Here is a 49837-nt window from a genome sequence, read left to right on the forward strand (position 1 = left end):
GTATCGCGCATGTCGTATTCAACCCGGAACTGTGCGTCCAGCTCAGTCAGCGGCTGGCCTGCCATATGCCAGGAATACAGGGCCTGCAGCGCGAAGCTGCGGGCTGAACGGCGCATGGCAGTCAGGTTTTTCTTCTTGCCAGATTTAGGGGAGTCGCTCATCTGGCCTTAAACCTCCAGCTTACGCAGCAGGCTAACCATTTCCAGCGCGGACAGGGCTGCTTCGGCACCCTTGTTGCCCATCTTGGTGCCGGAACGCTCGATTGCCTGTTCGATGCTGTTGACGGTCAGGATTCCGTTCGCCACCGGCAGGTTATGTTCCATAGAGACCTGCAGTACGCCCTTGGAGCTTTCGCCGGATACGTACTCAAAATGAGGCGTACCACCGCGAATCACGGCACCCAGCGCGATGATTGCATCATCCTGCTTCTGTGCGGCTACACGCTGCACCGCCAGCGGGATCTCAAATGCACCCGGTACACGAATGACGCGGATGTTCTCTTCTTTAACGCCGTGGCGGGTCAGAGCATCCATCGCGCCTTCCAACAGGCTCTCTACCACAAATGCGTTAAAACGACCGACGACGATGGCGTATTTGCCGTCGCCGCTGACAAAGTCACCTTCAAAGGTTGTAACTGCCATAGTAATCAGTTCCGTCCAGCTTAGTCTTCACAGGGAATGTATTCTTCAATCTCCAGGTCAAACCCGGAGATTGCGTTAAATTTCATCGGTGAACTGAGCAGGCGCATCTTGCCCACACCCAGGTCACGCAGAATCTGTGAGCCCGTACCAACCGTCAGGTAAGCACCGGATGCACTCACATTGACCTTAGAGCGTGGCTTGGCGGTTACCAGACCTCCCAATGCCTCGCCCAGATCGATCTTGCTGCTGCTATCCAGCAGCAGTACAACGCCTTTGCCTTCGCGGGCAACGCGTTCCAGCGCTTTGCGCATGGTCCATTTCACTTCACCGTCGGATACGGCACCGACCACATCCCGCAGTACTTCAGAGCGGATATGGACGCGGGTCAGCGTTGGCTCATCCGCTTTGATATCGCCCTGAGTCAGCGCCAGGTGAGTACAGTTCTGGATCTCGTCACGGTAGCTGATGCACTTAAACACCCCGTATTCGGTCTCCAGTTCACTCTCTTCCTCACGCACCACGGTATGTTCATTGGTGGTACGGTAGTGAATCAGGTCGGCGATAGTACCGATCTTGAGGTTATGCTTTTCGGCAAACTTCTCAAGGTCAGGACGGCGCGCCATAGTGCCGTCATCATTCATGATTTCAACAATTGCCGCTGCCGGCGTCATGCCCGCCAGGCGAGACAGGTCACAACCGGCCTCGGTATGACCGGCACGGCTCAGTACGCCACCCGGCTGAGCCATCAGCGGGAAGATATGACCAGGCTGTACAATGTCTTCCGGCTGTACAGAATCCCTTACCGCAACCCGTACCGTGTGGGCACGGTCTGCCGCGGAGATACCGGTGGTTACACCTTCCGCCGCTTCGATCGACAGGGTGAAGTTAGTGGAGAACTGCGCTCCGTTGCTCTGCACCATCAGTGGCAGCTTCAGCTTTTCACAGTGTTCGCGGGTCAGGGTCAGACAGATCAGGCCGCGGGCATGGGTTGCCATAAAGTTGATATCTTCGGCACGTACCATCTCGGCAGCGATGACCAGATCACCTTCATTTTCGCGATCTTCATCATCCATCAGGATGACCATCTTGCCCTGACGGATATCTTCTATCAGTTCCTGAGTGCTGTTCAGCTTCATCACTTCACTCTCTTACCCGGCTGCTATAGACAGCGGGAGATCCTCGGTTCGTTTGATTAGCTTTAACGTCGCATAAAGCCATGTTCGGCCAGTTTGGCCAGTGTCAGTCCTGCGCCGTCCGATTCAGCTTCCGGTGCCCGGCAGCTGACCAGTCGCTCCAGATAGCGGGCAATAATATCCACTTCCAGATGCACCTGGCGACCGGCACTGTAGTCACCAATGATAGTTTCCTGCACCGTGTGCGGCACTATGTTCAGCTCGAAACAATCATCATTAACGGCATTCACGGTGAGGCTGGTGCCATCGACCGTTATTGAACCTTTGCCCGCAATATAGCGCTTAAGGTTCGCCGGTGCACGAACTACAAAGCGCACCGAACGGGCATCGTCGGCACGGGAGAGTACTTCACCCACCCCGTCGACGTGACCGGTCACAATATGCCCGCCCATCCGGCTGCTGGGCATCATCGCTTTTTCAAGATTAACCTTCTCACCCTGCTTCAGAGCCGGGAAGCGGGTATGCGCCAGGGTTTCACGCGACACATCGGCCCAGAAACCATCACCGGGCAGGTCGATCGCCGTCAGGCAGACACCGTTGACTGCGATACTGTCACCCAGCTTGACGTCGGCCAGATCCAGCTCAGCAGTGCGGATATAGAGCTGCATATCACCCTGACGTTCTTCAATCGCGGCAATCGTCCCCACCGCTTCAATAATTCCGGTAAACATCAAGCTTCCTCTAAATCAGTCAGACAGCAGCCCGGGGCACCAGGGTCAGGCGAATATCCTGCCCCACCATCCGGCTATCCTGCAGGGTCAGGCGATACTGCTGCTGCATCTGCTCCAGCGGCAGCTCAAACAGCGGACGCGCGGCAGACCCCAGCAGGGTTGGCGCCATATAAAGTACGATTTCATCCAGCAACTGCGCTGCGACAAAAGCCCCGGTCAGGGTCGCGCCGGCTTCCACCAGCAATTCGTTACACTCTTCCTGCTCCGCCAGGTACTTCAGCAGCGCCTTCAGATCGACCCGTTGCTCCCGGACCGGTAACAGCAGGATTTCAGCACCAGCGGCCTTCAGTTCGGCCTGCCGCGCCTGATCATTGTTGCAGGTCGCAATCAGTGTCCGTCCCGGCTGGGACAGAATGCGTGCCGTCGCGGGCATCCGCAAGCCACTGTCGACAACGATCCGCAGCGGCTGGCGCTTAACCACTTCAGCGGCATTCACCAGCCCCAGCTCCGCCTCGCGCAGGGTCAGCGACGAATCATCATGCAGGATGGAATCCACACCCGTGACAATCGCTGAACTCCGTGCCCTTAGCTTCTGTACGTCCGAGCGGGCCGCCGGGCCTGTAATCCACTGCGACTCGCCACTCTGCATCGCAGTGCGTCCATCCAGGCTCAGCGCCGACTTGCTGCGAACAAAAGGCAGGCCCGATTCCATCCGCTTGATAAAGCCGGGATTCAGTGCCCTGGCTTCGGTTTCCAGCAGGCCAGAGGCCACTTCGATTCCCGCCTCTTTAAGGATATTCAGGCCCCGCCCGGACACCCTGGGGTTGGGATCGACCATGGCACAGACCATCCGGCTGATACCGGCTTTCACCAGCCCTTCGGCACAGGGCGGCGTGCGCCCATAGTGACTGCAGGGCTCTAAGGTCACATAGGCCGTTGCGCCACTGGCATTGTCGCCCGCGACCGCCAGTGCATTGACCTCGGCATGGCCCTCACCGGCACGCAGGTGAAAGCCTTCACCGACGACTTCGCCGTCTTTGACCAGAACACAGCCAACCCGCGGGTTCGGTGCGGTGGTATAGAGTCCCTGTCGCGCCAGACGGATCGCCCGTGCCATAAATTCACGGTCCGCAAGGGAAAACAGATCGCTCATGAGGACGGCTCCTCAGCATCATCGGCCCGCAGGGCGCCGGAGGAGAGCCGCTCGATCTCTTCCCGGAACTCATTGATGTCCTGAAAACTGCGATACACCGACGCAAAACGCACATAGGCGATCTCATCGAGGCGACGCAGTTCGGCCATTACCTCTTCGCCGACCTGACGGGAGGGCAGTTCGCGTTCACCGGTCGCCCGCAGGCGATGCTTGATACGGTTTATAGAGGCTTCAAATTCTTCTACAGAGACAGGACGCTTTTCCAGCGCCCGGTGGATACCGGCGCGGAGTTTGTCTTCATCGAAAGGCTGTCTGGAACCGTCAGCCTTGATCAGCTTAGGCATTAACAGTTCGGCTACTTCATAGGTGGTAAAGCGCTCATGACACTGACTGCACTCCCGACGGCGGCGCACCTGCTGGCCTTCAGCCACCAGTCTTGAGTCGACCACTTTGGTTTCGTGGGCAGCGCAAAAAGGACAATACATCGTCAGTTCCTGTACAAAGAGCGTGGGCCCTGAAGCCCGGTATAAAGAGCGTAGCGGAGCTTTGCCAATGCTGAGCTCCAGACATAAAAAAGGGCGGTCAGATGACCGCCCGCGCATTGTACATGTTTCGTCCGGTTACTTGTAGACCGGGAAACGTGCACAGAGGTCTTTTACCTGTGCTTTCACACGGTCGCGAACCTCTTCGCTGTCGATATTGTCCAGTACATCACAGATCCAGTGAGTCAGCTCAACCGCTTCTGCCTCTTTCAGGCCACGGGTGGTGATCGCCGGAGAACCGATACGCAGACCGGAGGTCACGAACGGAGACTGCGGATCATTAGGCACAGAGTTCTTGTTCACCGTGATGTTCGCCGCACCCAGCGCAGAATCAGCCGCCTTACCGGTCAGGCCCTGCTTGATCAGGCTCAGCAGGAACAGGTGATCGTCAGTACCGCCGGAAACCACTTCGAAGCCACGTTCGATAAAGACGTTAGCCATCGCCTGGGCATTCACCACCACCTGCTGCTGGTAAGCTTTGAAGTCGTCGCTCATCGCTTCTTTGAAGCAGACTGCTTTAGCTGCGATAACGTGCATCAGCGGGCCACCCTGACCGCCCGGGAAGACAGCAGAGTTCAGCTTCTTCTCCAGATCGGCGTTACCTTTGGCGATGATCAGACCACCACGCGGACCGCGCAGGGTCTTATGAGTGGTGGTGGTAACAACATCGGCGAAAGGTACCGGGTTCGGGTAAACACCCGCCGCGACCAGACCGGCAACGTGTGCCATGTCAACAAACAGGAACGCGCCCACTTTGTCAGCGATCTCACGGAAACGCGCCCAGTCAACCACCCGGGAATAAGCGGAGAAACCGGCAACGATCATCTTCGGCTTGTTTTCCAGCGCCAGACGCTCAACTTCTGCGTAATCAATTTCGCCGGTATCTGCGTTCAGACCGTACTGAACCGCGTTGTAGATCTTACCGGAGAAGTTAACCTTGGAACCGTGTGTCAGGTGACCACCGTGGTCCAGGCTCATGCCCAGAACCGTATCGCCTGGCTCGCACAGCGCCATGTAAACAGCAGCATTAGCCTGGGAACCGGAATGCGGCTGTACGTTGGCGTAATCGGCACCAAACAGCGCCTTGGCACGGTCGATCGCCAGCTGTTCAGCCACATCGACGTACTCACAGCCACCGTAGTAACGCTTCTCCGGATAGCCTTCGGCGTATTTGTTAGTCAGCTGCGAACCCTGCGCTTCGATAACGCGCGGGCTGGTGTAGTTTTCAGAGGCGATCAGCTCGATGTGCTCTTCCTGACGCACAACCTCTGCCTGCATAGCAGCCCAGAGTTCCGGATCGAAGTCAGCGATTGACATATCTTTAGTAAACATTGCCAGGTTGTCCCCTACGAGTGCAATGATCCTGCCTGATTGAAACGACGGTGCAGCGCCGATGCAGAAAAATCCGCTCAACCTGAGGCAGGGTGTGGTGGAAAAGCGCGCATTATAGCGAATCCGTCGCTAAACGACACTTGAAAGGCGCTCAAAGCTAAGCGCATGAGATTCATACCATAATTCACTGAATCTCCACCGGGGAGTTCAGGCTCAGGCAATCCAGCGCATCCGGCCGCGCCAGCAGGTATCCCTGCCCGATATCACAGCCGATGCGGCTGAGATAAGCCTGCTGCTCCAGCGTTTCGATACCTTCGGCGACAACCTTGAGATCGAGCCGGTGCGCCAGCTCCACGATGGTGTTAACGATCGCCCGGTCCTTACTGTCATCAGCCACATGCATGACAAAATTGCGATCGATCTTCAGCACATCGATGGGCAGTCGCTTGAGGTAGTTGAGGGAAGAGAATCCCATACCAAAGTCATCGATGGCGATTGAAACACCCAGGTCACGTAGTCCCTGCAGCAGATTGATACTGGCATCAATATCGTCGATCAGCACCGTTTCGGTCACTTCCAGCTCCAACAAGCAGGGATCGACTCCGTATTCCCTCAGTATCAGCTGTACCGTATCCACCAGCTTGCCGTCGTAGAACTGGCGGCCGGAGAGGTTGACCGCCACCGGTAACGCCACCTTGCCAGCCGACATCCGCCGGATATCCCGGCAGGCCTGACGCAGTACCCAGTTACCCAGCTCTGAAATCAGGCCGGTCTCCTCGGCCAGCGGTATAAACTGCGCCGGAGATACCATCCCCTCGGTTGGATGCGGCCAGCGGATCAGGGCCTCAAGGCCTCTGATTTCGCCGCTTTCCAGACAATATTTAGGCTGATAGTGGAGACAAAAGCCGCCTTCACTGAGGGTCTGGCGTAGTTCACTTAGCAGGCGCATCCGGTGCAGGGCCAGGGCATGCAGCTCGGGAGAGAAAAACTGGTAGTTGTTCCGCCCCATCGCCTTGGCTTTGTAGAGGGCCAGATCGGCATGCTTTTGCAGGGTGGTGGCATCATCACCATCAATGCGCACATAGGCGATGCCAATGCTGCAGGAGATAATCAGCGACTGTTCCGCTATCTGCAGCGGTACCGACAATTTTTGCAGAATCCGCTCTGCCATCATACTGCAGCCACTGCTGGCACTCTGCACGATCATACCGAACTCATCGCCTCCCAGCCTTGCCAGGCTGTCGCTTTGACGGATACATTGCTGCAGGCGACGGGCGGTCTCTATCAGTAACTGATCACCCACATCATGTCCCAGGGAATCATTGATGTGCTTAAAGTTATCCAGATCGAGATACATCAGGGCATAGCGCGCAGATCCCCGGTGCACCAGTGCGATGGCTCTGTCCAGTCGCTGGTTAAACGAGCGCCGGTTTTCCAGCCCGGTCAGCGGATCGTAAAACGCCAGCGCTTCCGCCTCGGCACGGGCCTGTTCCGCCATCTCGGCCTGGTGACTGGCTTCCTTCAGCAGCGCCCGTATTCGCTGGCCCATCTGAGCCAGCGTAACGGCCAGCCGGCCGGTACTGTCGGTGCTGGAAAACGGCGGGCGACGCGCATCCCCGGCGACCACTTGCTGAGAGAACTCCGCCAGCAAGGCCAGGCGGCTGCGCAGTACACGCCCCATCGCCCCCCAACAGATCAGATTAACCAGCAAAATCATGACAACCACGCCCAGTAAGAGCTGTTCAGTACGCAGGATTTTCAGGCGCAACTCAGACAGGGCATTCTGCGAGCGCAGACTTGCCTGCTGCAGCGCCGCCTGCGCATCCTGATTGATCTGAATCTGCTGACTGTTGATCTCTTCGATACTGACGAAGACATCGTCCAGCGGAATAAAACTATTACGGAATAACCGTTGCCGGTCATTACTGCCAGAGGTCTCCAATAACTCCTCCAGCAACTCCAGCGCGATACCGCTGGATTCCATCAGATGGAGCTTCAGTGCCTCCGGCAAATGCGGGGTACTGCCGGGCAGTCGGTCATAGTTCTGCTGCATCTCCCGATGCAGGGCGATAATCGCGCTGTCATCGCGGTCCGGATCCAGCACCAGCAACTCAAATTCACTGCGAAAGCGGGTAATCAGCGATGACAGTTCGTTGAGATAAAGCTCCATCGGCAGCTGATGCAGCAGAACCTGCTGCAGCCGATTATCGGCTTTCGCCGCCAGTTGCAGGTTGTTTGCGACGGAACGCTCGACTTCATCCAGCGATGCTTTACTGAAAAGCAGGGCGCCACCCAGCGCGAGAAGCACCGGCAGCAGCCCTAATACCGCCAGCATCTGCAGGCTGTAGCGCCGCCGGCTTCTGAACAATTGGGTGAATGGTAACTTCATGGCATCAGCCGGAACCTCAGAGTCTCTGAAATCAGATGCTCGGGACTCTCAGAGCGATTAAAGACCGCAATCCCGCCGAGAACATCAGTCCCCATTACGAACCGGGCATCGTCAGCATGCCCCGTATCCAGCTTACGCTTTAACTCCAGAGACCAGTGACCGTCCTGCCATTGGCTGGCGGCATTGACATCGGTAGAGGAACCTTTAAGGGGGCCCGGGTTGAGAATATATTTCGGCTTCAGGTCACCGTCATATCTGCGATAGCGCTTGGTCTTGTAGAGGCTGTCACCCTCGTCCCATTGCCGCAGGACATAGATAGAACGGCCATCCGGCGCTTTCAGGTGTGCGGAACGCAACAACCGGTCATGACTGACAATGGTATTTTTATCATCTGCCAGCCCCAGCGGATCGCTGCGCGATGCTTTCCAGTGCCACATATCGGCGACGAAGCCATCGGACTGAAACCAGTCGGTATTGTAGTCGCCGGAAATGGCCAGCTGCACGGCTAACCGGTCTTCTCTCTGGTGACCACGCAGATACTTCTCTCTAGCCGTATCCCAGACATAGGGTTTATGTAAGCGGTCTTCATGGGGATCGGGCCAGACAAAGGCGAAATATACCTCGCCATCCAGGTAACCGGCGCGCAAAGCCATCTCAGAAGTGGCGGGCAGATCCGTTCCTGCCTGGCGGTTTGGGCGCAGGCTGATCTGATAGACCGGTAGCTGCCAGTCGCCCAGATCGCCATCCAGCTGCGGTGGCATACTCAGTGGCCTGATCTCAATCAGTCCGGAAGCGAAGCTGGTCATACTCATCAGGCAAGCTGACATCAGCGCGGCGGCGCGAAGTTGATCCCTCATCTGATAACACTCCTGGAATATCCCTGTAGAGATCAGATTAGTTCAGGATATCGGGAATGCACGGCCAGACAGCTTTCCAGCAGATATGCCGGAAAACGGATCAGGGTTAGCCATCAGGTAGCCTTATCAGCTAAAATTCGCCCATTCCTTTGAAACCCGCTAAATAGGTCCTGACCGAATGGCACAGTACGTTTATTCCATGAATCGCGTTGGCAAGATCGTGCCGCCAAAGCGCGAGATTCTGAAAGATATCTCCCTCTCGTTTTTCCCTGGCGCCAAGATCGGCGTACTGGGCCTGAACGGCTCCGGTAAATCCACCCTGCTGAAAATCATGGCGGGCCTGGACACCGAGATTATCGGTGAAGCCCAGCCGATGGCCGGCATCAAGGTCGGTTACCTGCCACAGGAGCCGGAGCTGGATGACAGCAAAACCGTGCGTCAGGTGGTTGAAGAATCCGTAGCTGATGTCAAAGAAGCGCTGGACGGACTGGAAGCGGTCTACGCCGCCTATGCCGAGCCGGACGCCGATTTCGACGAGCTGGCGAAGAAACAGGCCGAGTTCGAGAACCTGATCCAGGCCAAAGACGGCCATAACCTGGAGACCGCACTGGAGCGTGCTGCCGACGCCATGCGTCTGCCACCATGGGATGCCGAGGTGAAAAACCTCTCCGGCGGTGAACGTCGCCGTGTGGCGCTGTGCCGCCTGTTGCTGGACAAGCCGGACATGCTGCTGCTGGATGAGCCGACCAACCACCTGGATGCAGAGTCCGTGGCCTGGATCGAGCGCTTCCTGCAGGAATACCCGGGCACTGTAGTGGCGATCACCCATGACCGTTACTTCCTCGACAACGCGGCTGGCTGGATTCTGGAGCTGGACCGCGGACGCGGTATCCCGTACGAAGGCAACTACTCCTCCTGGCTGGAACAGAAGGAAGCCCGCCTGGCCCAGGAAGCCAAACAGGAAGCGGCCCACCGCAAGTCTGTCGCCTCCGAGCTGGAATGGGTACGTCAGGGCTCCAAAGGCCGTCAGTCCAAGTCCAAGGCGCGACTGAAACAGTTTGAAGAGATGAACTCCAAAGAGTTCCAGACCCGCAACGAAACCCAGGAGATCTACATTCCACCGGGTCCTCGTCTGGGTGACAAAGTCATCGATGCGGTCAACATCAGCAAAGCCTACGGCGATAAAGTGCTGTTTGAAGACCTCAGCTTCTCTATCCCGCAGGGTGCCATCGTCGGCATTATCGGTGGTAACGGCGCCGGTAAATCGACTCTGTTCCGCATGATTGCCGGTGAAGAGCAGCCGGATTCCGGTGCGATCGAGCTGGGCTCAACAGTACAGCTGGCTTACGTCAATCAGTCCCGCGAGATCGACGGTGATAAAACCGTATTCGAAGAGATCTCCGACGGTCAGGACATCATCACCGTAGGCAACTACCAGACCCCGGCCCGTGCCTACTGTGGTCGCTTCAACTTCAAGGGTGGCGATCAGCAGAAATTTGCCAAAGACCTGTCCGGTGGTGAGCGTAACCGCCTGCATATGGCCAAGCTGCTGAAAGAGGGTGGCAACGTATTGCTGCTGGATGAGCCGACCAACGACCTGGATATCGAAACCCTGCGTGCACTGGAAGAAGCCATCCTGGCCTTCCCGGGTTGTGCGGTAGTGATCTCCCATGACCGTTGGTTCCTCGACCGTATCTGTACTCATATGCTGGCCTACGAAGGCGACTCTCATGTCGAGTTCTTCGAAGGCAACTACACCGAGTATCAGGAAGACTACAAGCGTCGCTACGGTAAAGAGCATCAGCCTGAACGTATCAAGTACAAGCGAATCTCTGACCTCTGATTCCGCTTTGTTGAAGCGCAGAAAAAACAAAGCCGCACCCGAAAGGTGCGGCTTTTTCATTCCCTTGAGCCGATGTAAAAAGCTTAGCGGTTAGTACCAGACGCGTCTGGGTTCATTGCTGCGGACCGGGTATGCCACGTTGAGCATCTGTACCGGTCTCTGATACTCCCCCTTGGGGAGGCTGTTGCTATCGATAATGAAAATGGTGATCCGGCTTCTGCTGCTGGCAGCAGGCTGAGTATCTTTTGCGTCCCTTGCCCGTTTGTCGGTATCAATCCGTTGCTCTACCTGATAGAGGCGGTGATCAACGCTGTCATTGTGACCGTAGTCACGGGATGCTGCGGTTGCATTCAGCGCCACACCAGATGCAAAAATTGCAATAAAGAGTGCAGTCAGCTGTTTCATAGCGATACCCGAATATTAAGAGTCTGCGTAACAGGCTAGCCATCAGAACTGAAATCAATCTGAAAATGGTGACTACTGCTTAAACCATATTCAGCTGTACTGATAACCGCGCCATCTAATGAGTTATGAACTGATCGCCTGAACCGATCCGCTCATCTGATACGCAGCAGGATATGCTTAAAAACTGAAACCAATCTGAATTATTTGCTTATTTAATACCCATAAATGCAACAGTACGTTGCTACTCACTTCAGGACTGTCTCTACAGGGCCGCCACTTCAGGCCGCCAGCTGGAACTGGTCCCTGCCCTGCTCCTTCGCCTTATAGAGTGCATCATCGGCCCGCTTCAACAGTGACTCACTGTTATCACCGGCTTCCAACTGCGCTAGACCGATACTGGTAGAAAAACCGACGCTCTCTCCACCCGGGGTTTTCACCAGCGCATCGCGACAGGACTGCAGGATCGCTTCAGCGACCGACATCGCGACGTCCGGGTCTGAATGAGGTAACACCAGCATAAACTCTTCACCGCCGTAACGGCCTGCCAGGTCCTGCTGTGGCCGGCAATGACGACGCAGAATGGCGGCAAACTCCTTCAAAACCAGGTCTCCGGCGGCATGACCGTAACGATCGTTGTAGCGTTTAAAGTGGTCCAGATCGAACAGCATCAGCATCAGCGGCGCTCCGGACTCATGGCTCTCCACAATATCGGCATCAAGCTGGGTCATCGACTGGCGACGATTGGACAGGCCGGTCAGCGGGTCTCGCGATGCCTGGCGGTACAGTCCCATCAGCATACTAAGCTGATTGCAGGAGGCCCAGCCGGCGATCGCCCCCAGCACCAGCAGCAACCACAGGGCGTTAAGCGCCTCGATACTGCCAAAGACCCCGAAATAAACCTGGCCAGCAAGCTCAAACAGCGACACCACGGCGGCGTAACCCAGGGCTTCCACAATGGTTAGTGGAAAGATCGCCATCATGCAGATGATCATATAGGGGAAGAAATGGTACCCGGCCACCAGATCGCTATAGCCGCCCTGATGTAGCACCGTACTGCTGTAGGTCTGGAATACGCTCAGGCCGAGCATAAACAGCAACACCCGGACCCGGCTGAGCGTCAGCAGATAAGGTTTCAGAGTAAGGAAACCGATCAGCAGGCAGAAAGCCCCGCTCAGCAACCGCGCCCCGGCGATAGCCGGCAGCAGGCCTTGCGGCAACAGCATCCAGTCGATCAGTATCCAGGCGGGCTGCAGTATCCCCAGCAACAGCGCCAGCGTGCCGACCCGCCGGTAGAGGAAGTGACTACGCGTTTGATTAAAGTATCGGCTATGCCGCCGTCCATCCACCACATCCAGTATGATTTCCAACATATCAGATACTCTGCCTGTACCATTCGCCCGAGGACAGGACAGTTTGTTTGAGTCAAGATCATAAAACCTTGATCTGGTTCAGGTGTTTAGTATTTGAGCTGTTTCTAACATAAGCGGGCCATCACTCAGGTGCCGGTCCCGCGCCGGACTCGCAACAGGTTACGCAGCACACGAAATCCCCCGCCATAACGCCATAGTGCGCAGAGGATTTCCAAACCCCGCAACTCTGTACTAAGATCGGTTAAGGACTAACCACCAGTGAATGGAGCGCTCAGTGAAATCAACGGACAAATCAGAGCGGCGACGCTTTACCCGGATCGACTTTGATGCAGCCACCGAGTTGCGTACCCGGGGCTGGACCTCCAGTGTTCAGCTGGAAGATATCTCGTTCAAGGGCGTGCTGATCTGCTCAGATAAAGCGCTGGATCTGCTGCCAGGCGACCATGTCGATATCATTATCCACCTGGCCGGTGACGAGGAGGTGATGAACCTCAAAGCAACCCTGGCTCACCATCATCAGAATCACTACGGATTCTCCCTGCATGAAACCGATATCGACAGCATGACCCACCTGCGACGCCTGGTGGAGCTGAATCTCGGTGACGAGAAGCTGTTTGAGCGCGAAATCGAGCACCTGATGCCGGATGCAGTTTAGCCCATAGTATCTCAGGGGAGCGGGCTCGTTCGGTCTGAACCCGCTTCAGCGTCTTAAGCGCCGGCCTTTGTCACCGCTCAGACCGCATCCAGTGCATCTGAGAGGCGGCTTACGGCTACCACCTCCATTCCGGGTATTGCCTCTTTCGGCACATTGCCCTTGGGCACAATCGCGCGGCGAAAGCCATGCTTGGCCGCTTCACGGATCCGTTCCTGACCGTTCGGAACCGGGCGGATCTCCCCGGACAAACCCACTTCCCCAAACACCATCAGATCCTGTGCCAGCGGCATATCACGGAAACTGGATACCACGGCCAGCAGCAACGCCAGGTCAGCACCGGTTTCAAGCACCTTGACGCCGCCAACCACATTGACGAAGACATCCTGATCGCCGGTCATCAGGCCTCCGTGACGATGCAGTACGGCCAGCAACATCGCCAGGCGGTTTTGCTCCAGTCCCACCGCGACCCGGCGCGGGTTGTTCATATGGGACTGGTCCACCAGCGCCTGGATCTCAACCAGGATCGGCCGAGTCCCCTCCCATACCACCATCACCACACTGCCAGGACTGGACTCTTCGGTACGGCTGAGGAAGATCGCGCTGGGGTTTTTTACTTCTTTGAGGCCGTTCTCCATCATCGCGAACACCCCCAGCTCGTTGACCGCACCGAAGCGGTTCTTATGGGAGCGCAGCGTCCGGAAGCGGGAATCGCCCGATCCTTCCAGCTGCAGCGAGCAGTCGATCATATGCTCCAGCACCTTAGGCCCTGCAAGGGTGCCGTCCTTAGTGACATGTCCCACCAGAAACAGCACCGTATTGGTCTGCTTGGCAAAGCAGGTCAGGTAAGCGGCGGATTCCCGCACCTGAGATACCGATCCCGGAGCGGATTGCACATCCGCCATATGCATCACCTGGATGGAGTCGATCACCATCACCTTCGGCGTATGCTGTTCGGCGATGGTACAGATCTGTTCGACGGAGGTTTCCGACAACATCTGCAGCTTATCCACCGGCAGACCCAGCCGGCGCGCCCTCAGCGCAACCTGCTGCAGCGACTCCTCTCCGGTGATGTAAAGCGCAGGCATCACTGATGCCAGGTGACACATGGTCTGTAGTAGCAGCGTACTTTTGCCGGCCCCCGGCTCGCCGCCGATCAGGATTGCCGAACCCGGTACCAACCCGCCGCCCAGCACCCGGTCCAGCTCCTGGGTTCCGGAGCTGAAACGCGGCGTCTCCGCCACATTCACATCCGCCAGACTCTGTACCCGGTTCTGCACCGCGCCACCAGCATAGCCTTCATATCGCGCCCCGCGGGCACTGCCCTTAGCCGCCGACAGGCGCACCTCACTCAGGCTGTTCCAGGCATTACAGGCCGTACACTGCCCCATCCACTTGCTGTAGTCCGCCCCACACTCGTTGCAGACATATGCTGATTTTGCCTTCGCCATGGCAGACCCCGTTCAGTCATCAGAGAAATTCAATTGCGCGATATTCTACCGAAACTCCTCTTTCAACCGGAACAACTCTGCGCTTACAATCGATTCGGGTTATCCCTGAACAATATTGATCCAAATAAGAAAAGAGTAATCAGCAGGCAGAACCGACCGGATAGCAGACCGGTCGCCGCGGGCAACCAGCATCAACTGCCCGGCCTGATGAGGCCCCCGAAAGAGATAAAGGACGCACAGATGAAACTGGAAACCATCGCGGTACACGGCGGATACGAAACGGACCCAACCACACGCTCGGCAGCAGTGCCGGTCTATCAGACCACATCTTATACCTTTGACAGTGCCGAACACGGTGCCAACCTGTTTGACCTGAAAGAGCCGGGCAACATCTACACCCGCATTATGAATCCCACCACGGATGTGCTGGAAAAACGCGTGGCCGAGATGGAAGGCGGCGTGGCCGCGCTGGCAGTGGCATCCGGTATGGCGGCGATTACCTATGCGATCCAGACTCTGGTGGAAGTGGGCGATAATATTGTCTCCACCAGCGAACTCTACGGCGGTACCTATAACCTGTTCGCCCACACCCTGCCCCGTCAGGGCATTGAAGTACGTATGGCGAAGATGGACGATTACGCAGCACTGGAAAGCAAGATCGATGACAAGACCAAGGCCCTGTACTGCGAAACCGTCGGCAACCCGTCCGGCAGTATCGCTAACGTTAAGCAGCTGGCCGAGATCGCCCACCGCCACGGCGTACCGCTGATTGTGGACAACACTGTACCCAGCCCGTCTCTGTGGCGCCCTATCGAGCATGGCGCCGATATCGTCATCCACGCTGCCACCAAGTATATCGGCGGTCACGGTAACTCCATCGGCGGCGTTATCGTCGACTCCGGTAACTTCCCTTGGGCAGAGAATAAAGAGCGCTTCCCGCTGCTGAACACCCCGGATGTCTCCTACCACGGCGTGGTCTACACCGAAGCATTCGGCCCGGCGGCCTTTATCGGCCGTTGTCGCGTGGTACCGCTGCGTAATATGGGTGCGGCCCTGTCTCCGATGAACGCCTTCCTGCTGCTACAGGGGATCGAAACCCTGTCTCTGCGGATGGAGCGGATCTGTGAAAATGCGCAGAAGATCGCCGAATACCTGGAAAACCATGATCAGGTAACCTGGGTAAACTATGCCGGTCTCGCCAGCCACAAGGACAACGTCCTGGCGCAGGAATATATGGGCGGCAAAGCCTCCGGCATCCTCAGCTTTGGCCTGAAATCCGGCCGTGAAGGGACGCGTAAGTTTTACGATGCCCTGCAGATCTTCCTGCGCCTGGTGAATATCGGTGACTGCAAGTCGCTCGCCTCGATTCCGGCAGAAACCACACACCGCCAGCTGAACGACGAAGAACTGAAGTCGGCCGGTGTATCACCGGAGATGGTGCGCCTGTCGGTGGGCATCGAGCATATCGATGACCTGATCGCCGATCTGGACCAGGCCCTGCAGGTATCGGTGAGTTAATCCCGGACTCTAAAACAAAAAACGGACTCTATTGAGTCCGTTTTTTGTTTTCATGCTGGCGTTCAACCGGCCAGGTTAGCCACGGCTTCGATCGCTTCCGTCATCTGAAGATCAAGCTCCTCATTACAGCTGACACCGAAGTGCAGGTCCTGCAGCAGACCGTCATTCAGGCCATAGACCAGCGCATGAACCGACAGTTCCTGACCATTGGCCCAGGCTTTCTGTACCATGGTCGAGGTAGCAACATTGTAGGCCTGTTCGATTGCATTCAGCTCGCAGAGGCGGTCGAACAGACGCTCCTCCTCAGTGCAATTGCCCAGAATATCGCGGTACTTCAGAGCGATTGTGCGGATAGAGCGCAGCCAGTTATCGATAAGCCCCAGATGGTTATCCTCCAGCGCGGCTTTCACACCGCCACAGCCATAATGGCCCACCACCATGACGTGCTTCACCTTCAGCACCTCCACCGCATACTGCATCACCGAGAGGCAGTTCATATCAGCGTGGATCACCTGGTTGGCCACGTTACGATGTACGAAGACATCGCCCGGCAGCATATTTAATATCTCGTTGGCCGGCACCCGGCTGTCAGAACAACCGATCCACAGGTACTCCGGGGTTTGCTGCTGCGCCAGGGCCGCAAAAAAATCCGGTGCGTCGGCGTGCATGCGCGCCGCCCACTGGCGATTGCCTTCAAATAACTCTTGTAGTTTTTTCATTACAAATACTGGGAATTTCGCTGGAGATCAGATCTGATCAAACCTGATTAGACTTTGGCACTCATGCTGCCTGCAGATCCGGCCGCTTGCAAGGCTTTGTCTTTCAGATACAAAAAATCCACCCTGCCGGGTGGATTTTCCTGTCTGCGATAGCCCAAAGCGCCCGGGCGGGAAACCGTCCGGGACTCGGGCCGGGCAATTACTTGTGGTACTGGGCACTCAACTCATGCACGGCATCGACGAAGATCTTCGGCTGAGCCGGATCGACAAACTGGTGGATACCATGTCCCAGGTTGAAGACATGTCCACTGCCGGCACCGTAGCCTTCGAGGATAGTCGCCACTTCTTCGCGGATACGGGCTTCAGGAGCGTAGAGGACGCTAGGGTCCATATTGCCCTGCAATGCAACCTTGTCACCCACGCGGGCACGGGCGTTACCGATATCAGTGGTCCAGTCCAGCCCCAGCGCATCGGCACCGGCCTCGGCAATCTCTTCCAGCCACTGACCACCGTTCTTGGTAAACATGATCACTGGCACTTTACGGCCATCCTGTTCGCGGATCAGGCCGGAGACGATCTGCTGCATATATTTCAGCGAGAACTCGCGGTAACAAGGACCGCTCAGGGCACCGCCCCAGGTATCAAAGATCTGTACCGCCTGGGCACCACAGCGGATCTGCTCATTCAGGTAGTCGGTGACCGACTGCGCCAGCTTGTTAAGCAGCTCATGCAGGATCTCCGGGGTGGCGTACATCATCTTCTTGATATGGCGGAAGTCCTTGCTGGAACCGCCCTCAACCATATAGGTCGCCAGTGTCCAGGGGCTGCCGGAGAAACCGATCAGAGGTACACGACCGTTCAGTTCGCGGCGGATCTCGGTGACGGCATTCATCACATAATCCAGGTCGGATGCCGCCTTGGGTACCGGCAGATCAGCCACGTCCTGTTCGGTACGGATGATCTTTTTGAAGCGCGGGCCTTCACCCACTTCAAAGTAGAGCCCCAGACCCATCGCATCAGGAATCGTCAGGATATCGGAAAACAGGATCGCCGCATCCAGATCATAACGCTCCAGTGGCTGGATGGTTACTTCACAGGCCAGCTCTTTGTTTTTACACAGGCTCAGGAAATCACCGGCCTGAGCGCGGGTCTCGCGGTATTCCGGCAGGTAGCGTCCGGCCTGACGCATCATCCATACGGGCGTGCAGTCTACGGGTTCACGGAGCAGGGCGCGGAGGAATCGATCGTTTTTCAGTTCAGCCATTGTTTGCAGCCATCCAGAAGTCAAATAGAAAACTGCCGCCTATTCTAGCGATTTATGCGGCGAAATGCCCCTCGCCCCGACCAACCGACCTGTATTCAGGTCAATCTGTTGGGAGATTTTTGATAAAATAGAAGTAGCTGATCATTAATTAACCTGTATGATAGCAAGCATCTAACAAGAACAATTCTCATTTGTCAGATCTATTCGCATGGTAAAAACCGCAGATATCCTCAGCCTGCCCGATGACGCCGATACCCACGACCACGACTACCACCAGCTGGTACTGGCGATTGAAGGTAATACCTCTTTCGATATCGAGGGTCTGGGTCAGCAGGTCCGGGCGGGCAGCGGCTGCGTCGTACCCTCTACCACCAACCACGCCTTCGCCGGGGTGGGCGATAACCGTATCATGGTGGTGAATCTGCCCGTTCAGCACAGCTACACCGGTGATGAACGGGAACTGGTAGAACGGATCTTTGACCACGCCACCTACTTTTCCATGGACAGCCGCCTGCAAGTGCTGGCCAATGCCCTCAGTCTGGAGCTGCAGAGCCATCCTGAGGATTTGCTGCTGGCGCGCGCCTGCGGTAACACCCTGCTCTGCGCCCTGCAGCATCACCTGCACCTGCCGCAACGGCGCCGGCTGCCGGGCAGTATCGATATGGCCGCGATCAATGAATATATCCGCCTCAACCTGGGACATAAGATCTCGGTCGCTCATATGGCCGGTCTGGCCTGCCTCAGCAGCAGCCAGTTCCATGAGTTGTTCAAGCGCCAGAACGGCATGACACCGCACCAGTATCTGGTCGAACAACGTCTGCAGACCGCAAAAGAGATGCTGGAGCAGGGCAAGAGTCTGGTGCAGATTACCGACCTCTGTGGTTTCTCCAGCCAGAGCGCTCTGACCCATGCCTTTAAACAGCGCTTTGATATCACCCCTGCACGCTATCGCCGCAGTCAACGCTTTATCTGAATCCTGAACTATCCTTTATGGCAGCCGGGCGGGACACACCTGACTGCGCTCCCCCCTCCTAGACCGACCCGTTGGCCGCAACCGCGATGACTTTGTTCTCGACCGGATTTATCTGCAAAAAAACCAGAGCATTCCGTAAGACGCAAGATGACCGCTGTAACTAAAGTGGACAGCTAAATAGTTCAGGCCCGTTTTCACACGGGATTTTCAGGAATATGCATTATGTTTAAGGCGATTGATGCGCTACAGCCCGAGTTTATCAACAAGCCATGTGCAGACATCTGGCCGCTGATCTCTCCGCTGTACAGCGTGGATGAAAGTGACTGGCTGAAGCAGCTGCTGCCCCTGGCAGAGCCTGCGATTGATGAACTGGATAAAACAACAGAGCGCGCTACATCTCTGATTGAACAGGTTCGTGCCAATGACGGTGCGATCCATATGATCGACGCCCTGCTGCTGGAATACAGCCTGGATACCAAAGAAGGCATCCTGCTGATGTGTCTGGCAGAAGCCCTGCTGCGTGTGCCGGATGCCGAAACGGCTGACGCGCTGATCCGCGATAAGCTGGGTGTGGCCGACTGGAAAAAACACCTGAAAAACTCTGATTCCCTGTTCGTGAACGCATCTACCTGGGGCCTGCTGCTGACCGGTAAAGTCGTGTCTATGGACGAGAAGGAAGACGGCAGCCCTTCTGGCGCAATCAACCGCCTGGTCAACAAATTCTCCGAACCGGTCATCCGTCAGGCGATGCATCAGGCGATGAAGATCATGGGGCACCAGTTTGTCCGTGGCCGCACCATCGCCGAAGCCCTGAAACGCGGTAAGGCCTCCCGTGACCGTGGTTACACCTACTCCTTCGATATGCTGGGCGAAGCGGCGCTGACCTCTGCCGATGCCGATAAGTACTTTAATGATTATATGGCCGCCGTTGCATCGGTTGGCGAAGATACTTATCAGGGCCCAAGCCCACGCCCGACGATCTCAATTAAGCTCTCCGCCCTGCATCCGCGTTATGAGGTAGGTCAGGAAGCCCGGGTGATGGATGAACTGTTCGGCCGCGTACTGCAGCTGATCAAAAAGGCCCGCAGTCTGGATGTCGGCATCACCATCGACGCCGAGGAAGCGGATCGTCTCGAACTGTCACTGAAACTGTTTGAAAAACTCTACCGTGATCCAGCCAATAAAGGCTGGGGCAACTTTGGTCTGGTAATCCAGGCGTACTCCAAGCGTGCCCTGCCGGTACTGGCCTGGCTGGCTGCGCTGGCGGGTGAGCAGGGTGACCGCATTCCGGTACGTCTGGTGAAAGGCGCTTACTGGGACTCCGAAATCAAGCTGTGCCAGCAGCGCGGCCTGAGTGGCTACCCGGTGTATACCCGTAAAGAGGCTACTGATACTTCCTATCTGGCCTGCGCCCGCTTCCTGCTGAGCGATCAGGTCCGTGGCAAGATCTATCCACAGTTCGCCAGCCACAATGCCCATACCGTAGCCGCAATCTACACCATGGCACAGCACGGCGATTTCGAATTCCAGCGCCTGCACGGCATGGGCGATGCGCTCTACGACACGGTACTGAGCAGCTTCGATGTCAATGTGCGTATCTATGCGCCTGTGGGTAACCATAAGGACCTGCTGCCCTACCTGGTACGCCGTCTGCTGGAAAACGGTGCCAACAGCTCCTTTGTTCACCGCCTGGTCGATGCCCGCTGCCCTGTGGAAAACCTGGTTGAGCATCCGGTAGTGACGCTGAAAGGTCGCAAAACCCTGCACAACAACCGTATCCCGCTGCCACGTCACCTGTTTGAAGACCGCCTGAACTCCCGCAGTGCCAACATCGAGATTGAGCACGAGTGGCTGTCCTACAAAGCCGGTGTGGATAAGTTTATGTCCCAGGCCTGGCTCGGTGGCCCGGTAATCAATGGTCAGCTGCGCGAAACCGGCGATTGCCATGGCGTCAACGCGCCTTACGACAACAGCCATGTGGTGGGTCAGTTGCATTGGGCAGGCAGCTCAGAGGTCAATGAAGCGCTGGAGCTGGCACAGAACGGCTTCGCCGCCTGGAACGATACCCCGGTGGAACAGCGTGCTATCTGTCTGGAGAAAATGGCTGACCTGATGGAAGCCAATGAATCCGAACTGATCGCCATCTGCCACCGTGAAGCGGGTAAAACCATTCAGGATTGCATTGATGAAGTACGCGAAGCCGTGGACTTCTGTCGCTACTACGCCAATGAAGCCCGTGCCGGCATCGGTAAGCCACTGCAGTTTACCGCCTTCGATGGCAGCCAGCGCAATACCCTGCTGCAGGGTCGCGGTGTCTTTGTCTGCATCAGCCCGTGGAACTTCCCGCTGGCGATCTTCCTCGGACAGGTGGTTGCCGCGCTGGTTGCAGGTAACACTGTGATCGCCAAACCTGCCGAGCAGACCAGTATTGTAGCGGTACGTGCCGTGCAGCTGCTGCTGGAAGCCGGTGTTCCGGCCGACGCGATCGCCCTGCTGCCGGGTGACGGTGCCACCGTTGGTGCGCCACTGACCTCCGACAGCCGTATCGCCGGTGTAGCTTTCACCGGCTCTACAGAGACCGCTCAGCTGATCAATCGCTCGCTGGCTCAGCGTGATTGCGATCCGGTGCCGTTTATCGCCGAGACCGGCGGTCAGAACGCGATGCTGATCGACTCTACTTCCCTGCCAGAGCAGGTGGTGCGTGATGTGGTGCACAGTGCCTTTGCCTCTGCGGGCCAGCGCTGCTCCGCCCTGCGTGTGCTGTTTGTGCAGGATGTGATTGCCGATCGTGTGATTCCGATGATCAAAGGTGCAATGGCCGAGCAGGTTGTCGGCTACCCGGTAGCCCACAGCACCGATATCGGCCCGGTAATCGATCGCACCGCACAGCAGAAACTGTTGCAGCATATCGAACGGATGAAGAAGGAAGCCAAGCTGATCGCCCAGAGCGCTCTGCCGATGGATGCGGAAAAAGGCACCTTCGTAGCACCAACCGCGTTTGAGATCAGCGGTATCGACCAGCTGGAAAATGAGCAGTTTGGCCCGATCCTGCACGTGGTGCGCTATAAGGCGAAAGATCTGGATAAGGTGATCGACAGCATCAATGCCACCGGTTTTGGTCTTACCCTGGGTGTCCACAGCCGTAACGAACGCACCTGCAACCATATCGCCCGCCGCCTGCGCGCCGGCAATGTCTACATCAACCGCGACCAGATCGGTGCGGTGGTTGGCGTACAGCCATTCGGTGGTCAGGGCCTTTCCGGTACCGGCCCTAAAGCAGGTGGCCCGCGCTACCTGCCACGTTTCACCCGTGAAGTGACAGTCTGAGGAAAATGAGCATGAGCTATAGCACAGAGATCCGGACGGCACTGGCTGGCTGGGAAAAATGGAACGACCTGGGCGTTGCTGCCCGCGCGGAAATCCTGCGAGGCTTCGCCGCCTCCCAGGCTGCAGATGCCACCAATCTGATCAACTGGCAGCTGGACAACGCCCTGCAGCGGATCGATGAAGTCCTCGAACTGCCGGGACCGACGGGTGAAGCAAACAGCCTGGCGACCTCGGGTCGCGGACTCTTTATCTGCGCCAGCGCCAGCAACAATCCGCTGGCCCTGATCGGTGAAATCTGCAGCGCACTGGTTGCCGGCAATGTGGCGCTGGTACTGGGCACAGAAGCTGAAGCGCTGGTGAAGCAGCTGCATGCTGCCGGTGTCGCCAGCGCCGTTGCCCTGCCGGAGGCTGCTCTGGAGAGCCTGCTGGAAGAAGACGGTATTGCCGGTATCGCCTATTGCGGCGAAGCAACCGAGATCCGCCAGATCAACCGTCAGCTGGCCAGCCGTCCCGGTGTACTGGCGCAGATGGTGGCAGAAACCGATGCTGATCAGCTCAGCAGCATTGCCAGCCCGCACTACATCAACCGTTTTATCACCGAGCGTACCCGCTCGGATAACACCACTGCAGTGGGCGGAAATGCCACCCTGCTGGAGCTGGGTGCCGACTAAAACGATCCACAGCCCCGCGCCGATCTGGCGACGGGGCTTTCGACTCCCCCGGAACAGTCGGCCTGTGCATAACTGATTCAGCCTCAGGGATGAATAAGATTTGGCTTATTAACAGAATGACCGTTCCAATACGAAATAAAGTTTCGCATAATAGCCGCCCTTCAGAATCCCTCTGTTTATCCACAGCGGGATACGCTCTGTTTTGTCGCTAGGCTGCTCATCCACAGCCGTTATCCGACACTTATTTCGTTAGCCAACCCCTGAAGCCGCGCTCAGGCGCTCGGGGTTGTGGGTAACTGCCGTTCCGCTGAAGCGGTCGAGACCCGATTACGCTAACAATAATAGCAAGTCCCATAAGGGCTTCTCCCTGAGAGGAAACACAGAATGATCGAAAATACCGGCGTGATTATCGCCACCTTCCTTGTCTATCTGGCCGTGATGCTGGGTGTGGGTCTCTACGCCTACAAGCGCACCGCTAACTCTGCCGATTACTTCCTCGGCGGCCGCTCTCTGGGGCCCTGGCCTGCAGCCCTCTCTGCCGGCGCATCTGATATGAGCGGCTGGTTGCTGCTGGGCCTGCCCGGTTACGCCTTCGCGTCCGGTATGGAATCCTTCTGGCTGGCGGCTGGCCTGCTGATCGGTACCTGGCTCAACTGGCTGCTGGTGGCCAAGCGCCTGCGCGCCTACAGTATCACCGCCAATGACTCACTGACCCTGCCTGAGTTCTTCGCCAACCGTTTTGAAGATAAGAGCAAGCTGGTTCAGGTGATCTCCGCCTTCTTTATCCTGCTGTTCTTCCTGTTCTATACCTCTTCCGGTCTGGTCGCTGGCGGAAAGCTGTTTGAGACCGTGTTCGGCCTGGACTACACCACCGCAGTGATCATCGGTACGGTCTGCGTCGTTTCCTACACCCTGTTCGGCGGCTTCCTGGCCGTCTCCTGGACCGACCTGATTCAGGGCCTGCTGATGGCCGCTGCATTGGTACTGGTACCGGTAATTGCAATTCAGGCCGACGGCGGTTTTGGCGTAATGCTCGATACGCTGGAAGCGAAGAATCCTGAACTGCTGACTATCTGGAACGACACCAAAGGCGAACCTCTGAGCGCGATTGCGATCATCTCGCTGGCGGCCTGGGGCCTGGGCTACTTCGGTCAGCCACATATCCTGGCACGATTTAAAGCCGTACGCAGCGCGGCGGATATCGCGGTTTCCCGCCGTATCGCCGTAAGCTGGACGGGTCTGTCACTGGTAGGCGCTACCCTGGTAGGCCTGGCAGGCAGCATCTACGTTGACAACCATATGGCCGGTGGCCTGGCTGATGGCGAGAAGATCTTCATGCTGCTGGTGAACGCCATGTTCAACCCGGTCATGGCCGGTATCCTGCTCGCAGCAATCCTGGCAGCCATTATGTCCACTGCCGATTCCCAGCTGCTGGTATCTTCCTCTGCGCTGGCAGAAGATTTCTACAAACAGGTATTCCGTAAAGATGCCTCACAGAAAGAGATCGTGATGGTCGGCCGTCTGGCCGTGATCGGCCTGTCGATCGTAGCGCTGGCACTGGCCATGAATCCGGACAGCACCGTCCTGGGTCTGGTTTCCTACGCCTGGGCTGGCTTCGGTGCCGCCTTCGGCCCGACCCTGATCCTGGCCCTGTACTGGAAACGCATGAACCGCAATGGCGCACTGGCGGGTGTACTGGTCGGTGGTATCAGTGTGGTTATCTGGAAGCAGTTGTCTGGCGGTATCTACGATGTCTATGAGATCGTACCGGGCATGATCTTCGCCACTCTTGCGATCGTTATCGCGTCGTTGGCGACTGCGGCACCTACTCAGTCTGTTGAGGATAACTTCGACAAGTATCAGCGTAGCCTGAACGACTGATCCTGAGATTCACTTGATCACAACAGCCCCGGTGTCACAGCCGGGGCTGTTTTGTTTATGACGGTTCTAATAATGATCAGAGATCATAAGCAGGTCGGAACAACGACCTGAGACCATAAAACAGGCAGGATCAGAAGCTTGATACGAGAGATATCTAATCGAAGATTGATCAGGACCTGTCGGTCTGATCAATCGAGGCCAGTATAACTGGAGGGGACAGGGCCTGGACGCAGCCCCTGAAAGCGAAGAAAAACCGCAAGATCTGATCAGCGTGCTTCGTAAGCCAGATCATCTTCAAAATTATGGCTACGCATTACCTGACGTGCAGCACTGACACACTTGCCACACTTCGAGCCCACATTCAGCTCCTTATTCAGATCGCGCATAGAGCGGGCGCCCTGATCCAGCGCTTCGCGCACCTGGCGGTCGGTCACATCATTACAGATACAGATATACATGGGCGTGGCTTTCCGAAATCAACTTAATTGCTGTTGATAATACTTATCATTAAGCTATGCAACAAGACTCTCATCTTGAAGATTCTTCATGAAGCTGGCCAATTATTGTACTGCGCTTTGTACGCAGTCTTCAGACTACTCCACCGCAGGAGTTTTTGAATCATCTCTGCAGTCACGCCACAAAATGTCACAAGCCTGCCATACTGGAATTGATTGCATTGAAACAGGGGGCCCGCCATGGATAACCGACAGACCACCGAATTGATTCCCGCCGAACTGAACCCGGAAGGGCTCAGAAACCTGAACGAACTGTTCGATTTCGCTTGTCGGAAATACGCCGACCGTCCCGCATTTACCAGCTTCGGCCGTACCCTGAATTTCGCAGAGCTCAGCAAACTCGCCAATGCCTTTGCCTGCTACCTGCAGCGCGATACGGAACTCAGGCCCGGAGACCGGATCGCGATTCAGCTGCCCAATCTGATCCAGTACCCTGTGGTCCTGTTTGGTGCCCTAAGAGCCGGATTAGTCGTGGTGAATACCAACCCCCTGTACACCAGCGCTGAAATGGAATACCAATTCAAAGACTCTGGTGCCAAGGCCCTGGTTATCCACAAAAGCATGGCGCATAAAGCCGAAAAGATTCTTGGCAGCACCCGGATCAAAAACATATTCGTTACTCAGGTCGGTGATCTGCACGGCTTCGTCAAACGCACTCTGCTCAATGCCGCTGTGAAGTACGTTAAGAAAATGGAGCCGGCCTACAACCTGCCGCAAGCTCTGGATCTTCGTCCGGCGCTCGATAAATACCTGGACGAAACTCCCGACCAGATTAAGCAGGAGCCGGATGACCTTGCGGTGCTGCAATATACCGGCGGCACTACCGGTGTTTCGAAAGGTGCGATGCTCAGCCATGCCAATCTGGTCAGCAACTGCCTGCAGGGCTGCGAACGGATCAACCAGGCCGGTGACGACTGGGCTGAGACAGTGATATCACCACTACCGCTCTACCATATCTATGCTTTCACCCTGAGCCAGATCGTAATGCTCGCCGGCGGTCATAGCGTGCTGATCCCCAACCCCCGGGATATTGAGGGATTCGCTAAAGAGCTGAGCCACTGGCACCCCAGCGCCTTTCTCGGCCTGAATACCCTGTTCGTCGCCCTCTGCAACAACGCGACTTTCCAGCAACTGGATCTCAGTAAGCTCAAGGTCACCGTCTCCGGTGGCATGGCGCTGACCCACTCCGCTGCCGAGCTCTGGCAATCAGTGACCGGCTGCCAGATTATGGAAGGCTACGGCCTGACCGAAACCTCACCGGCTGTGGCGATCAACCCCTACGGTGCAGTTCAGGTTGGCACCATCGGCCTGCCACTCGCGGCGACAGAAGTCATAGTGATCGATAAAGAAGGCAAACCGCTCGCCAACGGTGAGATTGGCGAACTCTGCGTCCGCGGCCCCCAGGTGATGAAAGGATACTGGCTCCATAGCGACGAAAGCAGCGCATGCATGACAGCCGATGGCTACCTGAAAACCGGCGATATCGCCCAGATCCAACCCGACGGTTATGTCAAAATCGTCGACCGCGCCAAAGACCTGATAATCGTCTCCGGCTTTAACGTTTACCCTAACGAAGTCGAAGACGTCATTAGCAGCCACCCCGATGTGCTGGAGTGTGCCGCAATAGGAATGCCCGACGCTCTGTGTGGTGAAACCGTCAAAGCCTATATCGTGCGCAGCGACCAAAAGCTCAGTGAAGAATCGGTACAGAACTGGTGCAGGGAGCACCTTAGCGCCTACAAAGTGCCAAAAGAGGTGGAATTCATCAACGAGCTACCGAAAACCAACGTGGGTAAAGTGCTAAGAAGGATGCTGAGAGAGTCAGCAGATAGCCATGCGGCTTAAGCGATGCTTTCAAGACGAGAATCTACCTAAGAATCTATTCTCAATTGGCGTCAGGATTGATGAGGTTCCTGAAAACACCTCATCATTTATCGAGCTGATGATAAACTGGAACCATCTAACTTATTAGGATCGAAGCAAATGACTATTCTGGTAACCGGCGGAGCCGGGTATATCGGCAGCCATACCGTAGTACTACTGCAGGAAGCAGGCTATGACGTTGTTATCTTTGATAACCTCAGCAACAGCAATCCAGAGGTCTTCAACCGAATCGAAGAACTGACAGGAAAACGCCCCCTGTTTATCAGAGGTGATATACGTGATCCTGAAGCCCTGGATAGCGTTTTTCGCGATCAAAATATTGATGCCGTCATCCACTTCGCAGGTCTGAAAGCCGTCGGTGAATCGGTAGAAAAACCCGTTCTTTACTATCGGAACAATGTTGAAGGTTCCGTCAAGTTATTCGAAGCGATGGAAAAGCATAGCTGCAAGCGCATCGTGTTCAGTTCATCCGCAACAGTCTATGGCGATCCCGCTTCAGTTCCCATTCGCGAAGACTTCCCGCTCTCAGCCACCAATCCCTATGGCCGCAGTAAACTGATGATCGAAGATATCCTGCGCGACCTGCAGCGATCAGATAATTGCTGGCAAACAGCGATCCTGCGCTACTTCAACCCGGTTGGTGCACACCCTAGCGGCCGCATCGGTGAAGATCCCAACGGTATTCCCAACAACCTGATGCCCTATATCGCCCAGGTTGCCGTCGGCAAGCTACCGGAATTGAAGGTCTTTGGAGACGACTATGACACGCCAGATGGAACCGGTGTTAGAGACTATATCCATGTGATGGATCTTGCCGCCGCCCACTTGAAAGCTCTAGAGGCACTAACACCAGAACACGGCTGCACCGCCTACAATATTGGCACAGGGCAAGGCTACTCAGTGCTGGAAGCGGCCAACGCCTTTGCAGCAGCCTCTGAAAGAGAGATCCCTTACAGCATTGCACCACGACGAGCGGGTGACATTGCAGAGTGCTATGCCGACCCCGCGTTTAGTGAGTCAACGCTGATGTGGCAAGCCAGATACGGTATGGAAGAGATGGTAAGGGATCATTGGCGCTGGCAGAGCGAAAATCCGCACGGCTATACTGAAAGTTAAACACAGCTGCTGTGGTGCGTTCGACCAGTCTCAGGGAACCTCTGATAATTCAGAAGCTCCCTGAGACCAAAATCACGTAAGCAATCTACGTATATGCTGAATCACAGTCGTCTGTTGCTTCTCAGTCATATTTGACGCAGAAGGCAGGCATACACCGGTACTAAAGAGGTAGTCGCAGAGACTCTCTTCACCATGGCTGTAGTACTCAGTACCTGCGAACAATGGCTGCTGATGCATTGGTTTCCATAAATGACGTGCTTCGATATTTGCAGCCGCGAGCTTTTCTATCAGCGCAGGAGCCGTCACTGCGGTTTTTTCCGGGTTAAGCGAGATCGCCGATAACCAACGATTTGACAGGTCTCCTTCCGGCTCCGGCATCCACTCAATGCAGTCCAGATCTCCCAGCTCAGCACGATAACGATCGAATACTGCACGCCGTGATGCAACCCGCTCATCAAGCACTTTCAGCTGTCCGCGACCGATACCCGCCAGCACATTGCTCATTCGATAGTTATAACCGACCTCAGTGTGCTCATAGTAAGGTGCGGGATCTCGTGCCTGGGTCGATAAAAAGCGGGCTTTTTCTATCAGCTGCCGGTCATTGGAGATCAGCATTCCACCGCCTGAAGTGGTGATAATTTTATTACCGTTAAAGGAAAAGATACCAAATGTACCAAAAGTACCGGTGTGCTTCCCTTTGTAATAGGCCCCCAGTGATTCCGCCGCATCCTCAATTACAGGCACGCCATACTTCTCACTGAGCGCTACGATGCTGTCCATATCGGCACTTTGGCCATACAGGTGTACCACCATAATCGCCTTTGGCGTAATACCTCGACGGGCAAGGCTTTGCAATGCCTGTTCCAATGCTGCAGGCGACATATTCCATGTATCAGGCGCGGAATCGATAAATACGGGCGTTGCGCCCTGATACAGAATAGGGTTCGCGCTTGCGATAAACGTAAAGCTGGAACAGAGCACAACATCTCCGGCACCAACTTCAAGCAAACGCAGCGCCAGATGAAGGGCGGCCGTACCGGAACTGAGCGCCGCCGCATGGCCACTGCCTACATAAGCGGCCAGCTCTGACTCAAAGCCATCCACATTAGGACCGAGTGGCGCTATCCAGTTAGTCGAAAAGGCTTCTTCCACATACTGACGCTCGTAATCTCCCATATGGGGAACCGACAGCAGGATGCGCGGCTGAAGCTCATGTCTGAGATAAAGGTCGACAGGTTTAAACTGTTGATCTACCGCTGGTAACTGACTGACAGCATAGCGGTCCATCATCTCAATCACGGATTCCGGATTCATCCCCGGAGACGCAACGACTGGCGACTTATCTGCCAGTTTATCTAACTTATCTTCCAGCCCGAAACCAGCCAGTAATAACCTACGTATATCACCATCGGTTACTGTCCGTAATAAAATACCCTCTTCATTCACCAGCAGCAGAACTGTTGTACCGCTGTTTTCCAGCTTCTCCAGAGCACTTTTCAAGCTACACTTTCGTGTCACTTCTATCGCAGAAATATCTTTCATATCAATCTCTTCGCCTCGCCGGAACACCCGTGAATGTCATACCCTCACCGACATCAGAAGTCACTACAGCTCCGGCACCAATGATCGCATTATCTGCTATAGAGACCATTGGCAAAATTGTTGCCCCTGCTCCAATCAGAACGTTTTGACCCACCTTAACCCCGCCTCCCAGGGTGGAGCCCGGTGCAATATGAGCAAAGTCACCGATGTCGCAATCATGATCAACGACAGCCCTATGATTGACGATTACGCCTTTGCCAACGCAAGCACCAGGAGCGACCACTGCACCTGCAGCAATAAAACTGCCACTGTTTATATCGGCGTAGTCAGACACTGAAGCGCTTTCATGCATAACCGTAACCGCAGTCCTTCCTGTTGCCTCCAGCCTGCCACTATAGCGGCGGCGGATATGATTATTGCCTATAGCTACATGATACCCACCGGCCTGTCGCTCCAATATATCTACAGACTCTACAACAATACCGGGCAACAGCTGCGTCCCCTGTTTTACAGGATCATCATCGATCAGCCTTATCAGGCGGTCAGGATTGTCTATCCAAACACTGTCCAGAACCACTTTGGCATGCCCGCCAGCTCCGATCACCAGAAGGTCAGTAGGCATTGACCTTCTCCAGTAACCCGGGAGCAAGACTCAGATCAGCAAGGTTCTGAGCTATTTTCTGCCCGGCACTGCCATCACCATACACATTCGTCCATTTCCGATTGCTGAGTTTCAGCGCTTGCTCCAGCCCCTCACGGATGGCGTCTTCATCAGGTCCGGTATCAACTACATTGTCATTACGCTCTCTGCAGCGCTGGCGATCACCGATATTGAGCACCGGGGTTCCCAGTGATGCAGCTTCAATAATACCGCTGCTCGAATTTCCCGCCAGCAGGGAGGCCTCGGTCATCAGGGAGAGGAAGTCCTCTCGCGGAACGTGCAGCACCGTGCGAATCAGCTTTTGCTCTGCATAATGCTGGATAACCCGGGCAACCTCAGCACTGCCGGCATCCGCGTTAGGCATAATAACCAGCGATTGAAGCCCGGAACCCAATACCACCTTTAATAAAGCATCCATCTGTTCAGCCGCCGATGCCGCTTGCTGCACAACCGGATGAAACAGCACCAGTGCCAGCTGCCGCGTGCTATCCAGCCCATAGTCTTCAAACAGGGGTGCCCGGCTGCGCCGCTCTGCCCTAACAATTGAGTCCAGCCCCGGGGCCCCCGTGACAATGATATTGTCAGGTAACTCTCCCATACGTATAAGGCGCTCACGGGCCATTGCCGTCGATGTAAAGTGGTAGTGCGCCAGCTTTGAAATAGCATGGCGAACGGGCTCATCAACCGTACCTGACAGCTCGCCGCCATGAATATGCACCACCGGGATACTGAGATGCAGGGCAGCAATTGCCGCAGCTAACATCTCACCACGATCTCCGAGCAGCAACACTATATCCGGCCTGTCAGACTGTAAGGCAAGGGTAAAGCCCTGGATCTGACTGCCAAGTGCGAGCGCCATCTCGGCACCCTCACCGCCCGACAATTCAACCGGAACTTTTGCCCCTATATGAAAGCCGGCATCTCTGACCTCAGTCCAGGTATCACCATACTCAGGTAAAAGGTGCATACCGGTCAGGTATAGCGAAAGAGATAATGCCGGGTGTCCTTCAATCTCATCTAAAGCGGACTTCATTAAACCGAAATCGGCCCGGGTACCCGAGATATATACAATTCTACGCATCCGCTAAGTCCTTACCAGCAGGCTGACTACCAGCCTGTAGATCACGACAGGCGCGCTTACCTACAACGTCCTGTATATACTTGGGCGCGATGCCCGTGCCCGGGCGTTTCAGGCATATGTCTTCATTGCTGATAATCTGCCCGGCAGTGACATCACTGACTAATGTCACACTACGTCTGACCAGATCCCGAACAGGCAGCTCCGAGTCTCTCGGCTCTTTGAGGCCATTCCCCATGCTGTCTTCGATCCGGCGGATATCTGTCAGCAGTGCTGTCAGCTCTTTGGGTTCCAGCGAGGCCTGATGATCCGGCCCTGGCAGCGAACGGTCCAGCGTAAAGTGCTTTTCGATCACCCGGGCACCACAGGCCACAGCCGCCACTGCAATCAAGGCACCTTCCGTATGATCTGAGTAGCCAACAGGTAAGCCCGTCGCTTTTTCTATTGTCTGCATGGCAGACAAGTTTACGTCCTGATCCAAAGCCGGATAATTCGAGGTACAGTGCAAAATAACCAGTTTATCCTGCAGATCGGCTGACAGACCAAGCTCCTGGCGTACCGAGACAATCGCATCAACGGCATCCCTGACCTCTTCCAGTGATGCCATCCCGGTGGAGACAATCAGTTGTTTATCAAAGGCTGCCAGATAGCGGATAAACGGCAGGTTGGTCAGTTCACCTGAAGGGACTTTAATAATCTCCATGCCCAGCTCAACCAGAAAAGCAGCCGCCGCCTCATCAAACGGTGTAGACATAAACTCGATATCAAGCGCCTTACAGCGTTCGAATAGAACCCGGTGTGCCTCTTCAGACAGCTCCAGACGCTTAAGCATTGCATACTGGTCCAAATCACCGGTCTGACGTTGTTGATACTCCGCGGTTTTAGTGCCTTTGGCCACCAGCTTATCTGCCCGGAAAGTCTGAAACTTAATGGCGTCCGCACCTGACGCTGCAGCCACCTCGACCAGTTCCAGAGCCATATCCAGTGAACCATTATGGTTCACTCCCGCTTCAGCAATTACATAGCAACGATTCATAAACACCTTACGAATAAAATAAACCAGACGGCTCCTTCATCAGGGAAGCGCCGGAAACAGCCCGTACAGACTCTGACCTTCTGGGACTGGGCGATAATATCTGCCTGTCCGCCAAAACAGCTGCATGAAGCCTGTTACAGACTCCAGCCACCATCCACAACGATATTCTGTCCGGTCACATAGGCTGACAGATCAGAAGCCAGAAACAGTGTCACGCCTTTAAAATCCTCTTCAGTACCCATTCGGCCAAGAGGCGTTACCTTCTTGTAGCGCTGCTGAAAGCCGACATCCTGGCCACGCTCAATACCGCCCGGGCTAATACAGTTCACCCGAATTGAGGGGGCCAGTACTGTGGCCAGATAACGCGTAAGCTGCACAAGTCCCCCTTTACTGGCAGCATAAGCCGCCGGGGTCAGATAGCCCAAGCCCTCATACATCTCCATCTTCTGACCCGCAACACCGTATATACTACTAATGTTGATGATTGAAGCGCCCTGGCTCATTTCCATCAGCGGCTTACATAACTGAATCAGATAAAAGGCACCGGTAAGATTGACATTCAGAGCTTTCTCCCAGGTAAAAATATCCTGCTCTTCGAAAGGTGTCGCCCAGCCTTTCAGGCCTGAAGTACCTACCAGCGCAGCGCAGTTGATCAGTATACTGAGATCAAGATCCTTACTTCTCAGAAACTCCGGTACGGTTTCTATCGAGCTTTTATCTGACAGGTCCACCACTAATCCATGATGGCTGCCGCCAAAACGCTCCGTCAGCTGTAAAATCGCCTGTTCGGTTTTCTGCGGGTCAAAGTCCAGTAAAACAACAGTGGCGCCGGCCTCGGCCAGGCTTTCCGCCATCGTGAAGCCCAGATGTCCTGCGCCACCGGTGATCAGTGCTGTACGACCACGAAGGTCGGATAATGCTTTTATAGTGCTCATTATTCTGCTTTCCGGGAAAAGAGATACTCTGCGAATTCAAAGTCCAACAGGGTATCAATATCTACAGCCCGCTCATCAGGCACTACCACCTGCTTAACCTTGCCATCAAAGATCGATGCAGAGTTAAGGATAAAAGAGGGTGAAGAGACGTAAGCGACTGTGGTCATATCAAATACTTCAGGAACATCCTGGCGACGGCTGTAGCGCCGCCCGTCGGCGGCAAGACACACCAGCCGGGAAAAGCCCTCTGCATCTTCGCACAGCATATTAAAGTAAGGGCTGCGTGAAGCCTCTGTGACGGTAACAACCATATCGCAATCGGAGGACTGGTAGCGCTCTATACATGCTTCCACATCGACGACAGCTCGGAGCGGTGATGTTGGCGGCAAGCTGACAAAAAGATCGATATCTGTATTATAAACAGACTGATAGCTTTCAATTGCATGCTTCCAGGCATCATATTCACTGGCAGTATCAGTCGCCAGACAGTCCGGGCGCATAAATGGCACCAGTGCACCACTCTCCCTGGCAACCTGTGCGATCTCTTCATCATCGGTTGAGACCACCACAGCATCAATAGCTGGCGTCTTAAGCGCCGTCTGAATAGAGTGTCCGATAAGAGGGATACCACCCAGCTTACGAATATTCTTGCGAGGCACCCCTTTTGAGCCCCCTCTGGCAAAAATAAATGCAACACAGTGCTGACTTTCCTGCCTGGTCATCATAACTTGATTACTCCGCCTGTAGCTGAGGAACGATCGAGCGCATCGACCAGTTGCAGTACCTGCAGCCCCTCTTCGATGGATACAGGTTCCGGCAGGTTGCTCTCAATACAGTCAATAAATGCCATGAGTTCCTCTTCATACATCTTATTGCGATTGCCATCGCCCTTGTAGAGAAGCTCCCGCCCCTCAGGAGTATCAACTGTTACCCTGTCCTCAATACCATCCCACATCAGGGTGCCCCGCTCACAAATTACCTTGCATAGCCGCACCGGCTGACGTTGCAGCAAATCCAGATGAAAAGAGACAGGAATCTCAGCACCCGCCTGTGCGCAAAACATATGCGCCATTACAAGGTCATCACTATCTATTTCCAGATCACTCACCTTAAGGCGGTACCCCTGAACCGATACGGCATTGCCAAATATCCAGCTCAGATAATCCAGCTCGTGACTAAGCTCAAGCAATGCGCCCCCGCCCAACGACTTCCGGGCAGAAACTGAAGTGCGATAGTCAGTCCCGGGACGCCAGTCCGGCAGGTACTGCCCCACCTCGGCTTTAACCATGATGCACCTGCCATACTCACTTTCATCGACAAGCTGCTTAAAAGCGCGCAGCGAATCAAGAAAGCGCAGGTTGTAGCCCACCATGACTTTTGAGTTCTGGCTTTCAGCTTTAAGCCGAAGCTGAGAGACCCCTTCTGCACAGTGACTCAGGGGCTTCTCAATAAACAGATGCACACCATTGTCGAGCAGGAAGCCTGCTATGTCTAAATGAGTGCTTGCAGGCCCACAGACCAATGCCGCCTGAGGGTTAAACTCAACGGCTTCCTGCTGTGAATGATAGACCCTGCAACCTTCATACTCAGTGCTCCCGGAGCCCGGCCGCCTGAGGATCGCCACTTCAGCATCTGGCATTAAAGAACGAATATTCGCCAGATGCCTTTTTCCAATACTTCCTAACCCTACAACCAGCAGTCGCCTGACCTCTGTCGCTTGCTTCATCTCAGCAGTCTCTCTATCTCACGCACTACATTGCCTGTTGCGCAGCCAGCCACCGGAAGTCCGATACCCGGTTGACCATTTTCAATTGCGCAATCCAGCGCTTGTCCAAACTGTTCAAGATCATACACAGGCTCAGACAATTCCATCACATCGTAGGGTGCATTCTCAGAAAAAATGGACAGTTTTACGTTGACCAGCGGTTTATTAACCAAAGCGGCCTGTAAACCAACAGTCGAAACAGTAACCACAACGCAATCGACTGCATTGAGTAATGTACTCAAATCATCGTCCTGAGTACTCAATTCTACTCGGGGATGGCTGATATCCGGTCGTCTTATATCATTTGGATGAGGGCGGAAAACAGCTCTGCGATCAGGCTGAGCCTCTACCCATTTAATCAGTTCATACTCGATCTTTTCCGGCAGTTTCACATCCCCCTTACGTGAAGAATAGGGGTGATATTCAGGCTCAACATTGGAAGCCCAGAGCACTACAGTATGATCGGAAGGCCAGCCTTTGCGCTCTCTGAACGCATCAGAACACTTTTCTTCAGTATAGAGCTGATCAAATGCCGGATTACCCGTGACGACGATATCATCGGGTGCGCGGCCATGTTCAACCAGTCGCTGTTTAACAAATTCAGATAGCACACAGAGCCGTGAGGCATATCCGGGTTTGCCCAGCCATTCGACTTCTTTCATCGCAAACAGGTCAATCACACACAGAGCCGGAATACCCAGTCCAGAAGCGGCATCCATGGCCGCTTTTTCGGCACGGGGAGAATTAGTCGCCACAATCAGATCAGGGCCCAAATCTGAGAGTAACCGCTGCATCGTTTTCAAAGGGTAAAAGTACTGCCTTCCCCCTTGCTGATACAGCCTGGCGGCATCTTCACTGCCTTTCTCTGCGACCAGATCCATATAAGAAAGCCCCATATAGGCCACGCTTTCCTCATAGGGGACAACCGTATGCTGGGCAGGATCTCCCGCCAATTCCCTACCTTTTTCCAGCGCCTCTGAATCTGAATCCTGAAGCAGGTCTCTAAAGCCAATATAGGGAATGTTCTCCCTTTCGAGCACAAGACCCGCTGTGGTTAGTGCCAGAAAGACGCACCGAACGTTTTCATTTTGACTCAAGGACTTATAAACGGGCAGCAAGGTATTTACATGACCACCGCCATAGGCCACAAACAAAACTGTTTTCATGTCATCCCCTGGCTAAATGCTGTCAATTGTTTTTAATCTTCTGAAATGTCCTGAGCACTGTAGAAATTCAACGATAACAGCCAGGGCACACAGACTAAAAGCAAGAGAGCCAAGCCCCTCCACCAGAAATCCAGGTATACCAACGGCAAAGAAAGCAGCAGGATACAGGCCCTCTCTTAGTTTAATAAGGGTGGCGCATACTAAAACTGAAAGCAGTGTTACGTAAAAATAAAACTTTGTGAAATTACCTCTCACCCAGGTCACATATAAAGTGCTTCGACGTACGACTTTAATAAAAAAGTTATCTGAGTGACCTGCGATAACTCTATTCATAGCTATGACAGGTTCTTTAACCTTAACCAATTTTTTTTCCATAGAAACAGAGACTTTCGCTGGGGACAGTCGATCAAAAAAACCTATTTTATGTACGACAGAGCAGCCAAGTAGCAATGAGAAAACAAACAGCGTGACTGTATAGTTTTTCAGGCTTATTCGTATGGATCGTTTATAAAGCAGGCATATCAGAATCCAGGCAATAAGAACACCTGAGCTCAATGTTGCAAGCGCAGCAGACAACCAGAAAATAAGACGCCGGCCTTCCCCCATATAAACAATAAAATAAAGATAGAACAGCCCAGCGATCACCAGGCAACTTCGATAACTGATCCCAAAGGGCGCTATCAGCAAGAGCATTAAGACGACAAAGGTACTCAAACTCTGCCTTATAAAGTAGAACGGTGACAGGTACGCAACATAAACAAGCGCCTGAAAAAAATCAGGCACTCCGTTCTGATGCATATAAAAGAAAGGATATGCAATAGCATAACGCAGGTAATGCACAGGCGCTAAGATATCAAAATAACCAAGATTATTATGCACATAGTTAACCTGAGAGTAAAAACCATCAAGACTCCCCAGTGCAAACATATCTTTCCCATAGAAGAGCATTACCAGCAAATAAACTGCAGTAGCGCCTAATAACCCCTTACGATATCCAGCCTGCTGACTATTCATGAATCCACCCTGACTAGGCATAAAACGCCCTGAACCAAAGTTCAACAGCCATTAAAGCACGGATTTCCCGGGTATTATTTTTCACGCCCTGACAATGAGATTCAAGCAGTTCAGCCACATAACCATAGTCAAACAATCCACGCGCCCGCGTCTGCTCTGATAACAGTAGATCTTCACACATCGGTTTTAAGCGGGATTTAAACCACTCCCCTACCGGAACCGTAAACATCTGCTTCTTACGGTAGGTAAGGTCACTGCCGATAAGCTCCTCTACTGCTTTTTTATAAATGTATTTTGTTTCCCCATCCCTGAGTTTAAGATCACCCGGCATTTTAAATGCCAGTTCCATGACCCGATAATCCATAAACGGGGCCCGATTTTCTATCGATGCAGCCATTCCCATCCGATCCGGCTTCACCAGATTATTCCCGGACAGCAGCAGCTTCATATCAATATAAAGGGCCTGATTAATTCGATCCATATGGGCTGAAGCAGCAAACAAAGGCGTCAGTACTTCCTGATGTACGGAGTTAACATCCACTCTGGCTTTTATATCCCTGCTCAGCAGGTCTTCACGCTTTTCGTCATTAAACAAAGAGATATTGTCAGCGTACTTTTCCTGAAACTCCCCGGCGCTTACTGCGGTCATATCTGTAGCAAAAAAGTTTTTATACTTATCGTAACCGGCAAACAGTTCGTCTGCGCCATCACCGGTCAACACCATTTTCACCTGTCTAGCCGCCATGTCAGCAACGCGCCGGGTTGGCAAAAAGGAGACATCGCCATGCGGCTGATCACAGTAATAGATGGCTTCGGCCCAGCCGGAGATCATATCCGGATCGACGATCTCACAGTTGTGATCACAGCCAAACCGCTCCGCCGCACTTTGCGCAAACGGCGATTCATCGTAGCGCGGGTCATCAAAACCAATACTGAATGTGCGCACCGGCTGGGACAGATGCTGACTCATCAGACCTACAACCGTGCTCGAATCGACACCGCCGGAGAGGAATGCCCCAAAAGGCACATCTGAGCGCAGCCGGATACGTACAGCATCATCAAGCACGGAGTTGAAGCCTTTGATCCATTCCTCTTCTGATGCATCCTGCTGATAAACAGACGCAAGATCCCACCAGCGGTGAGTACTGATACCGTCCCGCCCAATTCTCAGCCAGCAACCAGGTTCAACATGTTTCACTCCCTCAAACATGGTCATCGGCGGTGGCACAAAGTTATAGGTCAGAAATGCATTCAGCGCCTCCGGGCTAAAAGGGATTTCACCCGTCACCTGCAGTATTGACTTAATTTCCGATGCGAAAAGCACGGCCCCTTCATGCTCATACCAGTAATAAGGCTTTTCACCAACCCGATCCCGCATCAGATAAACGGCATCTTCCCGCTTATCAAATATTGCAATAGCGAACATGCCATTAAGCTTCTCCAGGGCCACGATCCCACCCTGTTCATACAACCGCAGTATTACTTCAGTATCACAATGGGTTGCACAGGGATAACCCGCTACTGACAGTTCTTCTGCCAGTTCCACATGGTTAAAAATCTCACCATTCTGCACAACAACAACGCTCCCATCATCAGAGATAAAAGGCTGATCGCCCGCCTCAATATCCAGAATAGCTAAGCGCTCATTGCCAAGACCAACACGTTTATCTGCATCATAATAGATCCCCTCACCATCCGGCCCCCGATGGCGAATAACCGACCCCATTAATAAAAATTTTTCCTGATCAATAAGCGTATCTGTCTGCGAAAAAAAACCAAAAATACCGCACATAATCAGTTACCGCCCCTAGTCGCAATCTGCTTGATAGTCATCAGGATAATTTTTATATCAAATAAAAAGCTGCTCTTTTCTACATACTCTAAATCAAGCCGGGTGCGCTCTTCAGGTGTAGCAGTTGATCTTTTCGTTGCCTGAGCAAGTCCGGTAATACCCGGTCTGACCTTATTACGCTGACCCCATTCGGCGGATGTATACTCGGCTCGCTGGGCGGGCACATTAGGACGCGGTCCGACTACGCTCATATCACCGGTTAATACATTGATAAGCTGGGGCAGCTCATCGAGACTGGTACGCCGTAAAAGAGCGCCGACCCGTGTAATTCTTGGATCATTCGCTGAGGTAAAGTGTGGCCCCCGTGTCGCAGCATCCGTCACCATACTGCGAAATTTCAGGATCTCGAACGCCTTTCCATTCAGACCTACTCGTTTCTGGCGAAAAACAACCGGCCCGGGCGTATCCAGCCTGATCAGTACAGCGACAATGACAAGCACCGGCGCAAAAATAACCAGACTAACCAGCGCCGCAGATATATCAAATAGCCTTTTCATTCTTATCCCGGATAAACTCATTTATGACGTTACAAACCCTGCGATGATCATCAGCTTTCTGCAGATCAGACCTTTCCAGCAAACCCAGCTGTGCATCCCGCAACTTTCCAAGTTCAGCGGCAAAAGACAGCTCTCCACCTTCTTCATCAATGTCCCGGTTAAAGGTTCTGGACAGGATCACCTGACTGGATCCCAGCCTCAGGTGCTCTCCTAACACCATCTCCCCGGGCAGTGTTCCCTCCCCGACCCGGGCGATACCGCCAACCCCAAAAGGCTTACCGGCAGCGTTAATTATTTCGGCTGCGCGCTCTAACATCCCATTGGAAAAAGGCTCAAACATGAAGGCAAGTCCCAGATCCAAGTGCAGGTCGTTCAATCCTATATAAACTTCTGAAACACCCTTAACCCTGACGATCGCTTCAAGTTGATCAAAGGCAGCCCCCGTTTCAATCAACGGTATAAACTTCACCCGCCCGTTAATCATTGCAGAGAAGGCCGCAACTTCAGATACATCCCGAAACATCGGCTGCATTAAAATATCAGCTCCTGAGCTGATTGCCTGCTCAATCTCATGCGGAGTATCCGGATTAAGCGGATTCAGACGCACTAGCAATTCAGCACGGCAAAGCACCCGCTTTACCTGTTTTACATCACTCATACTGTGCTGACTGATAAACGTATTCAGGTGCCCCTGACGTTCGTACTTTCCCAGCCGTTCCAGATCAACAAATATCCTGGAAACGCCCGAGTGCTCTGCAAACCTCGCCATGTCGGGCTGGTTGGTTATAAAGATAAAATTAATCATATGACCTTTCACGTCTGTAGAGCCTGCTTCTCACCTGAGGCAGGCAAAGTGCGCTGACGGCTGTTACTGCCAGCGACACTATAGAAATTAATAAAAAGGTATACAGGGGACTTGCGTCCTGAGGCAACACCACACTCAGAATAAAATATAGAACGGCAGGCGGCAGAAGGCAGCCAGAAATGCTTCCGCCACTCAATAAGCTGCGCCTAACCTCCGGGTTATTTTTTACCAGCGCAAGCAGGAAGAGCACGCCGCCAAAGACATAAGCGGCCACCAGACTCCACATAATATCTGTAAGAGAATCAGCACCAATGGTACTTAACAGGCATCCCAGCAATATCAGCGATACGCAGTTAATGTACAGAGGTATACGGGTATGCTTCCGGGCACTAAAAACAGCTGTAGCAAATGTAGCAATGCCCATAAAAGGTATAGAAGCCAGCCCGATCGTAAACAGAGTACTCAGGTTACTTTCTACCTGGCTGCTTACCTTGCCGTGTCCGTAAACCAGGCTGACCACTTCTTTGTTTGCGAACAATAAAGCAACCACTGACATCGCTGCCAGAAAGACTGTCAGCCTCATCCCCCAGGCGGTCAGGCTATTGAAGCTTTCAGCCTTTTCACAGGCGTGGGCAGACGATAGTCGGGGGAAAAATACAACAGAGAGAAAGGTCACCGCTAAAGCTAAAGGCAGCTCTACCAGCTTCGTTGCATAGCTCAGCAACGCTATGCCACCCTCATCCAGCTGTGATGCAAAGGCACGGCTAACCACCGGATATATCAGCAATAAACTTCCGGCCCCAGCCACCTGCAGATATCTGACAATCAGATCTCGATTCAATAACCAGGGCATCAGTGTCATATCGGGCAGACCTTTTAACCAGCAGGCCACCGCAAACTGACTCACTAAGCGCACTATCCCGCCAAGCAATACGAAGAACCCCAGCGTCACCAGATCCAGATTGAAGGAAGAGACACATACAAGGCCAGCAACGATACAGATATTTACAATCAGTGTACCCAGCGCAGGAGTCGTAAAGTGACTATGCGCCTGTAAAAATGCGGTCATAACACCCGCCGCCACTGTAAGCGGCATCAGCCAGAACACCGGTACCAACGCCTGCTGCGACACATTCAGCTGATGTTCAGTAAAGCCCGGCGCCAGTACACCCAGCAAAGGCAACACCATTGTGCCCAGTATCAGTGCTACGACTGAAAACAACAGCGTAAAGACGACAACAGACTGAAACCATACAATTTTTGCGTGCTTTTTATCGCCCGAGAATTCAGGAATCAGCGCTGCCGTTAAGCCCCCACCTACCAGAATATTGATAAGCAGGTCAGGTACGCTAAGCAACAACACAACGACATCGGCCTCAGGTGAAACACCATAAGTCCCGGCCAGCACAGCCTCCCGAAAAAAACCTGACAGGCGCCCCAGGAGCATACCAACATTGAGGACTACAGAAGCCAGAAGTATTTTTTTGATCACCCGCACGTACCTAAAACGTCCAAAAAGTCCCCATGATCTGAAAGTACACCGCGACAAAGCTTTTCAGCAGAGATATACAAGCAGACCCCGCCCGTCAAAACAGGCCGAAACAGGGAAAGCCCCTCTGCACCTTCAGTAATGCGGCAGCTCAGCAGCAAAGCAGTCACCGGCTAATGCACTACAACGCCATCCTCTAATAAATCAACCAGCTCAGAAGAGGGCTGGAAGCCTGAGACGCTTTGCTGCAAAAGAGAGCGGGCCCGCTGACTGTCACCACTGCACAGCACTTGTTCCAGCTCTGTCAGCAATTCCTGAAGGCGGGCAGCAGGCACAATTTCTTCATGCGCCCGCATAATTTTAGGGTGCTCTGTGCCAACAACATCCTCACCGATCAAAAGCTCTTCATATAGCTTCTCACCCGGCCTCAGGCCCGAGTATTTGATTTCAATATCCCCCGCAGGAGAGTCCTCACTCCTCAGCGTACGGCCGGTCAGATGAATCATCTTGAGTGCAAGGTCGCTGATACGCACCGGCTCCCCCATATTCAGTACGAAGACATCCCCACCCTGCCCCATAGAACCCGCCTGGACAACCAGCGATGCAGCTTCAGGGATTGTCATAAAAAAGCGCGTGATATCCGGGTGAGTCACCGTAACAGGACCGCCTTCCTGAATCTGGCGGCGAAACAGAGGCACTACCGAACCAGATGAACCTAAAACGTTACCAAACCGAACCATCGAAAAAATGGTCTTGTCACTTTTCAGCGCCAGATCCTGCAGCACAATCTCCGCAAGTCTCTTCGTTGCACCCATTACATTTGTCGGCCTGACGGCCTTATCAGTAGACACCAGAACGAAGCGTTCAACATTATAGCGGGCGGCCAGGTCCGCTACGATACGGGTGCCAAACACATTATTCTGAACACCCTGAAGTACATTATGCTCCACTATAGGGACATGCTTATAAGCAGCGGCATGATAAATCGTCTGAACCTTAAACCGTTGCAGAACAGCCTCAACACGTAGCTCATCACAGACGCTGCCAAGCAGCGGAATCACGGCAATATCAGTGCCTCGCTCTTTCTGCATCTGTGCTAAAGACTGTTCAATCTGATACAGGGCGTATTCACTTTGCTCAAACAGTATCAGTAACGAGGGTGATGCAAGCATCACCTGCCGGCATAGTTCTGAGCCGATGGAACCGCCGGCACCGGTGATCATAACCACCTTAGCGCCCACACTGATCTGCTGCAGTTCTTTCCTCGGCGGGACAGGATCACGCCCAAGCAGATCCTCTAGGTCAATCTCACGCAGTTGCTCAACCGACGCCGTGCCCGATACAATTTCCGGCATTGACGGGACCGTTCTGACATGTACCGGCAGCGGCTCCAGACTTTCAAGAATCTCTTTTTTACGCCTGCTGGCTATACCAGGCAACGCCAGCAACACAGACGTCACACTATGGCCGGAAATCAACTCCGGCAGCTGCTCCGGCGCATAGACTTTCAGCCCTTTAACCGTACCTTTCTGCAGGGCAGTATCGTCATCAATAAACCCCACCGGATAGATTTCCCGCCCTCCAACCAAGGCACTGGCCAGCTGTACGCCTGCACCACCGGCGCCATAGATCAATACAGCTTCTTTATCGACATAATGCTTCAGCAGCCACTGGTAGTAGTACTTAACCGCCAGGCGGCTGCCGCCAACGAAGACAAATGCCGTCAGAGCAAAAACAGCAGGCACAGAGCGCGGCAGATAAGGCCAGTTAAGTAAAAATGCAGCGGCCCAGATCATCAGTGCCAGTAACAGTATGGCCTTACCCAGGGCCAGTATATCGGTCGCCCCCATATAGCGTACGACGATCCGATATAGGCCAAGCAACCTGAAATAGAGCACTCCTACAACAGAAACAAGTACAAACGCCCAAATCGCTCCGGACATATAATAGCCAGACCACCATTCAGACAGCCTGAGCGCATAGCTCGCCCAAAGCGCCAGAGGGAGAGCCAGCGCATCGACAGCCATCATCAGCAGCCGTTTGTGCGCACGCGGGAGGGACATGATTTTTTGAGAAAGCGATTCAGCAGAAGCGGGACGAGAATCCATATAGACACTTAATAAGAAGACAGGTAAACCTGAAGAAGTCCTTGAAATACTAAAGTAAGCTACTCTGCAGCAGAGCCTGATCCTTATACCGTCCTTAGCCAGATCAAAGCGTGGCATTATACACCATCTCCCGGAGATTAAGCACCCTGCCCGAAAGGCTCGGTATCGCAGTATATAGCCTTAGCACAGAACTCGCCCCTTGATCGCTCCCCCCTGAAATTCACCTTCAATTACCATCAACAATTCGGCGCTAAACACGTAAAGTATCCGCAATCGCCTTCAAGGAAGCAAAGACCACGACCATTCTCGCAACAGGCGGCGCCGGATATATCGGCAGCCATACCGTTTTACTGCTGCACAATGCAGGCTACGAAGCCGTTATCTACGATAACCTCTGCAACAGTCATCCGGAGGTGATTAACCGCATGGAAGAGCTTTCCGGCAAGCGCCCCGCGTTTATCCAGGGCGATATCCGCGAAGCCGAAACACTGGAAACGGCCTTTCAGCAATACGATATCGATGCCGTAATTCACTTTGCTGGCCTGAAAGCGGTCGGAGAGTCTGTTGAGAAATCGATCCTTTGCTACCACAACAACGTTGAGGGATCTATCAACATGTTCAAAGCAATGAGCACATACAACTGCAAGCGCATCGTCTTCAGCTCGTCCGCCACCGTTTATAGCGACCCGGCCTCAGTACCGATTCGTGAAGATTTCCCGCTATCAGCCACAAATCCCTACGGCCGCAGCAAACTGATGATCGAAGATCATCCTGCGCGACTTGTAGGTATCAGACAACAGCTGCCAGAGCGCCATCCTGCGCTACTTCAATCCGATTGAGGCAGGTCGTATTGGTGAAGATCCGAATGGCATTCCCAACAACCTGATGCCGTTTGTAGTATAGGGCGCCGTCGGTAAACTAGCAGAACTGAAAGTTTTCGGTGACGATTACAACACGTCCGATGACACTGGCTGAGACGATCATCGGCCTGTTCAAGACAGAGGTAATCCACCATCGTGGCCCTTGGAAAGGACTCGAAGCCGTGGAATACGCGACGTTGGAATGGGTAGATTGGTTCAATAATCGCCGATTACTTGAACCGATTGGAAATGTACCGCCAGTGGAGCTGGAAATGGCATACTATCGTCAGTTGGAAGAGTCAGGTGAAGCAGCCTGACTCAAACAAAATAGTCTCCGGAAAATCCGGGGCGGCTCAATCGATACCCACAATGCTAATCTTGTTCATGATGGGCCCCTGTCTAGTAATGCTGACCACACTTAATTGTGGCACTTAGGTGGGTGGGGCCATCTCATTTCCCACGCGCTGTCCACATTGTCAGGCCCCGGCACTGAAGCCGTGGGGATCCAGTCATGGTTTACCGCGCTATCGCTGCAAACACTGTGCCCGCACCAGCAACCCGCTGACCGGTACGCCGCTGGCGCGACTGCGTAAACGCGAGTGCTGGATGCCGTATGCGCAAGCCCTGCTACAGGGGGAAACGGTGCACTCGGCGGCTCGGCACTGCGACGTCAGCAAGAACACCGCGCTCCTGTGGCAGCATCGCTTTCTGGCCTGTATCAGCCAGCATCAGGCCACACACGAAGCGGGGATTGTGGACGCGGATGAAACGTTCTTTCTGAAATCCTTTAAAGACCAGCGCCAGCTGCCACGCACTGCGCGCAAACGCGGTGGTGTCGGGCGAACGCGCGGCTACAGCCCCGATCACATTCCAGTGCTGGTGGTACGGGACCTCCACCGTGCCAAGGCGGATTTATTCTGGACAAGATTGACGCTACACGGATCAAAGCTGTACTCCAGCCCTTGCTGGACCCGGAAGCCGTACTGTGCACCGATGGTGTGTCCATCTACAGCGCCTTTGCACGCGAGACAGGTATTCGCCATGAGGCAATACGCAGTCAAGGCCCGCAGGTGCGCGCAATGCTGTTCGGTTAAGGCTTGCCAGCGACTTTAAGCCAACACAAAATCCGGTATTCCCTATGGATCCCGGATTTTTTTGTGCCTATTCAACAGATGTTACTTGGCTTTGACGACCTTCATTCCTTTGCTGATCTCGATACCTTTTCACAGAATATTCCTGTCGAATGGGTAGAGTCTGCACTCCAACTCACCGCTAAGGCTTCGATCCGACGCCGACGATTACCACCGGAACAGGTGCTGTGGCTGGTAGTGGGTATGGCGATGTTCCGACATGAGCCCATTGGCGAAGTCGTGCGTCGCCTGAATATATGTGCCGATGGCTTGGCCAATGAAGCATTGCTGGCACGTAGTGGCTTATCCGAAGCACGACAGCGACTAGGGGATCAGTCTCTGGAGTGGTTGTTTAAACGTACGGGACAGCATTGGGGGGCTGAACGATATCCACAGGACGACTGGCATGGTTTGCAAGTCTTTGCGGTGGATGGGGCTCTGTTCCGAACGCCTGATACTCCCGAGCTGCGCGAGCACTTTGGCTCAGGTAACACCTCCAGCCAGCGTCAGACCGCGTTTCCAATGATGCGGCTAGTTGCGCTCATGAATGTGCGCTCCCATGTCATCCTGAACGCACAACTGAGCCCATACCGACGCAGTGAAATGCGACTGGCTGAGACCTTCACCGCTCAAATACCGGATCACTCCGTCACCCTGTTTGATAAAGGCTTTTGGGGAGCGGATTTACTCCTGACCATCAATCGAACCGGGGATCAGCGACACTGGCTAATACCGGAACGCAGAGGCCTGGTCTATGAAGAGGTTGAAGCTTATAGCGAGCATGACCGTTTATTGCGTATGAAAGTGTCAGCTCAAGCGCGTAAGCGTAATCCGGAGTTACCGGAAACCTGGAATGTACGCGCTGTATCCTATGAAGTGAATGGCAAGCTGAAGACCGTCTTTACCTCCTTACCTGCCAAGCAGTTCAGTACGGCGCAGGTCGCGGCCCTTTATCAGGAGCGGTGGGAAATAGAGCTTGGGTTCCGAGACATCAAAAGCTCGATGCAACACAATGCCATCACCCTGCGGAGTAAGAAAGTTGAGCTGATTTATCAGGAGGTGTGGGGCATGTTGCTGGCGTACAACGTGATCCGCCGCGAAGCCAGTCAGGCGGCCGTGAGTTACGGGCGCAGCCCCTGCGACATACGTTTTAAGCCAGCCTGTCAGTTTATCGCGGCGCAACTGATTGTTATGGCGGCGGCTCAGCCAGCATCAAGAACAGGCGCCCGATTGTCAGAATTACGAGCGGGTGTGGCAAGCCTATTTCTGGATGACCGTCCTCGGCAGTCAACACCGAGGACGGTAAAGATATCAAAGACTCGCTATCCCGTAGATCGCAAAGCTGCTCCGCTTAAGTGAACAGCATTGCGCAGGTGCGAGGGGCCTTTCATATCCAGAATGTGAATGCATACGACAGTCGCCTGAAAGGCTGGATGAAGCGCTTCCATGGGGTTTCGACCAAATACCTGAAGCACTATCTCGGCTGGCGGCGGCTTCTGGAGCACTACCGGACCGGGCTGACAACCCTGCTCTGTTTGCTGGAAGCGCTGGGCCGCCTGCCGCAACGGTTAACTCAGACATAGCTATAAGAATGGCTGAACGACCTACCATAATCGAGTTCTAATTATGATCGTGTCCTGAATGAAGGCCGATCAGTCCACTCTGTGGCCGCCGATTTCGGTATCAGTGCACGTGCCGACTATAGGTGGTTGGTCCGCTTCAGAGAACACGGATATGCAGGACTGCATTCAACGTCCAGTCGCCCCCATAGCAGCCCTTACCAATTGCCTGATAGCTGGATCGTATGCATCCGACTCTATCGCCAGACCTTCAAGTGGTGCGCTAGAAAGATCGCGGAAAATGAGATGGACCCACCCACCTAAGTGCCACAATTAAGTGTGGTCAGCATTACTAAACAGGGGGCCGTCATGAACAACATCAGCATTGTGGGTATCGATCTCACCAAGTCCACGTTCCAATTACATGGGATTGATGCTCAGGGGCAGACACGGTTAACGAAGAAAGTCAGCCGTGCCCAGCTACTGAAGCAATCAAGCAAGATACCGCCTTGTAAGATCGCAATGGAGGCGTGCTGCGGCGCCTATTTCTCGGCCCGTGCGATCCAGTCCCTGGGACATCAGGTTCAACTGATCCCACCACAACAGTTAAAGCCTTTTGTTCAGAGACACAAGAATGATGCCCGCGATGCACAGGGGATCGCCGAAGCCGCCGCGAGGCCAAAAACTTCGTCGATCGCGATCAAATCTGAAGCCCAGCTCGATATCCAGGCACTGCACTGTATTCGTGAGCGGTTAATCAGGGAACGGACCGCCGTTGCGAATGAGCTTCGGTGCATACTGGCAGAGCGCCGTTTTGTCATGGCCACCGGCATCAAGGCCTTGCGGCAGGAAGTCGCAAGGCTCATAGCGCAGTCAGAGGCCCTGATTCCGATCATTCAGCGGCTTGTCCGGGATCTGCTCAGTCAGTGGCAGCAACGCGATGAAGCGGTACAGCACTACGATGAGCAGCTCAGGCTGGTTGCTAGGCAGGACGAGGCCTGTCAGCAACTGCAGAGCATCCCTGGTATCGGCATTATCAATGCCACGCTGTTACGCTGCCATGCCGGGAACGGTGCCCAGTATAAAACGGGACGGCAGTTCAGCGCCTCGCTGGGACTGGTGCCACGCCAGCATTCCAGCGGTGATACGCCGCGCCTGATGGGGATCAGTAAACGCGGGAACCGAACGGTACGTAAACAGTTAGTGCACGGTGCCCGCGCAGCCTACAGGCAGTTTATGAGACAACCACCAAACAGCCGGCTGGTGGCCTGAGTACAGCGGCTTGCCAGCCGGATGCATCCCAATAAAGTTATAGTGGCCCTGGCCAATAAGCTGGCGCGGATCGCCTGGGTCATCCTGACCCGGCAGGAGGCGTACCGCGCCTGAGTTACCGACCTTAAATTTGCGCAGGCAGTCCTTATGTCACGACAGATAAGATCGACTCTCTTCAGCCAGAGAGAGCGTTAGGCCCATAAGAGGCCGTGTGGGAGAACTGGCGAGAGAGGCACATCACATAATGGTAGGGCCCCGTACAGGCCCATTATCAAAGCCGGATATAAGCGTGCATCTTACAGTTTTGTCGACAGAGGATTACTTGGCAAATCGGGTGGGTCCATATAAACGCTCTCAGTCGCTTATTCGACGGTCACGGCTGTTTTGCGCCGTCTTAAGCTGAATAAGGCCCGGCATATCGAGCCCCAGGTACCGGTGCAACGCTATGAGCATGCGGCACCAGGCGACATGTTACATATGGATATCAAGAAGTTACCCAAATTTGATCGGCCGGGACATCGCGTCACGGGCAACCGTAAGATCCACTCGAAAGGCGCCCGGTATGAGTGCGTACATATCTGTATTGATGACCATAGTCGCTGGGCCTACGCCGAGGTCCTGCCGGATGAGAAAAAGGAAACCACGAGCAATTTCCTGCAACGAGCACTTGCAGCCTATGCAGTGATTGGTGTCAGCGTGAG

General features: G+C 54.2%; 42 protein-coding genes and 4 pseudogenes (1 of these 46 running past the window's edge). 17 read left to right on the plus strand and 29 right to left on the minus strand.

Features of this window, described 5'->3' with window-relative positions; translation table 11 throughout:
• From nusB to Q354_RS0119005, 9 genes are all read right to left on the minus strand, one after another.
• Positions 1-161, minus strand: partial view of a transcription antitermination factor NusB gene (nusB, locus tag Q354_RS0118965; protein ID WP_027858987.1) — the start only. The gene continues 304 nt to the left of window position 1, outside the view; the window shows 161 of its 465 coding nt (coding positions 1-161); its start codon is at positions 159-161; its stop codon lies off the left edge, out of view.
• A gap of 6 nt (positions 162-167) precedes the next feature.
• The gene (gene ribH / locus Q354_RS0118970) at positions 168-641 is read right to left on the minus strand and encodes a 6,7-dimethyl-8-ribityllumazine synthase (protein WP_027858988.1); all 474 of its coding nucleotides are present in this window, start codon (positions 639-641) and stop codon (positions 168-170) included.
• A gap of 20 nt (positions 642-661) precedes the next feature.
• A complete protein-coding gene (gene ribBA / locus Q354_RS0118975; protein ID WP_027858989.1) occupies positions 662-1777 on the minus strand; it encodes a bifunctional 3,4-dihydroxy-2-butanone-4-phosphate synthase/GTP cyclohydrolase II in 1116 nt (371 codons plus the stop codon).
• A 62-nt stretch (positions 1778-1839) separates the two neighbouring features.
• Complete coding sequence (locus Q354_RS0118980) at positions 1840-2505, minus strand: riboflavin synthase (RefSeq protein WP_027858990.1); 666 nt, start codon at positions 2503-2505, stop codon at positions 1840-1842.
• 19 nt (positions 2506-2524) lie between these two features.
• Positions 2525-3658, minus strand: coding sequence for a bifunctional diaminohydroxyphosphoribosylaminopyrimidine deaminase/5-amino-6-(5-phosphoribosylamino)uracil reductase RibD (gene ribD / locus Q354_RS0118985; RefSeq protein WP_036230648.1), 1134 nt, complete (start codon positions 3656-3658; stop codon positions 2525-2527).
• Positions 3655-4143: a transcriptional regulator NrdR gene (gene nrdR, locus Q354_RS26480; RefSeq protein ID WP_051560344.1), complete on the minus strand. Its 489-nt coding sequence runs from the start codon at positions 4141-4143 to the stop codon at positions 3655-3657. Before nrdR ends, ribD begins: the two co-directional genes overlap by 4 nt.
• A 135-nt stretch (positions 4144-4278) precedes the next feature.
• Positions 4279-5532 (minus strand): serine hydroxymethyltransferase, encoded by a 1254-nt coding sequence (gene glyA / locus Q354_RS0118995; protein WP_027858992.1) that lies wholly within the window; start codon positions 5530-5532, stop codon positions 4279-4281.
• Between the two features lie 184 nt (positions 5533-5716).
• The gene (locus Q354_RS27605; protein ID WP_051560346.1) at positions 5717-7921 is read right to left on the minus strand and encodes a putative bifunctional diguanylate cyclase/phosphodiesterase; all 2205 of its coding nucleotides are present in this window, start codon (positions 7919-7921) and stop codon (positions 5717-5719) included.
• The gene (locus tag Q354_RS0119005; RefSeq protein ID WP_027858993.1) at positions 7918-8778 is read right to left on the minus strand and encodes an ethylbenzene dehydrogenase-related protein; all 861 of its coding nucleotides are present in this window, start codon (positions 8776-8778) and stop codon (positions 7918-7920) included. Before Q354_RS0119005 ends, Q354_RS27605 begins: the two co-directional genes overlap by 4 nt.
• A gap of 178 nt (positions 8779-8956) precedes the next feature.
• On the opposite strand from Q354_RS0119005, the gene ettA reads away from it, so the two are divergent.
• Positions 8957-10621: an energy-dependent translational throttle protein EttA gene (gene ettA, locus Q354_RS0119010; RefSeq protein WP_027858994.1), complete on the plus strand. Its 1665-nt coding sequence runs from the start codon at positions 8957-8959 to the stop codon at positions 10619-10621.
• A 90-nt stretch (positions 10622-10711) separates the two neighbouring features.
• On the opposite strand, the gene Q354_RS0119015 is transcribed toward ettA, so the two are convergent.
• Together Q354_RS0119015 and Q354_RS0119020 are read right to left on the minus strand one after the other, a co-directional pair.
• Positions 10712-11026: a hypothetical protein gene (locus Q354_RS0119015; RefSeq protein WP_027858995.1), complete on the minus strand. Its 315-nt coding sequence runs from the start codon at positions 11024-11026 to the stop codon at positions 10712-10714.
• Positions 11027-11304: 278 nt separating this feature from the next.
• Positions 11305-12396 (minus strand): GGDEF domain-containing protein, encoded by a 1092-nt coding sequence (locus Q354_RS0119020; RefSeq protein WP_036230652.1) that lies wholly within the window; start codon positions 12394-12396, stop codon positions 11305-11307.
• A 274-nt stretch (positions 12397-12670) separates the two neighbouring features.
• Here Q354_RS0119020 and Q354_RS0119025 point away from each other — a divergent pair, with 274 nt between their 5' ends.
• Positions 12671-13051, plus strand: a complete 381-nt coding sequence (locus Q354_RS0119025; protein WP_245601091.1) for a PilZ domain-containing protein — start codon at positions 12671-12673, stop codon at positions 13049-13051.
• Positions 13052-13128: 77 nt separating this feature from the next.
• Here Q354_RS0119025 and radA read toward each other — a convergent pair whose 3' ends face one another.
• Positions 13129-14499, minus strand: a complete 1371-nt coding sequence (gene radA / locus Q354_RS0119030; protein WP_027858998.1) for a DNA repair protein RadA — start codon at positions 14497-14499, stop codon at positions 13129-13131.
• A 240-nt stretch (positions 14500-14739) separates the two neighbouring features.
• Between radA and Q354_RS0119040 the strand changes: the two genes are divergently transcribed.
• Positions 14740-16017 carry an O-acetylhomoserine aminocarboxypropyltransferase/cysteine synthase family protein gene (locus Q354_RS0119040; protein ID WP_027858999.1) on the plus strand — a complete coding sequence of 426 codons (1278 nt, stop codon included), beginning with the start codon at positions 14740-14742 and terminating at the stop codon, positions 16015-16017.
• A 62-nt stretch (positions 16018-16079) separates the two neighbouring features.
• Here Q354_RS0119040 and can read toward each other — a convergent pair whose 3' ends face one another.
• Positions 16080-16736 (minus strand): carbonate dehydratase, encoded by a 657-nt coding sequence (can, locus tag Q354_RS0119045; protein WP_027859000.1) that lies wholly within the window; start codon positions 16734-16736, stop codon positions 16080-16082.
• Between the two features lie 199 nt (positions 16737-16935).
• Complete coding sequence (gene hemE / locus Q354_RS0119050; RefSeq protein WP_027859001.1) at positions 16936-18000, minus strand: uroporphyrinogen decarboxylase; 1065 nt, start codon at positions 17998-18000, stop codon at positions 16936-16938.
• 208 nt (positions 18001-18208) lie between these two features.
• Between hemE and Q354_RS0119055 the strand changes: the two genes are divergently transcribed.
• The 4 genes from Q354_RS0119055 to putP all read left to right on the plus strand — a co-directional run bounded on the left by Q354_RS0119055 (position 18209) and on the right by putP (position 24852).
• Positions 18209-18973 carry a helix-turn-helix domain-containing protein gene (locus Q354_RS0119055; protein ID WP_027859002.1) on the plus strand — a complete coding sequence of 255 codons (765 nt, stop codon included), beginning with the start codon at positions 18209-18211 and terminating at the stop codon, positions 18971-18973.
• A gap of 222 nt (positions 18974-19195) precedes the next feature.
• A complete protein-coding gene (putA, locus tag Q354_RS0119060) occupies positions 19196-22300 on the plus strand; it encodes a bifunctional proline dehydrogenase/L-glutamate gamma-semialdehyde dehydrogenase PutA (protein WP_027859003.1) in 3105 nt (1034 codons plus the stop codon).
• 11 nt (positions 22301-22311) lie between these two features.
• Positions 22312-22971, plus strand: coding sequence for a hypothetical protein (locus Q354_RS0119065; protein WP_084332672.1), 660 nt, complete (start codon positions 22312-22314; stop codon positions 22969-22971).
• Between the two features lie 384 nt (positions 22972-23355).
• Positions 23356-24852, plus strand: coding sequence for a sodium/proline symporter PutP (putP, locus tag Q354_RS0119070; RefSeq protein WP_027859005.1), 1497 nt, complete (start codon positions 23356-23358; stop codon positions 24850-24852).
• Positions 24853-25118: 266 nt separating this feature from the next.
• On the opposite strand, the gene Q354_RS0119075 is transcribed toward putP, so the two are convergent.
• The gene (locus tag Q354_RS0119075) at positions 25119-25310 is read right to left on the minus strand and encodes a (2Fe-2S)-binding protein (protein WP_027859006.1); all 192 of its coding nucleotides are present in this window, start codon (positions 25308-25310) and stop codon (positions 25119-25121) included.
• 237 nt (positions 25311-25547) lie between these two features.
• Between Q354_RS0119075 and Q354_RS0119080 the strand changes: the two genes are divergently transcribed.
• Both Q354_RS0119080 and galE read left to right on the plus strand, forming a co-directional pair.
• Entirely contained in the window at positions 25548-27212 is a 1665-nt protein-coding gene (locus Q354_RS0119080; RefSeq protein WP_027859007.1) for an AMP-binding protein, read from the plus strand.
• 138 nt (positions 27213-27350) lie between these two features.
• Entirely contained in the window at positions 27351-28367 is a 1017-nt protein-coding gene (gene galE / locus Q354_RS0119085; RefSeq protein WP_027859008.1) for a UDP-glucose 4-epimerase GalE, read from the plus strand.
• A 72-nt stretch (positions 28368-28439) separates the two neighbouring features.
• On the opposite strand, the gene Q354_RS0119090 is transcribed toward galE, so the two are convergent.
• The 14 genes from Q354_RS0119090 to Q354_RS26495 form a co-directional block, all read right to left on the minus strand.
• On the minus strand, positions 28440-29909 hold the full coding sequence (locus Q354_RS0119090) for an aminotransferase class I/II-fold pyridoxal phosphate-dependent enzyme (protein ID WP_036230657.1): 1470 nt from the start codon (positions 29907-29909) through the stop codon (positions 28440-28442).
• 1 nt (position 29910) lies between these two features.
• Entirely contained in the window at positions 29911-30531 is a 621-nt protein-coding gene (locus Q354_RS0119095) for an acetyltransferase (RefSeq protein WP_027859010.1), read from the minus strand.
• On the minus strand, positions 30521-31651 hold the full coding sequence (gene neuC / locus Q354_RS0119100) for a UDP-N-acetylglucosamine 2-epimerase (protein ID WP_027859011.1): 1131 nt from the start codon (positions 31649-31651) through the stop codon (positions 30521-30523). Before neuC ends, Q354_RS0119095 begins: the two co-directional genes overlap by 11 nt.
• A complete protein-coding gene (gene neuB, locus Q354_RS0119105; RefSeq protein WP_027859012.1) occupies positions 31644-32684 on the minus strand; it encodes an N-acetylneuraminate synthase in 1041 nt (346 codons plus the stop codon). The genes neuC and neuB overlap by 8 nt, the downstream gene beginning before the upstream one ends.
• A 134-nt stretch (positions 32685-32818) precedes the next feature.
• Complete coding sequence (locus tag Q354_RS0119110) at positions 32819-33619, minus strand: SDR family oxidoreductase (protein WP_027859013.1); 801 nt, start codon at positions 33617-33619, stop codon at positions 32819-32821.
• Complete coding sequence (locus Q354_RS0119115) at positions 33619-34344, minus strand: acylneuraminate cytidylyltransferase family protein (protein WP_211252292.1); 726 nt, start codon at positions 34342-34344, stop codon at positions 33619-33621. The genes Q354_RS0119110 and Q354_RS0119115 overlap by 1 nt, the downstream gene beginning before the upstream one ends.
• Positions 34341-35345, minus strand: coding sequence for a Gfo/Idh/MocA family protein (locus Q354_RS27610; RefSeq protein WP_051560349.1), 1005 nt, complete (start codon positions 35343-35345; stop codon positions 34341-34343). Before Q354_RS27610 ends, Q354_RS0119115 begins: the two co-directional genes overlap by 4 nt.
• Positions 35342-36550, minus strand: a complete 1209-nt coding sequence (locus tag Q354_RS0119125) for a CDP-glycerol glycerophosphotransferase family protein (protein WP_027859015.1) — start codon at positions 36548-36550, stop codon at positions 35342-35344. The genes Q354_RS27610 and Q354_RS0119125 overlap by 4 nt, the downstream gene beginning before the upstream one ends.
• Positions 36551-36562: 12 nt before the next feature.
• Positions 36563-37564 (minus strand): hypothetical protein, encoded by a 1002-nt coding sequence (locus Q354_RS0119130; protein ID WP_156948426.1) that lies wholly within the window; start codon positions 37562-37564, stop codon positions 36563-36565.
• A gap of 13 nt (positions 37565-37577) precedes the next feature.
• A complete protein-coding gene (asnB, locus tag Q354_RS0119135; RefSeq protein ID WP_027859017.1) occupies positions 37578-39356 on the minus strand; it encodes an asparagine synthase (glutamine-hydrolyzing) in 1779 nt (592 codons plus the stop codon).
• A 2-nt stretch (positions 39357-39358) separates the two neighbouring features.
• A complete protein-coding gene (locus Q354_RS0119140; RefSeq protein WP_027859018.1) occupies positions 39359-39913 on the minus strand; it encodes a sugar transferase in 555 nt (184 codons plus the stop codon).
• The gene (locus Q354_RS0119145; protein WP_211252293.1) at positions 39897-40730 is read right to left on the minus strand and encodes an aldolase/citrate lyase family protein; all 834 of its coding nucleotides are present in this window, start codon (positions 40728-40730) and stop codon (positions 39897-39899) included. The genes Q354_RS0119140 and Q354_RS0119145 overlap by 17 nt, the downstream gene beginning before the upstream one ends.
• Positions 40711-42210, minus strand: a complete 1500-nt coding sequence (locus Q354_RS0119150) for a lipid II flippase MurJ (RefSeq protein ID WP_156948427.1) — start codon at positions 42208-42210, stop codon at positions 40711-40713. Before Q354_RS0119150 ends, Q354_RS0119145 begins: the two co-directional genes overlap by 20 nt.
• A gap of 170 nt (positions 42211-42380) precedes the next feature.
• Positions 42381-44150, minus strand: a complete 1770-nt coding sequence (locus Q354_RS26495) for a polysaccharide biosynthesis protein (RefSeq protein WP_245601092.1) — start codon at positions 44148-44150, stop codon at positions 42381-42383.
• Between the two features lie 518 nt (positions 44151-44668).
• On the opposite strand from Q354_RS26495, the gene Q354_RS28030 reads away from it, so the two are divergent.
• The 8 genes and pseudogenes from Q354_RS28030 to Q354_RS26520 all read left to right on the plus strand — a co-directional run.
• Positions 44669-45154 carry a GDP-mannose 4,6-dehydratase gene (locus Q354_RS28030; RefSeq protein WP_245601096.1) on the plus strand — a complete coding sequence of 162 codons (486 nt, stop codon included), beginning with the start codon at positions 44669-44671 and terminating at the stop codon, positions 45152-45154.
• A 128-nt stretch (positions 45155-45282) separates the two neighbouring features.
• Positions 45283-45492: pseudogene (locus tag Q354_RS26505) on the plus strand (IS3 family transposase); the annotation flags it as partial.
• Positions 45493-45637: 145 nt separating this feature from the next.
• A pseudogene (locus Q354_RS28775) lies at positions 45638-46251 on the plus strand (IS1595 family transposase); the annotation flags it as partial.
• Between the two features lie 96 nt (positions 46252-46347).
• The gene (locus Q354_RS0119180) at positions 46348-47664 is read left to right on the plus strand and encodes an IS4 family transposase (RefSeq protein WP_027859022.1); all 1317 of its coding nucleotides are present in this window, start codon (positions 46348-46350) and stop codon (positions 47662-47664) included.
• Between the two features lie 11 nt (positions 47665-47675).
• A pseudogene (locus Q354_RS26510) lies at positions 47676-47888 on the plus strand (IS1595 family transposase); the annotation flags it as partial.
• A gap of 54 nt (positions 47889-47942) precedes the next feature.
• A complete protein-coding gene (locus tag Q354_RS29040) occupies positions 47943-48188 on the plus strand; it encodes a leucine zipper domain-containing protein (protein ID WP_084332673.1) in 246 nt (81 codons plus the stop codon).
• A 45-nt stretch (positions 48189-48233) separates the two neighbouring features.
• Complete coding sequence (locus Q354_RS26515; RefSeq protein ID WP_051560360.1) at positions 48234-49136, plus strand: IS110 family RNA-guided transposase; 903 nt, start codon at positions 48234-48236, stop codon at positions 49134-49136.
• 384 nt (positions 49137-49520) lie between these two features.
• Positions 49521-49837, plus strand: a pseudogene (locus Q354_RS26520) (DDE-type integrase/transposase/recombinase); the annotation flags it as partial.

This window comes from Marinobacterium jannaschii DSM 6295, from assembly GCF_000620085.1.
GTDB lineage: Bacteria > Pseudomonadota > Gammaproteobacteria > Pseudomonadales > Balneatricaceae > Pontibacterium > Pontibacterium jannaschii.

Excerpts from the sequence above, each read along its gene's own strand:
- Q354_RS0119005 (WP_027858993.1), bottom strand. The coding sequence starts at position 8,778 with ATGAGGGATCAACTTCGCGCCGCCGCGCTGATGTCAGCTTGCCTGATG.
- Q354_RS0119110 (WP_027859013.1), bottom strand. The coding sequence starts at position 33,619 with ATGAGCACTATAAAAGCATTATCCGACCTTCGTGGTCGTACAGCACTG.
- Q354_RS27605 (WP_051560346.1), bottom strand. The coding sequence starts at position 7,921 with ATGAAGTTACCATTCACCCAATTGTTCAGAAGCCGGCGGCGCTACAGC.
- Q354_RS26515 (WP_051560360.1), top strand. The coding sequence starts at position 48,234 with ATGAACAACATCAGCATTGTGGGTATCGATCTCACCAAGTCCACGTTC.
- Q354_RS0119075 (WP_027859006.1), bottom strand. The coding sequence starts at position 25,310 with ATGTATATCTGTATCTGTAATGATGTGACCGACCGCCAGGTGCGCGAA.
- Q354_RS0119040 (WP_027858999.1), top strand. The coding sequence starts at position 14,740 with ATGAAACTGGAAACCATCGCGGTACACGGCGGATACGAAACGGACCCA.
- Q354_RS0119015 (WP_027858995.1), bottom strand. The coding sequence starts at position 11,026 with ATGAAACAGCTGACTGCACTCTTTATTGCAATTTTTGCATCTGGTGTG.
- Q354_RS0119180 (WP_027859022.1), top strand. The coding sequence starts at position 46,348 with ATGTTACTTGGCTTTGACGACCTTCATTCCTTTGCTGATCTCGATACC.
- Q354_RS27610 (WP_051560349.1), bottom strand. The coding sequence starts at position 35,345 with ATGAAGCAAGCGACAGAGGTCAGGCGACTGCTGGTTGTAGGGTTAGGA.
- Q354_RS0119115 (WP_211252292.1), bottom strand. The coding sequence starts at position 34,344 with ATGATGACCAGGCAGGAAAGTCAGCACTGTGTTGCATTTATTTTTGCC.
- Q354_RS0119020 (WP_036230652.1), bottom strand. The coding sequence starts at position 12,396 with ATGTTGGAAATCATACTGGATGTGGTGGATGGACGGCGGCATAGCCGA.
- asnB (WP_027859017.1), bottom strand. The coding sequence starts at position 39,356 with ATGTGCGGTATTTTTGGTTTTTTTTCGCAGACAGATACGCTTATTGAT.
- can (WP_027859000.1), bottom strand. The coding sequence starts at position 16,736 with ATGAAAAAACTACAAGAGTTATTTGAAGGCAATCGCCAGTGGGCGGCG.
- putP (WP_027859005.1), top strand. The coding sequence starts at position 23,356 with ATGATCGAAAATACCGGCGTGATTATCGCCACCTTCCTTGTCTATCTG.
- ribD (WP_036230648.1), bottom strand. The coding sequence starts at position 3,658 with ATGAGCGATCTGTTTTCCCTTGCGGACCGTGAATTTATGGCACGGGCG.
- ettA (WP_027858994.1), top strand. The coding sequence starts at position 8,957 with ATGGCACAGTACGTTTATTCCATGAATCGCGTTGGCAAGATCGTGCCG.
- galE (WP_027859008.1), top strand. The coding sequence starts at position 27,351 with ATGACTATTCTGGTAACCGGCGGAGCCGGGTATATCGGCAGCCATACC.
- Q354_RS0119065 (WP_084332672.1), top strand. The coding sequence starts at position 22,312 with ATGAGCTATAGCACAGAGATCCGGACGGCACTGGCTGGCTGGGAAAAA.
- Q354_RS0119055 (WP_027859002.1), top strand. The coding sequence starts at position 18,209 with ATGGTAAAAACCGCAGATATCCTCAGCCTGCCCGATGACGCCGATACC.
- ribH (WP_027858988.1), bottom strand. The coding sequence starts at position 641 with ATGGCAGTTACAACCTTTGAAGGTGACTTTGTCAGCGGCGACGGCAAA.
- glyA (WP_027858992.1), bottom strand. The coding sequence starts at position 5,532 with ATGTTTACTAAAGATATGTCAATCGCTGACTTCGATCCGGAACTCTGG.
- Q354_RS0119125 (WP_027859015.1), bottom strand. The coding sequence starts at position 36,550 with ATGAAAACAGTTTTGTTTGTGGCCTATGGCGGTGGTCATGTAAATACC.
- Q354_RS0119130 (WP_156948426.1), bottom strand. The coding sequence starts at position 37,564 with ATGAATAGTCAGCAGGCTGGATATCGTAAGGGGTTATTAGGCGCTACT.
- Q354_RS26495 (WP_245601092.1), bottom strand. The coding sequence starts at position 44,150 with ATGTCCGGAGCGATTTGGGCGTTTGTACTTGTTTCTGTTGTAGGAGTG.
- Q354_RS0119095 (WP_027859010.1), bottom strand. The coding sequence starts at position 30,531 with ATGCCTACTGACCTTCTGGTGATCGGAGCTGGCGGGCATGCCAAAGTG.
- ribBA (WP_027858989.1), bottom strand. The coding sequence starts at position 1,777 with ATGAAGCTGAACAGCACTCAGGAACTGATAGAAGATATCCGTCAGGGC.
- neuB (WP_027859012.1), bottom strand. The coding sequence starts at position 32,684 with ATGAATCGTTGCTATGTAATTGCTGAAGCGGGAGTGAACCATAATGGT.
- Q354_RS0119090 (WP_036230657.1), bottom strand. The coding sequence starts at position 29,909 with ATGAAAGATATTTCTGCGATAGAAGTGACACGAAAGTGTAGCTTGAAA.
- radA (WP_027858998.1), bottom strand. The coding sequence starts at position 14,499 with ATGGCGAAGGCAAAATCAGCATATGTCTGCAACGAGTGTGGGGCGGAC.
- hemE (WP_027859001.1), bottom strand. The coding sequence starts at position 18,000 with ATGGCTGAACTGAAAAACGATCGATTCCTCCGCGCCCTGCTCCGTGAA.
- neuC (WP_027859011.1), bottom strand. The coding sequence starts at position 31,651 with ATGCGTAGAATTGTATATATCTCGGGTACCCGGGCCGATTTCGGTTTA.
- Q354_RS0118980 (WP_027858990.1), bottom strand. The coding sequence starts at position 2,505 with ATGTTTACCGGAATTATTGAAGCGGTGGGGACGATTGCCGCGATTGAA.
- putA (WP_027859003.1), top strand. The coding sequence starts at position 19,196 with ATGTTTAAGGCGATTGATGCGCTACAGCCCGAGTTTATCAACAAGCCA.
- nrdR (WP_051560344.1), bottom strand. The coding sequence starts at position 4,143 with ATGTATTGTCCTTTTTGCGCTGCCCACGAAACCAAAGTGGTCGACTCA.
- Q354_RS0119080 (WP_027859007.1), top strand. The coding sequence starts at position 25,548 with ATGGATAACCGACAGACCACCGAATTGATTCCCGCCGAACTGAACCCG.
- Q354_RS0119140 (WP_027859018.1), bottom strand. The coding sequence starts at position 39,913 with ATGAAAAGGCTATTTGATATATCTGCGGCGCTGGTTAGTCTGGTTATT.